Below are 56,885 nucleotides of genomic sequence, written 5' to 3'. Positions count from 1 at the left end.
CCGCAGCTCGGCGACCTGATCATCCTTGCGGCGGCACTGATCCGCGGTTTCCAGATCACCCTCTTCGGCCGCGGTTCGACGCGCGGAGCGCCGCAGTCGCTGGTCAACATCACGTTCGTCGAGTTCGTCATGGTGAGCCTGCTGGCCGGGCTCTCCTCGGCGGCGTTCGAAACCGGGGTGCCGGGCCGGATTGCCGGGCTCGGCGGGTCGACGTGGCTGCTCATCGTCTACCTGGGCGTGCTGGGAACGTCGTTCGCCTTCTTCGCGCAGCTGCGCAGCGCGCGCATCGGCGGCTCCGCGCGGGTCGGGATCATCCTGTCGACCGAGCCGGTCTTCGCCGCGGTGTTCGCCGTGCTGCTGGCGGGCGAGTCTCTCGGCCCGGTCCAGATCGCCGGCGGCCTGCTGATCGTCGGTGCGGCGTTCGTGGGACGGCTGATGACCGGCCGCGAAGCGAAACCGGCCCGGCGCGCGGAAGTGAGCGGATCCACGCGCCCCGGCGGATGACCCGCCTCAGCGGCGCTCGACCACCTCCACCGGTTCCAGCGTGATCAGCCCGCCGGTGACCAGCCCGTCCAGATCCGGCAGGAACGCCCGCACGCGCTCCTCGGTGTCGACCACGACCACCACGTAACCGGTTCCTTCGGCCAAGCCCAGCCTGCCGAGCTCGTGGATCCGGCCGGTTTCCCCGAAACCCTCGACGCTCGGCAGCACCGACGTCCCCGACAGCCCGGCCCGGTGGGCGCGGCGGACGATCTCGTGCACGACCGGGCGGTGGTGCCACAGCTCGCGGCCGACGAAGACGGTCAGGCACGTCACCGGCCCCGCCGGGCGCCGGTGCGGGCGCCGCCGCATCACCGGTCCGGCGGAGCGGAGTCGCCGAAGGAAACGATCCCGAGTGCCGCGGCCTTCTTCACCGCCGCCATTCTCGACGCCACCCCCAGCTTGTTGTAGACGTTCGTCAGGTGCCGCTTCACGGTGCCTTCGGAAATAAACAGACTGCTCGCTATTTCGGCGTTCTTCATCCCGGCGGCGACGAGGATGATCACTTCGCGCTCCCGGTGGGAAAGGATGCGCTCATTCGTGCCGTTCATCCCCTGCCATTGCGCGCGCGACACCGAGACCACGACGTGCCCGGAATCGCGGTGCACGGCCCGCAACGTCACCAGCAGTTCGTCACGGGTCGCGTTGCGCAGCACATACGCGTGCGCCCCGGCGGAAATCAGCGTGCCGACGAACCGCGGGTCGTCGTGCTCGATCACCGTGACCAGCTTGGCCGCGGGTGCCGCACGGGCGAGCCCGCCGACCCCGTTGACGACGTGGCCGTCGCCGACTTCGCCGTCCAGCAGCACGATGTCCGGGCGCAGCCGGACGGCGAGTGCTTCGGCCTGGCCGAGCACGCCGTCCCCCACGACGTCGATCCCCGGTTCGGCGGAGAGCAGCTCGACCATGCCCTGCCGGGAAAGCTGCTGGTCGTCGATCACCACAATACTGATGGCATCCGTTCCCGCCCCCATGGTCAGCCACCCCCTTTTGGCGCGCCGAAACCAGGCAGACGTCACCGTTCTCCGGCGCGATGATCAGCCCCCAATCCACTTCCACTGTGACACAGTCCACAACTCCGGGGCAAGGCCGGAGGTTTTCGAAGAGAAAGTACGACCTACTGGTTAGCCCGTTCGAGTTGCCGCTTCCCGCATTGGCGCGCGGAAAAGCGCCGTGCGGATTTCGGGCTTTGCCACAACCGCCGGATGACTGACGCGCCGACCGGCCGGGCGGGCACCGCTGCGCGGGACACCCCGTGACGAACCGGGGCCACCCGTCACGTCCCGGCGCCCGCCGTGGGGTCGAAGACCTCGTCCAGCGACACGATTCCCAGCGCGATCGCCTTCTTCACCGCCCCGATCCGGGATTCGGCCCCCAGCTTGGCATACGCGTTGGTCAGGTGCCGCTTGACCGTGCCCTCGGAAATGTAGAGCTCGCGCGCGATCTCGGAGTTGCGCATCCCGACCGCGACGAGGCCGAGCACCTCGGACTCCCGCTTCGAGAGCAGGACGTGCTCGGCTTCGTTCATCCCCTTGAGCGTTTCGCGGGGCACCGAGATGACCACGTGTCCCGAATCGCGGTGGACCGTGCGCAGTGTGACGAGAAGTTCCTCGCGCGTGGCGTTCTTGAGGATGCAGGCGTGCGCGCCCGCGGCGATGAGGTCGCCGACGAGCCGCGGCGCGTCGTGGGCGGTGACCACGACGACCTTGGAACCCGGCGACGCCAGCAGGACCCCGCGCAGCATGCCCACCGCCTGTGCCCCGCCGCGGTCGCTGTCGAGCAGGACCAGGTCGGGACGGCACTGCCCGACGAGCGTGATGGCGTCGGTGCCGAAACCGCATTCCCCGACGACCCGGAAGTCCTCCTCGGCGGAGATCATCTGCGTCATTCCCTGGCGGAACAGGCGATATCTGTCCATGACCACGACACTCATGCAGTCCTTGAGCGTTTTCACCAAAACGACCTCCCCCGGAGGGATACGCGGCGGTTGCGAAGCGTGGCTGTGTGCAGCGAACTCGGCCGTCCGGCGGCAGCCCGGACGGCGTTCGGTGGACAAGAGAGGTGGAGAACAGCCCGGCTTTCCAGCCTACCGATGCGCAGGTCCGGTCGTCGACGAATCCAGCGGATCGGCGGCACCGGCGGGCAGGGTCAGCACGCTGAAGCCGGGAATTCCGGCCAGCCGCCGCGTACCGCCCAGCGCCGCGATCGTCACCACGACGGCGTAGCCGGCGACCCGGCCGCCGCCCAGCTCCACCAGGCGGCCCGCGGCGGCGAGCGTGCCGCCGGTGGCGAGCACGTCGTCGACGAGCAGCACCCGCGCGCCCGGCGCGAACGCGTCCTTCTGCGTCTGCAGCACGGCTTCGCCGTATTCCAGTGCATACGCCACCGAGTGCAGCTCGCCCGGCAGCTTGCCGGGCTTCCGTGCCAGCACAAGAGGTTTCGCGGCGTGCTGTGCGACGGCGGCGCCGAGGACGAAGCCGCGTGCTTCGATCGCGACCACCGCGTCGAACGCGCCGTCGTACCGGGCGGCCACGGCGGAAGCGAGCCCGGCCAGGGTGCCGGGGTCGGCGTACACCGGGCCGAGATCCTGGAACAGCACACCGGGTTCGGGGAAGTCGGGGTAGCCGCGCAGCAGGGCGGCGACGGCCGGGGCGAGTGCGGTCATGGCGTCAGATCCGCGCCGCGGCCAGCAGCGCGTCGGCCCGATCCACGCGCTCCCACGGGAAGTCGCGATCGGCCCGGCCGAAGTGCCCGTAGGCGGCCGTGGCCCGGTAGCGCGGGCGGCGCAGGTCGAGGTCGCGGATGATCGCCGCCGGACGCAGGTCGAAGACTTCCTCGACGGCCGCGCGGATCCGCTCGACCGGCGCCTTCTCGGTGCCGAAGCACTCGACGAGCAGCGACACCGGCGCGGCCCGGCCGATGGCGTACGCCACCTGGATTTCACACCGCGCGGCGAGCCCGGCCGCGACGACGTTCTTCGCCGCCCAGCGCACGGCGTAGGCGGCGGACCGGTCGACCTTCGAGGGGTCCTTGCCGGAGAACGCTCCCCCGCCGTGGCGGGCCATGCCGCCGTAGGTGTCGATGATGATCTTCCGCCCGGTGAGCCCGGTGTCCGCGGCGGGCCCGCCGAGCTCGAACCGCCCGGTCGGGTTGACCAGCAGCCGGAAGTCGCCTGCCGTCAGGTCCAGCCGTTCCAGCTCCGGCCGGACGACCTCGGCCTCGACGGCGGGCGCGAGCACCCGCTCGAGGTCGGTGCCGGCGTCGTGCTGGGCCGAGACCACGATGGTGTCCAGCCGCAGCGGCCGCCCGTCCTCGTAGGCGATCGTCACCTGGGTCTTGCCGTCCGGGCCGAGGAACGGCAGGACGCCGTCGCGGCGCACCCGCGCCAGCCGCTCGGCGAGCCGGTGGGCCAGCACGATCGGCAGCGGCATCAGCTCCGGCGTCTCGTCGCAGGCGTAGCCGAACATCATGCCCTGGTCGCCCGCACCTTGGTGGTCGAGCTCGCCGCCCTCGCCGTGGCGGGTCTCCAGCGACCGGTCGACGCCGCGGGCGATGTCCGGCGACTGCGCGCCGAGCGAAACGTGGATACCGCACGCGGCCCCGTCGAACCCCCGGCGCGCGGAGTCGTAGCCGATGTCGAGGATCGTCCGGCGGACCAGGCCCGCGACGTCGTCCGGGATCCGGCTCATCTCGCCCGCGACGTGCACCAGCCCGGTGGTCACCAGCGTCTCGACGGCGGCCCGCGCGCCGGGGTCGTCCCGCAGTGCCGCGTCCAGGATGGTGTCGCTGATCTGGTCGGCCAGCTTGTCGGGATGCCCTTCGGTCACCGATTCGGAAGTGAACAGCCGGTCGCCCACAATTTCCTCCAGCGCCAGAAAGATTTCGACGGTACGAATTCGCCGCAGCGCGAGAAAGCGCTGTTCGGCGGTATTTCCGAGAACGCCCCAGTAATTACTGTCCAGTGTGCGGCACCGGCCGGTCGTCCGGCAATGCCGATAGGTGGTAGCCGCCGTGCGACCTTCCATGTACATCGCCGCCGACACCGGCGTGCTGCAGCCAGAGCCCCGCCGCCTGCGAAGTCAGGATCGACAGGATGACCAGCACGGTGAAGAAATCCTCGTTGATCACCCCGGCCGACAGCGTCACCGTCGCCAGGACGATGCCGGGGCCACCGCGGGCGTTGAGCGCGACCGCGAGATCCACCGCACTGCGCGGCGGCTCGCCGGCCAGGCGCGCGCCCAGCCAGACGCTCAGCGTCTTCGTCACGCAGGCGAGCACGAGGTAGGCGAAGAAGAACCCGGCCGACAGGTGGTGCACCAGGTCCAGCTGCAGCCCTACGACCGCGAAGTAGAGCGGGACGAACAATGCCAGTGACACCTTCTTCAGCGCGTCCCAGGCGTGCTCGGCCTGCTCGCGGCGCCGCGCGTCGGGGTCACCGGCGTCCGCACCGGCCGCCGCGACGCCGGCGAGGATCGCGCCGAAGACGGGGTTGACGCCGAGGAACACGCACACGAGCACGAGCAGCAGCAGGAACAGCAGGCGGAACGCGGTCGGGCTCCGCCGCTCGACGAAGTTGAACCGGCTGCGGGCCAGTGCCGCGAACAGCTTCCGCCCCCAGGGCATGAAGACCGCGAACAGGACCAGGCTCGCCGTCACGTAGTACACCGTGGTGAGGCCGACGTCCCGGCTGCCGACCAGCGACCACAGCCCGAACACCGGTGCCGCGCTGCCCTGCACCAGCCCGAGGATCACCGCGAGCGTGACGTACAGGACGACGTCCTCCAGCAGCGCCACGGACAGCACCACCCTGGCGAACCGCGTGTGCAGCAGGTCGAGGTCGAGCATGATCCGGGAGATCACCGGGATGCTCGTCACCGCGATCCCGATCCCGAACACGAGCACGAACGTCAGCCGGGTGCCGTGCGGCCCGGAATAGGCGGCGTGGTCGAACAGCCCGACGCTCGCCATCGCCGCCCCGAACGGGAGGACCAGGCCGCTGACCGCCACCGCGACGACGGTCCGGCGGCGCGTGGGCGTGCGGGCGGCGAGCACCTCACGGCCGGAGAGGAACATCAGCAGCAGCAGGCCGAGTTCCTGGAGCACGCCCAGCCCCACCGGCGTGACACCGGCCTTCGGCACGAGGGCGCTCGCGGCGCCCGGTGCGAGAAGGCCCAGCACGGTGGGGCCGAGCAGCAGCCCGCCCAGGATCTCGCCGATCACCGGCGGCTGGCGCAGCAGCGTGCACAGCCGGGCACCCAGGTGCGCCACGGTCAGCAGCGCGGCCAGCGCGACCAGCAGCCGGGCGAGGTCGGCGGATTGGAGCGACATGGGCTTCCCTCCGGAAACGGCGGGTGCGGACGGTCAGGCGGCCGCGACGCGGACGGAGATCCCCGCCTGGAGGTTGTACGGGTAGGCGAGGCTGGCGGCGTTGCGGGCCAGCGCGAGGTAGCCACGGCTGGACAGGTACGCCACCGGGCTGCCGATCGGTCCGGCGTCGGCGAAGGTCGGGCTCAGCGGCAGGTCGAACGGGAGCACCTCGTCGAGGGTGATCCGCAGCCGGGTGCCGTAGCCGGCACCGACCTTTTCCAGGTCCTCACGGTGGATGTTGGTCCACACGTTGCCGAAGGGGTGGTCGATCGCGGTGACCACACCCAGCAGCTCGCCGTCCTCGTTCTGCGTGGGCTTGGGCCGCTCGAACCGGACGATTTCGTGATCGGCCAGCGGACGGCCGACCTTCTCCAGCGGGAACCCGGCCGCCAGGTGCGCCGAGGGCAGCGCCACCATTTCGCGGCTGTAGAAGGTCGGCTCCGGCTGTTCCGGGATCACTTCGGTGGAACTGACTTCGTACGCCTCGAGGTACCCGTGCTCTTCGATCACGGAGGTGAGCAGGCCGTTGTTGGGCGCGATGTAGATGTAGGAACCCTCGGCGCGTTCGAACCCGGCACCGGACCCCGCCCACTGGCCGCGGGCCCCGCCCTTGGCGGCCTGCTTGATCCGCAGCGCCACCGACCGGGTGGCGGTACCGGTCGCCGGATAGGTGGTGGTCGCGAACACCGTGCCCTCGGGGAACAACCGCGGCAGGTCGACGATGTAGCGGGCGCCTTCTTCGACGTCCCACGGCTTCATGGTGTGGCAGATGTCGACGATCGTGACGTCGGGACAGACACTGAGCATCAGTCCCTTGCACTGCGCCACGGAATCGTCGGTGATCCCGAGGTCGCTCATGAATGCGATGATCGGGCTCCTGCCCTGGGCGTTGGCCATTGACGTGCTCCTCGCACTGTGGCTGGAATGGAGGGGAAAACCGCTGAACACGACCCTATAAGCAGCATTTCCCGACGACAAGGGAAAGATCGGCGGACCGCGTAAATGTGGCCGATGGGTGCAGCCGGGCAGGCAGATGGTCGCAGTTTCCGCTGCCGCCTTCCGCGCTTTCTCACGAAGACACCTTTCAGCCCACCCGGGCCTGCGCAGGTGCCCCGGTGGACCGAAAGGGACTTTCATCTCATCCGACCCTGGATCCACGAGTCGGCGCGCACTGAAGGGCATCTTCAAGTGCATGTGACGTAAGCAAGGCGCCCTTCGCTGCACCAGACGCAAGCAAGGTGCCCTTCAGCCACTCCCAGCCCGCCCGCCAGGTGCCCGGATCGACCCAGGTGCCGAGCCCTGCCGCCGGCCCGCGGTCGTGAGTGGTAATTCGGGTTAGAACCCTCATTACCACTCACGACAAGCCACGGCAGACCACCCCAACCCGCGATCCACTGGTGCGGCTTCGGTGAGTCCAGGTCCGACGCAGCGAAAGGGCCTTTCCTCGCAGCAGACGCGAGGAAAGGCCCTTTCAGCACGCGCCCGACCGGTGGAGCCGAGTCGGGGCGCGGGAAGCCGTGTTCAGTAACGGTAGTGCTCGGGTTTGTACGGACCCTCCACCGGAACACCGAGATATTCGGCCTGTTCCGGAGTCAGCGTGCTGAGTTTGACGCCGAGTGCGTCCAGGTGCAGCCGGGCGACCTTTTCGTCGAGCCGTTTGGCGAGCGTGTGCACCCCGACCGGATACGCCTCGGGGCGGGTGAACAGCTCGATCTGGGCGATGACCTGGTTGGTGAAGCTGTTGCTCATGACGAACGACGGGTGCCCGGTCGCGTTCCCGAGGTTGAGCAGCCTGCCTTCGGACAGGACGATGACCGCGTGGCCGTCCGGGAAGCGCCATTCGTCCACCTGGGGCTTGACGGTCGTGCGCACGATGCCCGGCACGGCGGCCAGCCCGGCCATGTCGATCTCGTTGTCGAAGTGCCCGATGTTGCCGACGATCGCGTGGTGTTTCATGCGGGACAACGTCTCCACGGTGATGACGCCGATGTTGCCGGTGGCCGTCACGAAGATGTCGCCGGTGCCGGCGATCTCCTCGAGCGTGGTCACCTGGAAGCCGTCCATGGCCGCCTGCAGCGCGCAGATCGGGTCGATCTCCACGACGACGACCCGCGCTCCCTGTCCCCGCAACGACTCCGCGCAGCCCTTGCCGACGTCACCGTAGCCGCACACGACGGCGACCTTGCCGCCGATCAGCACGTCGGTGCCGCGGTTGATGCCGTCGATCAGGGAGTGGCGGATGCCGTAGCGGTTGTCGAACTTCGACTTCGTCACCGCGTCGTTGACGTTGATCGCCGGGAACAGCAGCTCGCCCGCGCCGTCCATCCGGTACAGCCGGTGCACGCCGGTGGTGGTCTCTTCGGTGACGCCGCGGATGCGGCCGGCGAGCTCGGTCCACTTGCCCGGATGCGCGGCGGCGGTGGACCGCAGCAGTTCGAGGAACGCGGCGTACTCCTCGGAGTCCTCTGTGGACGGTTCGGGCACGCGGCCCGCCTTCTCGAACTCGACACCCTTGTGCACCAGCATGGTGGCGTCGCCGCCGTCGTCGAGCAGCATGTTCGGGCCGAGGCCGTCGGGCCAGGTGAGCGCCATGTCCGCCGCCCACCAGTACTCTTCGAGGGTCTCGCCCTTCCAGGCGAACACCGGCACGCCCTGCGGGTCCTCGGCCGTGCCGTGCGGGCCGGCGACGACCGCCGCGGCCGCGTGGTCCTGCGTCGAGAAGATGTTGCAGCTGGCCCAGCGCACCTGCGCGCCGAGGGCGACCAGCGTCTCGATGAGCACCGCCGTCTGCACGGTCATGTGCAGCGAGCCGGTGATACGGGCGCCTTCGAGCGGGCGCGTGGCGGCGTACTCCGCGCGCACGGCCATCAGGCCGGGCATCTCGTCTTCGGCCAGTGCGATCTCCCGGCGGCCGAACGCGGCGAGGGACAGATCGGCTACTCGGTGGGGAAGTCCGGTCGGCACCGTGCGCTTCCTTTCTTCGCGGAGGCATTCCGGCGCCACGGTAAACATGCCTGCCTGCCGGAACAATGGAACCGGGCGGAAACACCACCTTCGACGCCGTCACTACGACCAATGTCGCGGCCGGGCTACCCGCATCAGCACATGCCGAGCCGCCGCCGTCGTTGCTACGATCGCCGGCACGGGCATCCGGCGGCCCCGAATCCCCTGCCGGACAACGAACTTCGTCTGCCGAGAGGCGGGAGCGGCTATGGCTACGAACTCCGTCGAGGCCGAGATCGGCATCATCGGGGGCAGCGGGCTCTACGACTTCCCGGGGCTGGGGAACGTCAGCGAATTCCGGCTGTCGACCCCGTTCGGGAATCCGAGCGACGTGGTGACCGTCGGCGATCTCAACGGCAGGCGGGTCGCATTCCTGGCCCGGCACGGAAGACACCACCAGCATTCCCCGTCGTCGCTTCCGGTGGCGGCGAACATCTACGCGCTGAAGTACCTCGGCGTGCGCGAGGTGATCAGCGTGAGCGCGGTCGGCAGCCTGCGCGAGCACCTGCGGCCGGGCGAGCTGGTCGTGCCGGACCAGCTCGTCGACTTCACGCGGGGCCGCCGGTCGACGTTCTTCGACCGGGGCCTGGTGGCGCACCTGCCGTTCGCGGAGCCGTTCTGCCCGCGGCTTCGCGAGCAGGTACTCGCCTCGGTCGGCTCGGTCACCGACGTCACTTCGCACGACTCGGGCACGTACCTGTGCATCGAGGGCCCGCAGTTCTCGACGCGGGCGGAAGCCGGGGTGAACCGCGCGCTGGGCATGGACGTCATCGGCATGACGGCGGCGCCGGAGGCGAAACTGGCCAGGGAGGCCGGGCTCTGCCTGGCGACGATCGCGCTGGTGACCGACTACGACTGCTGGCGGGAGAACGAGGAGCCGGTGACCGCGGCGATGGTCGCGGAGGTGATGCGCCGCAACGTCGCGGCGGTGCGGAAGGCGATCCTGCACTTCACGCGGAGCCCGCGCGGGGAACGCACGTGCGGCTGCCAGGACGCGCTCGCGCACGCGATCATGTCCAACGCGGCCTCGATGTCCGACGGCGACCGCGACCGGCTCGACCTGCTGGCCGGTCCCTACCTGTCCTGACACCGGACCTGTTGCGGAAACGGCAACGGAGTTTGCCTCATCGGGGACGGCGCGCGCATGCTCGCCGGGACGTCCCCGAGGAGGAGCCATGCCGCACGCACACGATCAGCCGATGACCGCCGAAGACCTGGTGAAGCAGGAGTTCTGGGAAGCGCTGTACCAGCGCGACGACCGGATCTGGAGCGGCAACGTCAACGCCAACCTCCGCGCGGAGGCCGAGGACCTGAAACCCGGGCGCGCCCTCGACCTCGGCTGCGGCGAAGGCGGGGACGCGATCTGGCTGGCGAAGCAGGGCTGGACCGTCGACGCCGCCGACATCTCGACCGTGGCGCTGGGCCGGGCCGAAGCCGCGGCCGCCGAGGCCGGGGTGAGCGTGCGGTGGCTGCACCGCGACATCCTGACCTGGCAGCCGGAAGAGCAGTACGACCTGGTTTCGGCGCAGTACGTCCACCTGCCCCCGGCGCTGCGCCGCGACGTCTTCACGGCGGCCGCGGCGGCGATCCGGCCCGGCGGTTCGCTGCTGGTCGTCGGCCACTCGCCGAAGGCCATGCGCGAGTTCGACGGCCAGAAGCCGCCGGAGGAGCTGTACTTCGAGCCCGAGGAGATCACCGGTTACCTCGGCGACCCGTGGCAGTGGCTCGTCGAAACGTGCGAGACGCGCGGCGAAGGCCACCACACCGACGCCGTCTACCGGGCCAAGCGCCTGGAAGCGTGAGCGGCGAGGGTCCCTTTCACATGCCCCGACGCGTGTGAAAGGGACCCTCGCCGGGTCCGTCAGGCGAGTTCGAGGCCGTAGGCCTGCAGCTCCAGGGTCAGCGGGTAGAAGTAGCTGGTCTGGGTGTCGCCGCCGGACAGGGTGCCCAGGCCCTTCTCGCCGTCGTAGGCCGGGCCGCCGGAGTCGCCGTGGTCGGTGTGGGCCGTGGTGCCGAACTCGTGGTTGAGCACGCCGACGTCGAAGTTGACCGACTCGTCCACCGAGGTGACCTCGCCGCTGCCGCCGCCGGTGGTCGAGCCCTGCTTCTGCATCTGCTCGCCGACGGTCGGGGTGGCCGCGCTGGTGATCGGCTGCCCGGTGTTGATCTCGCCGGGTCCGGTGCCGTTCGGGCGGGTCAGCAGGCCGGAGTCGGCGCCGGGGCAGTCGCTCTCGACGACCTGCGCGCCGGTGACGTCCCCGCCGGACCAGGTGCCGCCGAGGTTGGTGCAGTGGCCGGCGGTGAGCAGGAACGGCGAGCCGCCGCGCGTGACGTTGAAGCCGAGCGAGCAGCGGCCCTGGCTGTTCCGGATGGCGTCACCGCCGGCGATGTACAGCTCCAGCTTGCCGGTCCGGTGCTCGACGCGGACGCTGTCGCCGAACTGCGCGGCGGCCGCGGTGACCCTGTCGGCGGCCGCCTTGCTCGCCGCGTCGTAGATCTTCACGACGACCTGGTTGGTCTTCGTGTCGATGCCCCACGCGGTCTGCGGCACGTTCTTCAGTGCGTCCAGGTCGTTCTTGACGCCGGTGAGCGCGGCGAAGGTGTACTTGACCTTCTTCGCGGTCAGGCCGGCGGCCTGCACCTGCTGCAGCGCGGCGTCGCTGACGACATTCACGACCGCCTTGCCGTTTTCGAGGTGGATGCCGCCGGAAGCGGCACCGAGCGCGTTCGCCACCTGCGTGGCCTGGCCGATCGCGACGGCCTGCGCCCGCGCGATGGCCAGCGGGGACGCCGTGGCGGCCGACGCGCACACGCCGGTCGTCAGTGCCGCGGCGGAGAAGACGGCGAGCGTCTTCAGGGCGGTCCGGGGAGTCATCAACTTCCTCCAGTGTGCCGGTTGGAAGGCTGCGCCGGTCACTTTCGTTGCCGGGCAACCAACGCAACACCGACGAAGGTTGGTTAATAACCAATCAATCCGGACATACGACTCAGACCGCCCACCCGCTTAGCCCGTTCGGCCTACTTCCCGCCCGGCCACCGGACGTGCTCCTCGTAGCCCGGGTGCTTCTTCAGGTACCCGGCGATGAACGGGCAGACCGGCACGATCGTCCCGCCGCGGGCGACGACGTCGTCGAGCGCGCCCGCGGCCAGCACCTTGCCCAGCCCCTTCCCGCCGAACGCGTCGCCGATCTCGGTGTGGGTGAACACCGTCAGCTCGCCGCGCCGGTCGTACTCGGCGAAGCCCGCGAGCTGGTCCTCCTCCCACAGCTCGTACCGGCTCTCGTCGGGGTTGTCGGCCACCCGGCTCATCGGCTCTCCTTCTCGCAGGTCTCGTCGGGGACGTCCCCATCGTGCGACGCGCGGGCGCCGCGTGCTGACCGGGTCGTGACCGCCGCTGGGCCGCCCGGGGGATGTGCCGGGCCCGAACGTGTGCAACCCGGCTGCTCCCCTTGGCGGGCCGCCGGGTCGTTTGGTTGCCTCAGCGGGTCGGAAGCCGCCACCGGAAAGGCCAGGACCGCGTGCAGCAGCAGCCGTTCGTCCTCCCCGAGTTCTACATGCCCTACCCCGCGCGCCTGAACCCCCACCTGGAAGGCGCGCGCGAGCACAGCAAGGCGTGGGCGCGCGGCATGGACATGATCGACGTGCCGCAGCACGGCACGGTGATCTGGACCGAGCACGACCTCGACTCCCACGACTACGCGCTGCTGTGCGCCTACACCCATCCCGACGCCGGCGCCGAAGAGCTCGACCTGATCACCGACTGGTACGTCTGGGTCTTCTACTTCGACGACCACTTCCTCGAGCTGTACAAGCGCACCGGCGACATCGACAGCGCGCGCACCTACCTCGACCGGCTCACCCTGTTCATGCCCGCCGAAGGCGAAATCACCGCGGCACCGGAGAACCCGGTCGAGCGCGGGCTCACCGACCTGTGGAACCGGACGGTCCCGCGCCGCTCGGCAGGCTGGCGGCGCCGGTTCATCGAGAGCACGAAGGCGCTGCTGGACGAGTCGCTGTGGGAACTGGCCAACATCAACGAAGGCAGGCTCGCCAACCCCATCGAGTACGTCGAGATGCGGCGGAAGGTCGGCGGCGCGCCGTGGTCGGCGAACCTCGTCGAGCACTCGGTGCACGCCGAGGTCCCGGACGCGATCGCCGCGACCCGGCCGATGGAGGTCCTGCGCGACTGCTTCGCCGACAGCGTCCACCTGCGCAACGACCTGTTCTCCTACCAGCGCGAAGTCCAGGACGAGGGCGAGCTGTCCAACGGCGTGCTGGTCTTCGAGAAGTTCCTCGGGCTGACCACGCAGCAGGCGGCCGACGCCGTCAACGACCTGATCACCTCCCGGCTGCACCAGTTCGAGCACACCGCGCTCACCGAGGTGCCCGCGCTGTTCGACGAGCACGGCGTCGACCCCGCCGCCCGCGCGGCGACCTTCGCCTACGTCAAGGGCCTGCAGGACTGGCAGTCCGGCGGCCACGAGTGGCACCTGCGCTCCAGCCGGTACATGAACGAGGGCGCACTGGCCAGCCGCGGCGGCCCGGAGCTGGGCGGCGCGGCCGGCCTCGGGACGTCCGCGGCGCGGATCTTCTCGTCGGTCCTCGCCACGGCACCCCAGCGGCTGCGCGCGTACACCTCGACGCCGTTCCGCGCGGTCGACGTCCCGCGGCCGTCGGTCGAGATGCCGTTCCCGCTGCGGCTCAACCGGCATCTCGACGCCGCCCGCCGCCGCAACGTCGACTGGGCGCGGCGCACCGGCTTCCTCGACGGCGTGGTGTGGGACGAGCGGAAGCTGCGCGCGGCCGACCTCCCGCTGTGCGCGGCGGGCATCCACCCGGACGCGACGGCCGACGGCCTCGACGTCACCAGCGACTGGCTGACCTGGGGCACCTACGCCGACGACTACTACCCGGTGGTGTTCGGCCCGACCCGCGACCTCGCGGCGGCGAAGGCGTGCAACGCCCGGCTGTCGATGTTCATGCCGGTGGACGACTCGCCGATGCCGGTGCCTGCCACAGCCCTGGAGGCGGGCCTGGCCGACCTCTGGCCGCGGACGACGGCGGACATGACCCCGCAGAACCGGCGCGCGGTCCGCCGCGCGGTCGACTCGATGACGGCCAGCTGGCTGTGGGAGATGGCGAACCAGGCCCAGAACCGCATCCCGGACCCGATCGACTACGTGGAGATGCGCCGCCGGACGTTCGGTTCGGACCTGACGATGAGCCTGTCCCGGTTCTCCCACGGCCGTTCGGTGCCGCCCGAGCTGTACCGCACGCGGCCGGTCCAGGCGATCGAGCACTCGGCGACGGACGTCGCGTGCCTGATCAACGACCTGTACTCCTACCGCAAGGAGATCCAGTACGAGGGCGAGCTGCACAACGCGGTCCTGGTGGTCCGCAACTTCCTGGACTGCCCGGAGCAGCGCGCGTTCGAGGTGGTGACCGAGCTGGTCCACGCGCGCCTGGCGGAGTTCCAGCACGCGGCGGCGATCGAGCTGCCCGCGCTCTTCCGCGACTACGACGTGGCCCCGGACGTGCAGGAGATGCTGCTGGAGTACGTCGAGGAGTTCCGCAACTGGATGGCGGGCATCCTGAACTGGCACGAGAACGTGGGCCGCTACACGGAGACCGAGCTGCGCTACCACCCGGTGACCGGCTCGGTCCTCGGCGGCCCCACCGGCATCGGCACGACCTCCCTGCGCATCTCGTCCCTCCTCCCGGCAGCCCACTGATCCCGCCTCCGTCGGCGGTATCGTGGAAACCCGGTGACGGAGGGAGTTTCGTGAAGCTGACGGTCTACGGCGCGAGCTGGTGCCCGGACGTGAAGCGCAGCCGCGCGCTGCTCGACCGCGAGGGCGTCGAATATTCCTATGTGGACGTGGAGGCGGACACCGAGGCCGAGCGCCGCGTCCGCGAGCTGCAGGACGGCGCCCGCCGGATCCCGACGATCGTCTGGGAGGACGGCACGTTCCTGGTCGAGCCGACGGACGAGGAACTGGGCGCGCGGCTGTGAAGCTGCTGCGCGAGCTGCCGCTGGGCACCCGGGTGGTGGTCCGCTACCGCATCGAGGGCGGCTTCACCGACGCACTGGGCGACCTGGTGGCCCGCGACGCGGGCTCCTGCACGATCGAGACCCGCCGCGGCCCGGTCGTGGTGGCGTTCTCCGCGGTCGCCCTCGCGAAGCCGGTGCCCCCGCCGCCGGAGCGGAAGTCCCGGTTCGACACGCTGGTGGCGGAGGCCTCGGCGGCGTCCGTCGACGGCTGGGACTTCTCCTGGCTCGACGGCCGCGCGACCGAAGAGCGCCCGTCGTGGGGTTATCAGCGGCTGCTGGGCGCCCGGCTGGGTGCGGCGCGGGCGGCCCTCGACCTGGAGACCGGCGGCGGCGAGGTGCTCGACGGCTGCCCGTCGTTCCCGCCGCTGATGGTGGCGACGGAGTCGTGGCCGCCGAACGTGGCGAAGGCCGCGGCCCGGCTGCGCCCGCGTGGCGCCCTGCTCGTGGAGACCGCCGGGTTCCCGTTCGCGGGCGAGACGTTCGACCTGGTCTCCAGCAGGCACCCGGTGTCGACCGGCTGGCGCGAGATCGCCCGCGTCCTGCGTCCCGGCGGCACGTACTTCTCCCAGCAGGTCGGCCCGGCCAGCGGGTTCGAGCTGGTGGAGTTCTTCCTGGGGCCGCAGCCGCCGTCGGTGCGGGAGAGCCGTCACCCGGACCGGGCGGTGGCGGCCGCGACCGCCGCCGGCCTGGAGGTCGTGGACCTGCGCGCGGAGAGGCTGCGCATGGAGTTCTCCGACATCGGCGCGGTGGTGTACTTCCTGCGCAAGGTGATCTGGCTGGTCCCGGGCTTCACGGCCGAGCGCTACCGGGACCGGCTGCGCGAGCTGCACGAGCTGATCGAGCGCGATGGCCCGTTCACCGCCCACTCGGCCCGGTTCCTCATCGAGGCCCGGAAGCCCTGACGATCGCCGCCTCGACACCGTCCAAAAGCAACTCGACACCGGCCAGGTGATTCGCCGCGCCCGGGTGGGCTGAAAGGGACGTTCGTCTCATCCGGTGCGGTGAAAGGGACTTTCCTCGCATCAGACGCCAGGAACGTCCCTTTCAGCACGCGCCGGTCGATGGCCCGCTATTGGGTGCGTTCCCCCGCCAGGTACCCGGCCGCGGTAGACCACCCACCCCGGCGCTCACCCGGCCGCCCTGACGATCGCCGCCTCGACACCGTCCAAAAGCAACTCGACCCCGGCCTCGAACGACAACCGCGCCTCCCGCTCCAGGTAAGGCTCGTCGGAAGCGCCGGCCTCGAACGCGCCCTCGTCGCCCAGCCGTGCCACCGTCGGGAACCGCGCGGCGAGGTCGGGGGCCAGCTCGCCGAGCAACGCCGACCGCGCCTGCCACCAGTCCTCTTCGGACAGTCCGGTCTCGGCCGCCGCCTGGCGGGACTCCGCGGCCGCCTGGACCGAGCCGCGGACGATGTTGAACAACGCCGCCACCACCCAGCGGACCCGCGTCAGCGGCAACCCCGTCGAAGCCAGCACCGACAGCAGCGTCTCCTGGACGTGGAACTCCCCCGGCCCCAGCACCGGCCGCGCCGGGGACACCTGCAGCAGCCACGGGTGGCGCAGGTGCAGCGCCCACAGCTCGTCCGCCACCGCCAGTGCCGCCGCGCGCCAGCCCGACGACAGCGGATACGACGACGGCAGCTCGCCCAGCGTCCGGTCGTACATCAGATCCACCAGCTCGGTCTTGCCCGGCACGTACGTGTACAACGCCATCGCCGTCCGGCCCAGCTGCTCGCCCACCGCGCGCATCGACAGCGCCGCCATGCCTTCGGCGTCCGCGATCTCGATCGCCGCCGCCACGATCGCCTCCACCGACAGGCCCGGCTTGGGGCCCGGCCCGGTGCGGGGCGCGACCACGCGCGGTCCCCACAGCAGCTCCATGGACCGCCGGGCGTCGCCCTGACCCGCGAAGACGACCACCTTGCCGACTCCTTACAGCCTAAAGTAATGTATCCGGAGGAACACTTTACAGCCTAAAGCACCAAGAAGGACGGTATGACCTCACCCAGGCGGGCCGCCGACACCCACGACGTGATCGAGGTCCGGGGGGCCCGGGAGAACAACCTGACCGGCATCGACCTGGACATCCCGAAGCGCAGGCTCACGGTGTTCACGGGCGTGTCCGGCTCCGGCAAGTCGTCCCTGGTCTTCGGCACCATCGCGGCCGAGTCGCAGCGGCTGATCAACGAGACCTACAGCGCGTTCGTCCAGTCGTTCATGCCGAGCCTGTCGCGCCCGGACGTCGACCTGCTGGAGAATCTCAGCGCGGCCATCGTCGTCGACCAGGAGCGGATGGGCGCCAACTCCCGCTCCACGGTCGGCACCGCGACCGACGCCTACGCGATGCTGCGGATCGCCTTCTCGCGGCTCGGCGAACCGTACGTCGGCACGTCCGGGGCCTTCAGCTTCAACCTGCCCGAAGGCATGTGCCCGGCCTGCGAAGGCCTCGGCCGGGTGTCCGATCTGGACGTCGGCGCCCTGCTCGACTTCGACCTTTCCCTCAACGAAGGCGCGATCCAGGTCCCGGGCTTCACCCCGGACACCTGGTACGTGCAGACCTACCTCTCCTCCGGTTTCTACGACCCCGACGCCAAGATCCGCGACTTCACGCCGGAGCAGCTCGACGCCCTGCTGTACAAGGACTCCTGCAAGGTGAAGGTCGGCAAGACCAACGTCACCTACGAGGGCCTCGCAGTGAAGGTCCGGCGGCTCTACCTGCACAAGGACGTCGAATCGCTGCAGCCGAAGCTGCGGGCGTTCATCGAGAAGGCCGCGACCTTCACCCCCTGCGGCGAGTGCGGCGGCACCCGGCTCAACCAGGCCGCGCTGTCGGCGAAGATCGAGGGCCGGAACATCGCCGACTGCGCCGCGATGCAGATCAGCGACCTCGCCGAGTTCGTCCGGAACCTCGACGCGCCGTCGATCCGGCCGCTGCTGGCCAACCTGCGCGACACCCTCGACTCGCTGGTCGAGATCGGGCTCGGCTACCTGTCGCTGGACCGCGAGTCCGCGACGCTGTCCGGCGGCGAGGCGCAGCGCGTGAAGATGGTGCGGCACCTGGGTTCCAGCCTCACCGACATCACCTACGTCTTCGACGAGCCGACCGTCGGGCTGCACCCGCACGACATCGAGCGGATGAACAACCTGCTGTTGTGCCTGCGGGACAAGGGAAACACGATCCTGGTCGTCGAGCACAAGCCGGAGACGATCCGGATCGCCGACCACGTCGTCGACCTCGGGCCCGGCGCGGGCGCCGACGGCGGGCGGCTGTGCTACACCGGGGACGTCGACGGCCTGCGCGCGTCCGGCACGCTCACCGGCCGCCACCTCGACCACCGCGTCACCCTGCGCGAAAAGGTCCGCACGCCCACCGGGCACGTCGCCATCACCGGCGCGAAACTGCACAACCTGCGGGACGTCAGCGTCGACATCCCGCTGGGCGTGCTGACCGTGGTCACCGGCGTGGCCGGGTCGGGGAAGTCGTCGCTGATCCACGGCTCGCTGGCCCACCGCGACGACGTCGTCGTGGTCGACCAGTCGGCGATCCGCGGGTCGCGCCGGTCCAACCCGGCGACCTACACCGGCCTGCTCGACCCGATCCGCACGGCGTTCGCCAAGGCCAACGGCGTCAAGGCGAGCCTGTTCAGCGCCAACTCCGAGGGCGCGTGCCCGAAGTGCAAGGGCCTCGGCGTGATCTACACCGACCTGGCGATGATGGCAGGCGTCGCGTCGACGTGCGAGGAGTGCGAGGGCAGGCGGTTCACGCCGAAGGTGCTGACGTACGAGCTGCGTGGCAGGAACATCAGCGAGGTACTGGCGATGTCCGTGGCCGAGGCCCGCGAGTTCTTCCCGGGAGGCAACGCCCGCACGGTGCTGGACCGCCTCGCCGACGTCGGCCTCGGCTACCTGACGCTCGGCCAGCCGCTGACGACGTTGTCCGGCGGCGAGCGGCAGCGGCTCAAGCTGGCGATCCGGATGGCGGAGAAGGGCTCGACGTACATCCTCGACGAGCCGACGACCGGGCTGCACCTCGCCGACGTCGACCAGCTGCTGGCGCTGCTGGACCGGATCGTCGACGCGGGGAACACGGTGATCGTCATCGAGCACCACCAGGCGGTGATGGCGCACGCGGACTGGCTGATCGACATGGGCCCCGGCGCGGGCCACGACGGCGGCCGCGTCGTGTTCACCGGCACGCCCGCGGAGCTGGTCGCGAACGCGTCCACCCTGACGGCCCGGCACCTGCGGGAGTACCTGGGGAAGTGACAGACTCGGTGGTGTGCGGGCAGAACTGACGGCGGCGGGCATCGACCCGGCTTTGGTGGCGTCGGCCGAGAACATCGGCGGCGGAACGTACAACACGGCGATCCGCCTCCGGCTCACGGACGGACGGCGGCTGGTCCTCAAGATCGCGCCGTCCGCTCCGGGGCTGACGTACGAGCACGGCCTGCTGGAAACCGAAGCGGAGTACTACCGCCGGGTCCGCGGGCCGCTGCCGTCGGTGGTCGGCGCCGGGCCGGGATTCCTGCTGATGACGGAGGTCCCGGGCATCCCGTGGTCCCAGGTGCGCGACACGGGCCCGCACCTGCGCCGCGAGCTGGGCGCGATCGTGGCCGGCCTGCACGAGACAACCGGCGACGGATTCGGCTACCCGCAGGACCCGCTGCACCCGACGTGGCCCGCGGCATTCACGGCGATGGTCGACGCGATCCTCGCGGACGCGGCCCGTTACGAGGTGCGGCTGCCCCGCCCGGCGGCGGAGATCGCGCACCTGGTGCGCCGCCACGAGCCACTGCTGGCGCAGGTGACCACCCCGGTCCTGGTCCACTTCGATTTGTGGGAGGGCAACATCCTCCTCGACGGCGGCGGCGTGTCGGGCATCATCGACGCCGAGCGCGCGTTCTGGGGCGACCCGGTGGCGGAGTTCGTGTCGCTGACGCTGCTCCGCGACCTGGACCCGGAACTGCTGGAGGGTTACGGCGTACCCGGTTTCGACCCGGCCGCCCTCCGGCGCCTGGCGCTGTACCGGCTGTACCTGGGGTTGATCATGGCGGTGGAGATGGTGCCCCGCCAGGATTCCGACCCGGCCCGAGCCCGGTTCGTCCGGCGGCGGCTGGCCGAGGTTCTCGATACCGTGCAGCGTGCGCTTTGAATCGGCGCGCGTGATCAGGCGAAGACCAGCGACACCAGTTCGTCGACGAAGGGTTCCACCAGCTCCGCCCCGGTGCGGTTGAGCACGCTGTGAAACAGCGCGACCCGGCCGTGCGCGCCCACGAACACCACCGCCGCCGCGCGGCCCGGGGTCACGCGCAGCGGGTGGCCCGCCTCGACGCAGCGCTCGAAACCTGCCGCCAGGCGGTCGATCACCTCCAGCAGCGGCCCTTCCGGCGGGGCGCCCGGGGCCGGCCGGGACGCGCCGTTCGCCAGCATCAGCCGGTAATGTCCCGGGTTCTCCATGGCGAACGCGCAGTACGCGTGAATCTGCGCCCGTACCCGGCCGACCACGTCGGTTTCGCCGAGCGACTCCTCCGCCGCGCGCATCGATTCGGCCAGCCGCGCGTATTCGTGGTCGAGCAGCCCACGGACCAATTCCGCACGATCGGAAAAATGCTGGTAGATGCTCGCCGGTGCGATGCCGACCGCGCGGGCGACGCCGCGGATCGTCAGCCCGTCCTCGCCGCCGAGCTCGGCGAGCAGCCGGCCGGCCGCCGCCAGGATCTCCCCGCGCAGCCGTTCGCCTTCGCCCCAGCGGTTTCTCGTTCGGCCGTTTCCGGCTTCGACGTTTCCCGGCACCTCCCCATTCATACGCCCGCGGCGGTGCCCGGCGTATTCCGGGGTCCGGAAAGCGCTTCAGGAAACCAGCGCCGGGTACAGAACCGCGAGTTCGCCGGACAGCCCGGCCCGCACGGTCCGGCTGACGTCGTCGGCGAGCACCTCGAACCGGCCCTGTTCGACGGCGTCCAGCGCGAGCCCCGCCACGACCGCCGGGTCGGTCTTCGGGCCGTCGACGTGCTTCGCCATGTCGGTGTCCATGTACCCGACGTGCAGGCCGGTCACCTGCGTCTTCTGCGGGGCCAGTTCGAGGCGCAGCGCGTTGGTCAGCGACCACGCCGCCGCCTTCGCCGCCGAGTAGGCCCCCGCCTCCGGGGCGGTGATCCAGGACAGCACCGACAGGACGTTGAGCACCGCGCCGCCGCCGTTGCGCTCGAGGATCGGCGCGAACGCGCGGGTCACGGCCAGGGTGCCGAAGTAGTGCGTGTCCATCTCCAGCCGGATGTCCTCGAGTGACCCGCCGAGCAGGGACGCCCCGGTCGCCGACCCGGCGTTGTTGACCAGCAGCGTCACGTCCCCGGCGGCCGCGGCGGCGGCCCGGACCGACTCCGGATCCGTGACGTCGAGCCGCAGCGGGACGACGCCGGGGAGGTCGATCGACTCCGGATTCCGGGCCGCGGCATAGACCTTCGCCGCGCCGCGCTCGAGCAGAGCGGCGGCGAACCGGCGGCCGAGTCCCCGGTTGGCCCCGGTGACCAGCGCCACCGCACCCGTGATCTCCATGGCGAACTCCTCTCACACCTGACTTGCTCTGTGCAAGCCAGCTACGGCAGACCCTACGGCGTAAACTTGCGCGCAGCAAGTCAGCTCGAAGGGAGCACCCATGAGCCGTCGCATCACCTGGGCGGACGCCCCCTGCCCGATCGCGCGCGCCGCCGACGTCCTCGGCGAGCCGTGGACGCTGCTGATCCTGCGCAACGCCACCGCGGGCACCACCCGGTTCGAGGACTTCCGCAGCCAGCTCGGCATCGCCGACAACGTGCTGACGACCCGGCTGGCCAAGCTCGTCGACCGCGGCCTGCTGACCAGGCTCCCCTACCGCGACGGCGGCCGGACCCGCCACGAGTACCGCCTCACCCAGGCCGGCTCGGACGCACTGCCGGTACTGCACGCCCTCGGCGCCTGGGGCGACGCGCACACGTCGGCGGAGAAGAGCGCGGGCCCGATGAGCCTGATCCACACCCGCTGCGGCCGGCCCACCCGCCCGGGCGCCAAGTGCGACAGCTGCGGAAAACCCCTGGCCAGGGACGACCTGGCGTGGCGCAGCAGCTGGCTGGGCCCGGACGAGATCCCCCTGGCGGAACCGGTGAACGCCGCGGAGGACCGGTAAGGCCGGCCCGCGTTAGGTTCGACGCATGCTCACCACGCTGGCCGTCGAGAACTACCGTTCGCTGCGCGAGCTGGTGCTGCCCCTGTCCGGGCTGACGGTCGTCACCGGCGCGAACGGCAGCGGCAAGTCGAGCCTGTACCGGGCACTGCGGCTGCTGGCGGACGCGTCCCGCAACGGCGCGGTGGCGGCACTGGCGCGCGAAGGCGGCCTGCCGTCGACGTTGTGGGCGGGCCCGGAGACGGGCACCCGCGCGGGGTCCCGGGCGCAGGGCACGGTGCGCCGGAAGCCCGTCGCGCTGCGGCTCGGGTTCGCGGGCGACGAGTACGGGTATGCGCTCGACCTTGGCCTGCCGGTGCCGGGGCGGACGATGTTCAACCTGGACCCGGAGTTCAAGCGGGAAGCGGTGTGGTCGGGCCCGGTGCTGCGGCCGTCGGCGCTGGTGGCCGAGCGGTCGGGCCCGTCGGTGCGCACGCGGATCGCGTCCGGAGCGTGGGGCACGGACCGCTTCGAGATCCGGACGGCGGACAGCATGCTGAGCGAGTTCGCCGACCCGCGAGCCTGCCCGGAACTGCTGGTGGTCCGCGAGCGCATCCGCTCGTGGCGGTTCTACGACCACTTCCGCACGGACGCGGCGGCCCCGGCCCGCCGTCCGGCCATCGGCACCCGCACCCCGGTCCTGTCCACCGATGGCGCGGACCTGGCGGCGGCCCTGCAGACGATCATCGAGACAGGCCGCGCTTCGGACCTGGCTTCGCTGATCGACGCGGCATTCCCGGGATCGACGGTGTCGGTGTCATCCCAGGACGGCGTGCTGTCCCTGCACTTCCACCAGCCGGGCCTGCTCCGCCCGCTGTCGGCGGCGGAGCTGTCGGACGGAACGCTCCGCTACCTGCTGTGGGTGGCGGCCCTGCTGACCCCGCGTCCCCCGGAGCTGCTGGTCCTCAACGAGCCGGAGACGAGCCTCCACCCGGACCTCCTCCCGCCACTGGCGGCCTTGATCGCGACGGCGGCCAAGGAGACCCAGCTGGTGGTGGTCTCCCACGCCGTGGTGCTGACGCGGGCGCTGTCGGAGATCGCGGAGGTGACGACCTTGGAGCTGGAGAAGGAGAACGGCGAGACCAAGCTGTCCGGGCAGGGACTGCTGGACCGCCCGTCCTGGCACTGGCCCGCCCGCTGACCGGTCAGCGGCCCCGGGTGCTTTCCCGGATCTCCAGGGCGAACGGGGTCTGGATGTCCTGCGGCGGCGATGTCTTGTCCCCCGTGATCCGCCGGTGCACCAGGTCGACCGCCGCCTCGGCGAGGGCTGCTTTGTCCGGGGCGATCGTCGTCAATGACGGGAGCGAGAATGCGCTCTCTTCGTTGTTGTCGAAGCCCACGATCGCCACGTCCTCCGGGACGCGCAGGCCTTGCTCCGCCACCGCGCGCAGTGCGCCGATCGCCAGCAGGTCGTTGAAGCAGAACACCGCGTCCGGCCGGGGGTCCGCCGACAGCAGCGCCTGCATTGCCGACGCTCCCTCGGCGCGGTGCCACTTCGCCGCCGGGGCCACCAGTTTGTCCGAATAGGACAGTCCGGCTGCCGACAGGCCCGCGCGGTAGCCTGCCAGGCGCTGGGACGACGTCCCGCGGGCCGGGTTGCGGCCGATTGCCGCGATGCGGGTGCGGCCCAGGGATGCCAGGTGGGTCACCGCCATGCGGGCCGCCAGGACGTTGTCGATCGCCACGTGGTCGAACGGGACGTCCACCGCGTGCTCGCCCAGCATCACCAGCGGGATCGCGCCCGGCTCGGCCGGGAAGTCCGCCGCCGCCAGTGCCTCCGGGTGGACCAGTGCGCCGTCGACCAGGTGCGGGCCCAGCGACGCCAGTGTCTCCCGCTCGCGTTCCCGCGTCCCCTGGGTCTGTTCGATCAGGACGCTCCACCCGCGCTTCTGCGCCGCCGTGATGACCAGGCCCGCCAGTTCGCCGAAGTACGGGATGGACAGCTCCGGCACCATCAGCGCCAGGAAGCCCGTGCGGCCGCGGCGGAGGTTGCGGGCGCCGATGTTCGGCCGGTATCCGGTCGCCGCCAGTGCCTCCTCGACGCGGCGGCGGTTCTCCGGCTTGACGAAGGCGTAGCCGTTCACGACGTTCGACACCGTCTTCACCGACACTCCGGCGAGCGAAGCGACGTCCTTGAGCGTCACGGTCACGGGCAGTCCCTTCCGAGTGTGAGCACGAAGTGTAGCCGGGCCCGACCGGTTTACAACGTTGTTCCAACGATGTAAAAAGTATCCCAAGGCTCCCGCGGTGACCATCGTCACCCCGGCGAGCGGGCCACCAACGATGCTGCCCGAGGAGTCGCCGTGCCTTCGTCCCGTCCCCGCCCGACCGTCGTGGCGCTGGCCGTAGCCGCGCTCACACTCACTGCCTGCACCAGCCGGGAGGAAACGCCCGCGGCGCCGGCCAGCGGCGGCGGCCCCGCCGCGAGCGCCCAGCCCGCCGCCCCCGCCGCCGACGGCTGCACGCTCGCCAAGACCGGCTATCCGAAGGTCGACCTCAAGACCGCCGTGGTCGGCTTCTCCCAGTCCGAAAAGGAAGCCAACCCGTTCCGGATCGCCGAGACGCAGTCCATTCGCGACGAAGCCGCGAAGCTCGGCATCACCAACCTGCTGGTCACCAACGCCCAGAGCGACCTGAACCGCCAGATCAGCGACATCAAGTCCCTGCTCGACCGCGGCGCGCAGCTGCTGGTCGTCGCGCCACTGAACTCCGACGGCCTGCAGCCCGCACTCGACGCCGCGAAGGCCAAGAAGGTCCCGGTCGTCACCATCGACCGCAAGGTGACGTCGCGGCCGTGCACCGACTACCTCACCTTCATCGGCTCCGACTTCGTCCAGCAGGGCAAGCGCGCCGCCCAGGCGATGGCGAAGGCGACCGGCGGCACCGGCAAGGTGGTCATCCTCCTCGGTTCGTCCGGCAACAACGTGACCACCGACCGCACCCAGGGCTTCAAGGACGAGCTGGCCAGGACACCCGGGCTGACCGTGGTGGCCGAGCAGACCGGCGACTTCGACCGCTCGAAGGGCCAGGCCGTGATGGAGCAGCTGATCCAGAGCCATCCGGACGTCACCGCGGTCTACGCCGAGAACGACGAGATGGGCGTCGGCGCGGTCAACGCGCTGAAGACCGCGGGCAAGACGCCCGGCAAGGACGTCAAGGTCGTCTCGATCGACGGCACCCGCAACGCCGTGCAGCTCATCGCCGGCGGCAGCTACAACGCCGTGATCGAGTCCAACCCGCGCTTCGGCCCGCTGGCCTTCCAGACACTGCAGAAGTTCGAGAACGGCGAGCCGATCCCGGCGGGCATCGTCATCACCGACGACCAGTACGACGAGACCAACGCCGCCCAGAAGGCCGGGAACGCGTACTGATGACGGCGGCCACCGAAGAGGACGTCGCCATGACGACCGCGCCGGTGCTCGAGGTGACCGGGGTGACCAAGCGGTTCCCCGGCACCCTCGCGCTCGACGACGTCGGCTTCGCGCTGCGGCCCGGCGAGGTGCACGCGCTGGTCGGCGAGAACGGGGCAGGCAAGTCCACGCTGATCAAGGTCCTCACCGGCGTCTACCGGCCGGACGCGGGCGAAGTGCGCCACCTCGGCCGTCCGGTGACGTTCAAGCGCCCGGCCGACGCGCAGCGCGCCGGGATCTCGACGATCCACCAGGAGGTCAACCTCGTCCCGCTGATGAGCATCGCGGGCAACGTCTTCCTCGGCCGCGAGCCGCGCACGCGCGCCGGCCTGGTCGACTGGCCGAAGATGCACGCCGAAGCCCGGGAACTGCTCCGGGGCTACGGCCTCGACGTCGACGTCCGGCGCCCGCTGCACACCCTCGGCGTCGGCGCGCAGCAGATGGTCGCGCTGGCCCGCGCGGCCTCGGCCGACGCCAGGGTCGTCATCATGGACGAGCCGACGTCGTCGCTCGAACCACGCGAGGTCGAGACGCTGTTCGCGGTGCTGGGCCGGCTGCACGCCCAGGGCATCGCGGTGGTCTACGTCAGCCACCGGATGGACGAGCTGTACCGGGTCTGCGACCGCGTCACGGTGCTGCGCGACGGCCGGGTCGTCCACAGTGGACCATTGAAGCCGTTGCCGCGCATCGAACTGGTGTCGCTGATGCTCGGCCGGGAGATCCGGCAGATCCGCGAGGAGGGCGTCACGGCGTTCGGCGAGGAGCACGACGTCGAGCGCGAACCCCTGCTGCGGGCGGAACACCTCAGCGGGCAGCGGAAACTGCGTGACGTCTCGGTGAGCATCCGCCCCGGCGAGGTGGTCGGCCTGGCCGGGCTGCTCGGTTCCGGCCGCAGCGAGACCGCGCGCGCCATCGTCGGCGCGTTCCCGCTCGACGGCGGGACCGTGCTGCTGGCCGGGAAACCGCTCAAGCGCGGCCGGATCAAGGCCGCCATGCGGGCCGGGATCGCGCTGCTGGCCGAGGATCGCAAGACCGACGGGATCATCCCGAACCTGTCCGTGCGCGAGAACATCGTCCTGGCCGCGCTGCCGTCGCTGTCGCCGTTCGGCCTGGTGAGCAGGGCGAAACAGGACCGGATCGTCCGCATCTTCGTCGAGCGCCTGCGGATCAAGGCGGCGAGCCCGGAGCAGAAGGTGGCCGACCTGTCCGGCGGCAACCAGCAGAAGGTGCTGCTCGCCCGCTGGCTGGCCACCGGCCCGAAGGTGCTGCTGCTCGACGAGCCGACGCGCGGCATCGACGTCGGCGCGAAGGCCGAGGTCCAGGCCCTGATCGACGAACTCGCCCGTGAAGGGCTCGGCGTGCTGCTCATCTCGTCCGAGCTGGAGGAGCTGATCGACGGTTCCGACCGCGTGGTCGTGCTGCGCGACGGCACGGTGGCCGGCGAGCTGACCGGGGACGCCATCACCGAGGAGAACGTCCTCAAGGCCATCGCCGCGGAGGATGACAACGATGTCTAGCCGGACTCTCGACCGCGCGAAGGTCACCACGTGGCTGCAGGACTACGGCGTCTACCTCGCCGTCGTCGCGCTGCTGCTGTTCAACCTCGGCTTCACCGAGAACTTCCTGTCCGCGGCCAACTTCCGCACGCAGCTGGTGCAGGCGGCGCCGGTCTGCATCGTCGCGCTCGGGATGGCGCTGGTGATCGGCACCGAGGGCATCGACCTCTCGGTCGGCTCGGTGATGTCGATCGCCGCCGCGCTCGTCCCGCTCTACCTGGGCGCGGGCCCGCTGACGGCGATCCTCGTGGCCGTCCTCGCCGGGGTCGCGTCCGGCCTGTTCAGCGGCTACCTGGTGGCCCACCTGGGCGTCCAGCCGATCATCGCGACCCTCGCACTGCTCGTCGGCGGCCGCGGGCTCGCCCTGGTCATCGCGCACGGGCAGCTCGTCCAGCTGCACAACCCGGACTTCCTCGCCCTCGGCACCGGCGACGTCCTGGGCGTTCCGGTGACGGTCGTCGTCGCGGGCGTGCTCGCGGTGCTGGCCGGGCTTCTCGTGCAGCGCACGACGTTCGGGCGGCACCTGGTCGCCGTCGGCGGCAACCGCGCCGCGAGCACCCTGGCCGGGCTGCCGGTGAAACGCGTGCTCGCCGGCGTCTACGTCATCTCCGGGGCGCTGGCCGCGGTGGCCGGCGTCCTGGCGACGGCGCGGCTGGGCGCCAGTGACCCCAACGACCTCGGCCTGCTGATGGAACTGTCGGCGATCACCGCGGTCGTCGTCGGCGGCACGCCGCTGACCGGCGGGCGGGTCCGCGTGCTCGGCACCGTCTTCGGCGCGCTGCTCATGCAGCTGGTGCACGCCACCCTCATCAAGCACAACCTGCCGGACTCGACCGCGCAGATGGTCCAGGCGGCCATCATCGTCGCCGCGGTCTACGTCGCCCGCGAGCGGAGCCGCCGATGACCACCACCACCACGCAGAATGCCGCGGTCGCCGGGGTTTTGCAGCGCCAGGGCGCGGCCGTCGTGCTCGTGCTCGGCATTGCCGCCGCCTGGTTCGCGTTCCCCCATTTCGGGTCTTCGGACAACCTGCGCGACCTGGCCCTGCAGAGCTCCTTCCTGGCGATCATCGCGCTGGGCATGACGTTCGTGATCATCTCCGGCGGCATCGACCTGTCGGTCGGCTCGAACTACGCGCTCGGCGGCGTCCTCGCCGCGTACGGCGCGCAGTACGGCCTGCTCGTCGCGATCCTGCTGCCGCTGGCCGTGTGCTCGCTGATCGGGCTGGTCAACGGCCTGCTCATCGCCCGCACCGGGATGGCGCCGTTCATCGTCACGCTGGCGTCGCTGCTGTTCGCCCGTGGACTGCTGCTGGCGCTGACGTCCGAAGGCTCGACAACGTACAAAGTGGACTCCGGCTCGGCGTTCCTCTGGCTGGGCCAGGGCACGGTCTTCGGCATCGGCGTGCCGGTCTACCTGACGCTGATCCTGTTCGCGCTCGGCGGCCTGCTGCTGCGCCGCACCAGGTTCGGCCAGTCCGTGTTCGCCGTCGGCGGCGCCGAGCAGTCGGCGGTGCTGATGGGAATTCCGGTCGCCCGCACCAAGATCGGCCTCTACACCCTCAGCGGCGCGCTGGCCGGCTTTGCCGGCGTCCTCACCGCCGCCTACCTGCAGTCCGGCGTCACGGTGCTCGGCGTCGGCACCGAACTGGACGCGATTTCGGTCGTCGTCATCGGCGGCACGCTGCTCACCGGCGGCGCCGGCACGGTGCTCGGCACGCTCGTCGGCGTGCTGCTGCGCACGCTGATCCAGAACGTCATCAACCAGATCGGCACCTTGGACTCCCACTACCAGACGGTGGTGAGCGGGGCCTTCCTGCTCGTCGTCGTGGTGATCCAGCGCCTGCTGGCGCGGTCCCGAATCCGCTGATTCCGCATCCCCACCAGGAGGTCCGCCCCGATGTTCCGTCCCGCCCGGCTCGCCGCCGCACTGGCGCTGCTCTTCACCGGCCTCGCGGTGCCCGCCGCGAACGCCGAGTCGCCACCGCAGTGGCAGCGGCTCACGCCCCCGCTGTCCACGCCGTGGACGAACGACGTCTCGCCGTCGAACGCCCTGCCCGAGTACCCGAGACCGCAGCTGACACGGTCGAAGTGGCAGAACCTCAACGGCGTCTGGGAGTTCGCCTCGGCCAAGCCGGGCGAGGCCGCGCCCGTCGGCCGGTCCCTCGGCGAGCGCATCCTCGTGCCGTACCCGGTCGAGTCCGCGCTGTCCGGGATCATGCGGCACGAGACGAACATGTGGTACCGCCGCACGTTCCAGCTGCCCCGCGACTGGCGCGGGCAGCGCATCCTGCTGCACTTCCAGGCGGTCGACTACGACGCGACGATCCTTGTCAACGGCCGGACCGTCGCGCGCCACACCGGCGGCTACGACGCCTTCTCCGTCGACGTCACCGACGCGCTGACCACGGCACGGGACCAGGAGCTGATCGTCGGCGTCGCCGACCCGAACGACCAGGGCGGGCAGCCGCTCGGCAAGCAGCGCAGGCCCGGCGACGGCATCTTCTACACGCCGACGTCCGGCATCTGGCAGACCGTCTGGATGGAACCGGTGGCCCCGGCCCACATCGACCGGCTCGACCTCACCCCGGACGTCGCGTCCGGGTCGGTCACGGTCAACGCCGTCGTCGGCGGCCCGGTGCGCCAGCGCGTCGAAGCCGTCGCCTACGACCACGGCCGCCCGGTCGGGCGCGTGAGCGGCGAGGCGAACAAGCCGTTGCAGCTCAAGGTGGACCGGCCGCACCTGTGGTCGCCGGACGACCCGTTCCTCTACGACCTGCGCGTGCGGCTCATCCCGTCGGGCGACGAGGCCGGCTCCTACTTCGGCCTCCGGTCGATCGGGCTCGGCAAGACCGCCGACGGCAAGCAGCGGATGCTGCTCAACGGCAAGTTCGTCATGCAGGTCGGCCCGCTCGACCAGGGGTTCTGGCCGGACGGCATCTACACCGCGCCGACCGACGCGGCCCTGAAGTTCGACCTGGAGCAGGAGAAGGCGCTCGGCTTCAACATGGTCCGCAAGCACATCAAGGTGGAACCGGACCGCTGGTACTACTACGCCGACAAGCTCGGCCTGCTGGTCTGGCAGGACATGCCGGCGATGAAGGACGACGTCGAGCCGTCCGCGGCCGCGCGCGTCACCTTCGAGTCGGAACTGAAGCGGATGATCGACCAGCACCGCAGCTTCCCGTCGATCGTCATGTGGGTGCCGTTCAACGAGGGCTGGGGCGACTACGAGGTCGGCCGGATCGCCGACCAGGTCAAGGCGTGGGACCCGACGCGCCTGGTCAACGCCGAATCCGGGGTCAACTGCTGCCGGTCCGAACCGGACAGCGGCCGCGGCGACGTCTACGACGACCACACCTACACCGGCCCGGGCGCACCGATGCAGAGCGGCCCGCGGGCGGCGGTCGACGGCGAGTACGGCGGTCTCGGCCTGAAGGTGGCCGGGCACGAGTTCGACGCGGCAGGCAGCTTCGCGTACGAGATGGAGCCCGACAGCGCGACACTGACCCGGCGTTACGGCGAGCTGCAGCAGCGGCTTCTCCAGGTCGCGCAGCGCTGCGGCGTGTCCGCGGGCGTCTACACGCAGACCACCGACGTCGAGAAGGAGGTCAACGGCTTCTTCACCTACGACCGGCAGGTGAAGAAGATGGACTTCGCGGCGGTCCGCGCGGCGAACCTCGCGGTGATCAAGGGCGCGACCGGCGCGCCGGTGGCCGGGCCATCGGTGCCGTCGGGCACGCCGGGCATCGACGGCATCGCCGCGTACCCGTTCGACGAGAACGCGGGCACGGTGGCGAAGGACATCGTGGGCGGCCACGACGCCACGCTCGTCGGCGGCGCGTCCTGGACCGCGGGCAAGAGCGGCTCGGCACTGGCGGTCAACGGTTCCGGCCAGTACGCGGACACGGGGGCGGCGCTGCTGAACACCGAAGGCAGCTACAGCGCGGCGGCGTGGGTGAAGTTCACCGCCGTGGGTGACGGCTTCCAGACGGTGGTGAGCCAGGACGGCGGCGACCACAGCGCGTTCTTCCTGCAGTACTCGGGCGCGGACCACCGGCTGGCGTTCAGCTTCGTGGGCACGCGGGCGCTGGCGCCGACGGCCCCGGAGCCGAACCGCTGGTACCACCTCGTCGGCGTCCGAGACGCGGCGTCGGGCACGTTGAAGCTGTACGTGGACGGCCAGCTGGCGGCCACGAAGAGCGTCTGCCTCGGCGAGGCGTCCACCGGGCACACGGTGATCGGCCGTGGCCAGTACGGCGGCGGCCCGGTCGACTTCCTCAACGGCGCGGTCGACCAGGTGCACGTCTACGACCGGGCACTGTCCGACGCGGACGTCAGCGCGCTGTACGCCAGTGGGAAGTAGGCACCCGTTGACCTGGAGTGCGCTCCAGCCCCTACTGTCGATCCCGTCAGGACGACCTGGGGGAAAGGAACCCGAGATGACCGACGAGCGCTTCGAGCGTGGCCTGAAGACCCTGAACGCGATCGACGGCGAGAGCGGGCAGCGTGTGCTCGACAACCTCGCCGACGTCTCCCCCGCACTGGCGGAGGCGGTCGTGTCCTGGGGATTCGGCGAGATCTACGCCCGCCCGGGGCTGCCGCCGCGGGACCGCCAGCTGGTCACCCTCGGCATGCTGACCGCGCTCGGCGGCTGCGAGCCGCAGCTGGAGGTGCACGTCAACGCGTCGCTCAACGTCGGGCTGACCCCGGCCGAGATCATCGAGGCGCTGCTGCACTCGGCTGTCTACTGTGGATTCCCGAAGGCGCTGAACGCGACGTTCACCGCCAAGAAGGTCTTCGCCGAGCGCGGCCTGCTCCCGGTGACCACGGACTGACGCACGCCGAGCTGAAGGGCACCTTCCTTGCATCTCGTGCAAGGAAGGTGTCCTTCAGCGCTGTTCGGCCTTCGCCCCGGCTTTCCGGCGCGACTTCACACGGCGATAGCTCCAGCCCAGCAGCGCGAACAGGATCACCGACGACAGGATCAGGCTCGACCCGGTGCTCCAGCCGCTGAACGGCAGCGACCGCACCAGTCCCCAGACGATCCCGGCGGCCAGCAGCGCCAGCCCGGCGAGCACCGAGCCGGCGATCCGCCACGGCGAGGACACGCTGTCCTCGGCCGCCTTCATCGCGCGGTCGCGGACCGGGTCGACGTACCGCTCGAGTGCCGGGAACTCCGAAGCGAGCACCAGCAGCCCGGCGAGCACCAGCAGCAGGCCGGGCCCGGGCAGGACGAGCAGCAGCACGCCGACCACCAGCAGGACCGCGCCCGCCGTCGCGATCAGGACGCGCTTGGCCTGTTTGCCGATCCCCACGCCACCACTCCCGTCGTTTCGGCCGATTCTTCCCGTCCCGGCCGGTGGGTGCCACTCACGAGAGCCTTTACCCGCGCTCCTACCACGACTAACGCGCAGAGCGTGGCCGCGGCGAGGGTGATCACCAGTCCGGGCCAGACGTACAGGATCTGCCCGAAGGTGCCCTGTCGGCCGGCGAACACGACGCTCATCAGCTCCGGCAGCAGCACCAGCGTCACCAACGGCAGCAGGCACGGCAGCAGCCGCAGCCCGGCCCGCCACCGGCCGGTCCGGCGGCCGGCCCACCGTCGCGCGTGGCGGACGCCGAGCACGGCGAGCACCACCGCGAGCAGGATGAACCCGGCGAGCACCCAGTCGGCGACGACCCCGGCGGGCAGCGACGGCTCCGGCGAGCCACCCGCCAGCAGCGTGGCCAGGCCCTGCGCCAGCGTCTCGGCGTCGTTGTCCAGGGCAAGGCCGGTGGGGGCGAAGACCGCGACGCCGTAGCCGCCGGGCAGCAGCACCTGCGCGGCCGTGTGGCTGAACCACTCGCCGGTGTGCGACAGCCGCCCGTCACCGCCGAGCCGCCAGCCCAGCGCGTAGTCGCGGCCGGGAGCCGGGGTGTGGGCGAGCGCGACCGACGACGGCGACAGGACACCCCCGCCGTCGCGCTGCGCGACCAGCCAGCGGGCCATGTCCTGCGCGGTGGTCAGCACACCGTGGCTGCCCCCGGTGAACCAGTCCCGCTCGGCGACGGGAACGGGGATGCCGAACGCGCGCACGTATCCGGGCGAGAGGTCCGCGGGCGGCGCGTCGACGGTCGTGCTGGCGGTCATCCCGAGCGGGAGGAACAGCCGCGTCCGCAGGTAGCCGTCGAACGGCTGCCCGGACACGACCTCGACGATCCGGGCGGCCACCTCGTAGTTCGGGTTGTGGTAGTGGAACTTCGTGCCGGGCTCGTCGGCGAGCTGCGCGTCCTGCAGGCGCGTGACGGCTTCGGCGAGGCTGTGCGGCTGCGGCAGCGTCAGGTCGGGGAACGCGGAGTCGGCCATCCCGGACGTCTGGTCGAGCAGCATCCGGACGGTGATCCGCGCGCCACGCGGGTCGGCGAGCCGGAACTCCGGCAGGTAGCGCGCCACGGGCTGGTCGAGATTGAGCCGTCCGGCTTCGGCCAGCTGGAGCACGGCGAAGGCGGTCATGGACTTGCTCACCGACGCGATCGGCAGCCGGGTCGACTCGGTGATCGGCGTCCCGGCGGAGTCGTGGCCGTACCCGGCGATGCGGACGACGTCGGCACCGTGGGTGACGGCGACGGCGGCACCGGGCAGCCCGGTGTGGTCGAGGTAGGCGCGGACGTAGGAGTCGACATCGGGGTGCGGCGCCGCCGCGGCCGCGGGGGTCGCGGTCCCGAGCAGCAGGGCCGCGAGCACGAGGAAAAGCCTGGTCATGGGGATCAAGGTAGGCAGCGAAGGGGCGCGTCGGCGCCTGCCGGACGGCTCCGCCGACCCCCTACTTTCGGCACCTTCTTGACGGCTCGTGTGCCTCGTCCTATAGTCAACATATCGGTTGATAAACAGATTGGTTGATAAAGATGGCGGTTGACGAGGAGGCTCTGGACCGGGCGTTCACCGCGCTCGGCGACCCGGTACGCCGGGCGATCGTCGCCCGGCTGTCCCGCGGCGAGGCGACGGTCAACGAGCTGGCGGAGCCCTTCGCGATCACCAAGCAGGCGATCTCCCGCCACATCCAGGTCCTGGAGCAGGCGGGCCTGATCACCCGAACCCGCGACGGCCAGCGGCGGCCGTGCCACCTCGTGCCGTCCGCCCTGGAGGCACTGACCAGCTGGATCGACAGGTACCGGCTGGCCACCGAACAAAGTCACCGGCGGCTCGACGCCGTCCTCGAAACCCTCAAGGAGCAGTCATGACCGGCACCACGATCACGGCCCAGCCCGGCACCCCGTTCATCGAGGTGACGCGCGAGTTCGCCGCCCCGAAGCCGGCGGTGTTCCGCGCCCACACCGAGCCGGACCTGGTCAAGCAGTGGCTGGGCCCGCGCGATTTGGAGATGGAGATCCTGGAGTTCGACGCGCGGTCCGGTGGCAGCTACCGCTACGTGCACCGGGCAGACCGCGGCGAGTTCCGGTTCCGCGGGGTGTTCCACAGCGTCGAGGAGGATTCGCGGATCATCCAGACGTTCGAGTTCGAAGGAGCCCCGGGCGAGGTCTGCCTGGAGACGATGACGCTCACCGAGACCGACGGCGGCACGCGAGTGCAGGTGCGGTCGGTGTTCCCGTCGGTCGAGGCACGGGACGCGATGGTGGCGAGCGGGATGGAGTCCGGCATCGTCGAGGGGTACGAGCAGCTGGACGAGCTACTGGCGAAGGAAGCCTGAGATGCCGGTGGTCGCCAGCTTCTGCATGTCGCTGGACGGATTCGTGGCACGGCCCGACGACAGCGTCGGGCCGCTCTTCGATTGGTACACGGCGGGCGAGGTCGAGCTCCCGATGGTCGGCTACCCGACGACGTTCCGTGTGGCCCCGGCCAGCGCCCGGTATCTGGCCGACTTCCTGGAGTCGATGCGCCACAGCGCCTTCGTGTGCGGCCGCAGGGTGTTCGACTACACAAACGGCTGGGGCGGCCGACCGCCGGGCGCCGGAGCGGCCTTCGTCGTGACGCACCGCCCACCGGCAGAACCGGTGCCACCGTTCAGGTTCTGCCCGGACGTCCCCACGGCCATCTCCCTCGCCAAGGCGGCCGGCGACGGGACCGTCGGGGTCTCCGGGCCGAGTATTGCGCAGCAGTGCCTGAAGCTCGGGCTTCTCGACGAGGTGCGGATCGATCTCGTTCCGGTTTTCCTCGGGGAGGGGATCCGGTACTTCGAGAATCTCTCCGCCGGGGATGCCCTCGCTGGAGTGCGTGGAGGTTGTTGCCGGGGAAGGGGTTACGCACCTGCGGCATCGAGTATGTCCGTCCTTTGCGGAGTAACCGATCGAGTGATGACAGGTGTTCGATGATCGGGCAACCTGGGTTTGTGGACAGAACCTTCGCCCTGCACGCCGATGCGGTCGCCATCGCCGACCGCATCGGTGAGCTGCTCGCGACCATGCGGTCCTGCGAGGCTGCGCTCGGTGCTCTCCTCGTCGGTGTGGAGCAGCGCGGGGTCATGGATCTCTTCGGATACCGTTCCGTGGCGCGGCTTCTGGAGCACCTTGCCGATCTTCCACGGCAGGCCGCGGAAGTCTTGGTCAAGCGGGCCCGGCACCTCCAGCCCGGCCTTGCCCTCGATGGCACGCCGCTTCCTGCTTTGGCTCCCGAGGTTGCTGTCGTGGCCCGCGAGGGACGGTTGAGCAACCCGATGATCGACACCATCGTCGGTGTGCTGCGGGATACTCCTCTTGAGCACCGGGACCGGGTTGAGCAGGACCTGCTGGGCTTTGCGGCTGATGCTGGGCACAAGCAGGTCGCTGTTCTCGGTGCACGGATCCTGGCCCACCTTCATCCCGACGGCCAGCCCCCTCAGGAAACCGAACCCGCCCGCCCCGACCGCGAACTTTCCTTGCGACGCAAAAGATCCGGAGTCTGGGAGCTACACGGCCGGTTCGATGATGAGACCGGCACCCGGGCCAGCGCCGTCCTCGACGCCCTCGCCCAGCGGCGCTCCACCGACGAAGGCCCGGATCTGCGCTCCCCGCTGGAACGCTACGGCGATGCGTTCTCCGATGCGATGGATCTCGCCGCCAACTCGCCCGAACTCCCCATGCAGGCCGGGGAACGCGCCCACGTGATGGTCGCGATCTCCCTCGAGGACTTGAAGACCGGCATCGGCAAAGCCATCCTCGGTGATACCGGCAGCATCTCCGCCGCCGAAGCACGCCTCCACGCCTGCGACTGCATGATCATCCCCGCAGTGCTGGGCAGCCACAGCGAACCCCTCGACGTCGGACGCCTCCGACGCCTCGTCCCACCCGGTATCCGCCGGGCCCTATACCTGCGCGACCGGGGATGTGCGTTCCCGGGCTGCCATCGACCACCCCGACACTGCCAAGGCCACCACATCCGCCACTGGTCCGAAGGCGGACCCACCGAACTAGGCAACCTGGTCCTGATGTGCGCCCACCACCACCGGCTGCTGCACCGTTCTGGCTGGGAAGTCCGGATCGCGGCCGACGGCCTACCAGAGTTCCTGCCACCAACCTGGCTGGACAAACGCCGAAAACCCCGACGCAACAACCTCCACGAACCGCTGCCATTCGCAGCGTAACCGGGGACAGGCCCGCAGCCACACGGCTACGGGCCTACACCCACGTCCCAAGTTGTTCGGTGATCGCCGCGCAAGGCCGCGCCTCCACTCGGGACTCAGCCGCTCCCCCAAGCATCGCTCGCACCCCACATCACAGCCAGCCGAACCCCCGCCCCCCAACAGGACCAACCTCACCCCCCGAACTCCAGCGCCCCCGTCCACTCGTCCAAGCACCGCGCCCCACGGCCGGCCCACTGATCGCCTCGCAAGGCAGCACCTCCATCCAGAACCCCAGCGAAACCCGGACAGTCCCCAAGTCCCCGCGACGTCACACCCCAGCACCAACCTCGTCCCGCCCACACCCTCCCACTCGCCCAAGCAACCGCGACGCCCCGACAAGCAAGCCACCCCGGCACCCAGCCTCCAGCGCCACCGGCCAGCCGTCCAAAGCACCGCGCCCCGGCCAACCAACCGAATTCCAGGACCAACCCGACCGCCAGACCAGCCCACGCCCCAACCGAAGCAACCCAACCAACAAGAAAGGGCCCGCAGCCACCGGCCACGGGCCCCACTCACCAGAACCTACCTACTCCGCAAGCAGCTGCTCAAACGGCACGAACTCCGGAGCCCCAGAGTCCCCAACCCGCCCCTCAGCCAAGGAAGCCAGCTCCCCACCAGCCTTCTCGATCCGCCGCTGCAGAGCACCCTCCCCGCTCCCCCAGTCCGAAGAAGCGGCATAGACCCCGGTAGCCACCGGATCGGCCTTGAGATACCCGAACAACGGCCGCAGCTGATAGTCCAGTACCAGGGAATGCCGCTCCGTCCCGCCCGTGGCTCCGAGCAGTACCGGCTTCCCCACCAGGGAATCCGCGTCCAGCACGTCGAAGAATGACTTGAACAACCCGCTGTACCCGGCCGTGAACACCGGCGTGACCGCGATCAGCGCGTCCGCTCCGGTCACCGTCTCGATCGCCGAACGCAGCGCCGGGCTCGGAAATCCCGTCAGCAGATTCTTCGTCACGTCCAACGCGATATCGCGCAGCTCCACCACGGAAACCGACACCGGCGAGCCGGCCGCGGCGACCGTGGCCGCGGCCAGGCGGTCTGCCAGGAGCCTTGTCGACGACGGGACCGACAGGCCCGCCGTCACCACCGCCAGCTTCATACCAGCGCTCCCTTCAGCGATTCGTGCGTCGGTGCCTCCGGGACGTGCGCCGGGCGCAGTGCGTCCAGTTCCTTGCGCAGCACCGGGATCACCTGCTCACCCAGGAGGTCCAGCTGCTCCAGGACCGTCTTCAGCGGCAGGCCCGCGTGGTCCATCAAGAAGAGCTGGCGCTGGTAGTCGCCGAAGTGCTCGCGGAAGGTCAGCGTCTTGTCGATGACCTCCTGGGGGCTGCCCACCGTCAGCGGTGTCTGGTCGGTGAACTCCTCCAGCGACGGCCCGTGCCCGTACACCGGCGCGTTGTCGAAGTACGGCCGGAACTCGTTCCACGCGTCCTGGGACCGCGGGCGGATGAACGCCTGGCCACCCAGCCCGACGATCGCCTGGTCCGCCGATCCGTGGCCGTAGTGCTCGTAGCGCTGGCGGTAGAACCCGATCAGCTGCTGGAAGTGCGAAGTCGGCCAGAAGATGTGGTTGGCGAAGAACCCGTCACCGTAGTACGCGGCCTGCTCGGCGATCTCCGGGCTGCGGATGGACCCGTGCCAGACGAACGGCGGGACCCCGTCGAGCGGGCGCGGCGTGGACGTGAAGCCCTGCAGCGGCGTGCGGAACTTGCCCGACCAGTCGACGACGTCCTCGCGCCACAGCTTCCTCAGCAGCGCGTAGTTCTCGATCGCCAGCGGGATGCCCTGGCGGATGTCCTGGCCGAACCACGGGTACACCGGGCCCGTGTTGCCGCGGCCCATCATGAGGTCGACGCGGCCGTCGGCGAGGTGCTGCAGCATCGCGAAGTCCTCGGCGATCTTCACCGGGTCGTTCGTCGTGATCAGCGTCGTCGACGTCGACAGGATGATCTTCGACGTCTGCGCCGCGATGTAGCCGAGCATCGTCGTCGGCGACGAGGGCACGAAGGGCGGGTTGTGGTGTTCGCCCGTCGCGAAGACGTCGAGGCCGACCTCCTCCGCCTTGAGGGCGATGCGGACCATCGCCTTGATCCGCTCGTGCTCCGTCGGCGTGGTGCCGTTCGTGGGGTCGGTCGTGACGTCGCCCACCGTGAAGATTCCGAACTGCATGACCTGACTCCCTTCGCGAGCCCCCACCTTACATGCGCGTTCAACTACTTCCAAGCAAGAGATATTCCGGCCGTCAGGTCCCCGGAAGGCACCAAGTAAGGTCAAGGGCATGGACGCGGAGCTCGCTCGGCTGGGCCTGTCGGAACGTTCGGTACGACTCCTCACGGGCCGCGACATCTGGGCCTCGATCACCCCCCTGCTCACCCCGCGCAGGAACCTCGTGGCCGCCTTCGGTCACGTCGGTCCCGGCGCGGCTGCCCTGCTACCCCTGGAACCCGGGGACACGCTGATCACGGACGCGAGCCTCGACATGGTGCAGTCGGGCGCGACGAGCCCGCACGCCCTGCTGCACTGGGTGAAGGCCGGCGTGATCGTGCACTCGCTGCGCGGGCTGAACGCCAAGCTGGTGATCGCCGAGGACGACCCGTCGTTCGTCGTGGTCGGCTCGGCCGACGTCACCGCCGCCGGCCCGCGGCAGCTGTTCGAAGCCGTCACGGTCTCGCACGAGAAGCACACCGTCGAGGAGGCACAGGAGGCCTGGCTCGAGTGGTGCGACCTCGCCGGGCCCGCCCTGACCGCGGGCGACCTGGAGCCGCTGCTGGAGCAGTACGGCGCCGGCAAGCCCGCACCGCGGACGGCGGCGGCCCGGACCGCCACGCCCGCCCGCCCGGTGGTGACCAGCCGCCCGGCGACGCCGGTGCGCCCGGCCGCCGCGACCCCGCCGCCCTCGCCGGTGCGGCCCGCAGTCCCGCCGTCTTCGCCGGTCCGGCCAGCAGTCCCGCCGTCCTCACCGGTGCGGCCCGCGGTCCCACCGTCGTCCCCGGTCCGGCCCGCAACGTCCGCAACGCCCGGCACACCCGCAGCGCCCGGCACACCCGCAGCGCCCGGAACATCCGCAGCGCCCGCGACCCCGCCGCCCGCACCGGTCGCCGAGACGCCGCCCACACCGGTTCGCCCGGCCCCGCCGATCGAGTCACCCACCACAGCGGAACCGGTTGCTGCACCCGGCGTGGCGAACGAGCCGAGCCCCGAAAGCACCGACGTCCCGCGCCCGGCCTGGCCGCGGCCTGCCGAGCTGTACCTGGTCAGCCTCGTCGAAGGCGGCGAACCGTCCGCCGAGGCCGAGTACCGCCTGGAAGAACTCGCCCGCGAGTACACCCACCCCGGCGAAAACGGCGAATCGCCGTTCCGCGTCGAGCTGTTCTGGGCCGACGACGGCCAGGGCCAGGACCCGCCGCGCACCCTGCGCCCCGGCGTGCACGTGATCCGCGTCTACAGCCAGAAGCAGGGCCGCGCGCTGGTCGGGTCGCGGATCGAGGCGCCGGGCCTGGTGCTGCACGCCTACGCCGACGAGTTCGCCTACCCGCGGCGCACGTACTGCTACGTGCTGACCCGCGAGTCGGCGGCCAAGCCGGTCTTCGGCGACCTCCGCAAGGCACTCGCCGCGATCGGCGAGAAGCCGAACTTCCGGAACAGCTTCCAGGTCCCGCGGAAGATCGAAGCCCTGCTGGGCCTGTGGCCCGACCTGGGCTACGACCCCCGTTAGGGGCGGCCTTCGCCACTCCCGGGACGCCCGGCGCGCGAAAACTGTCGGGGCGGGCGGATATCCTGCACTACGGTGCAGGCCAGTCCGCACCACCACCAGCACTTTCGCGAGCCACGATCCGGGAGAACGACCCTGTGACTGCCGAGACCTTGTACGGGGCCGACGACCTGACGCATCTCGAAGGTCTCGAAGCCGTCCGCAAACGCCCCGGGATGTACATCGGCTCCACCGACAGCCGGGGCATCAACCACCTCTTCTCCGAGGTCGTGGACAACTCCACGGACGAGGGCGTGGCCGGCTACGCGACGAAGATCGTCGTCACGCTGCACGCCGACGGGAGCGTCCAGGTCGACGACGACGGCCGCGGCATCCCGACCGGCACCCACGCCAAGTCCGGTTTGTCCGGCGTCGAGCTGGTGCTGACGCGGCTGCACGCCGGCGGCAAGTTCGGCGGCTCCGGCTACAAGACCTCCGGTGGCCTGCACGGCGTCGGCGCTTCGGCGGTCAACGCGCTGTCGCACCGCTTCGACGTCACGGTGAAGCAGGACGGCAAGGTCCACCAGATGTCGTTCAAGCACGGCGTCCCGGGCACCTTCGACGGGCCGGGCCCGAAGGCGAAGTTCACCCGCCGGTCGGGGCTGAACGTCGTCGGGAAGATGAAGCGCGGCGAGCGCAGCGGCACGTCCATCCGCTACTGGTACGACGCGCGCTACTTCGAGTCGGGCGCGGCCTTGGACGTCGAAGGCGTGCGGACCAAGCTGCGCAACACCGCCTTCCTCGTGCCCGGCGTCACCTACGTGCTGCGCACGGCCATCGAGGACACGATCAACGAGGAGACCTTCCACTTCCCGAACGGACTGGTCGACATGGTCGACTTCCTCACCCCGTCGGGCGAGAAGCCGGTCTGCGGCACGCTGCTGATCACCGGCGAAGGCACCTACAAGGAGAACGCGGCCGACGCGGCGGGCGTCATGCAGTCCAATGTGGAGCGTCACGCCGAGGTCGAGGTGGCGCTGCGCTGGGGCACCGGCTACGAGCGCACGGTCGAGTGCTTCACCAACACGATCCGCAACGTCCACGGCGGCACCCACCGCCGCGGCTTCGACCGCGCGGTGACGAAGGCGTTGCAGGAGGCCATCTCCAAGACCCGCGGGCTGCTCAAGCCCAAGGAGGACATGCCGACGATCGAGGACGTCCTCGAAGGCATGACCGCGGTGATCCACGTCCGGCTGCCGGAGCCGCAGTTCACCTCCCAGACCAAGGACGAGCTGTCCACCACCGGCATCACCCGGGTCATCCAGGGCATCGTCGACAAGCACGTCAAGGCGTGGACCGAGGACCGCAAGACGAAGTCCGAGGCCAAGGTCGTGCTGCAGAAGGTGGTCGACGCCTCCCGCGTCCGGCTCACCCAGAAGCAGCAGAAGGACGCCGCCCGGCGCAAGACCGCGCTGGAGGGCGCGGCGATGCCGGCGAAGCTGGTCGACTGCCGCACCACCGGTGTCTCGCGCAGCGAGCTGTTCCTCGTGGAGGGCGACAGCGCGCTCGGGTCGGCGCGGATGGCGCGCGTGTCCGAGTACCAGGCGCTGCTGCCGCTGCGGGGCAAGATCCTCAACGTCCAGAAGGCCTCACTCGGCGACACGCTGAAGAACGCCGAGATCGCCTCGATCGTGCAGGTGCTCGGCGCGGGTACCGGCCGCACCTTCGACCTGTCGGCGATGCGCTACGGCCGGGTGATCCTGATGGCCGACGCCGACGTCGACGGCTCGCACATCCGGACGCTGCTGATCACGCTGTTCGCGAAGTACATGCGCCCGGTGATCGAGGACGGCAGGCTGTATGCGGCGATGCCGCCGCTGCACAAGCTCGTCACGAAGGGCCGCAACCCGGAGACGCACTTCACCTTCACCCAGCGGGAGATGGAGCAGAAGTTCGCCGAGCTGGAGCGGGCGGGCAAGAACATCGTCACGCCGGTGCCGCGGTTCAAGGGTCTCGGCGAGATGGACGCCGACGAGCTGTGGGAGACCACGATGAACCCGGCGACGCGCTCGGTGCGCCGCATCACCCTCGACGACGCCGAAGCCGCGGAGGCGGCGCTGGAACTGCTGATGGGCGAGAAGGTCGAGCCCCGGCGGAACTGGCTGGTCGCCTCCTCCGACCGGGTCGACCGCGAAGCCATCGACGCCTGATTTTCCTCAGCTACCAAGGAGTTTCCCCGTGGCACGCCGCAAGGGCAGCACCACCAAGGTCGATCCGAGCGCGTTCGACTCCCCCGGTGCGCACGTCTTCGACAACTCGCTGAAGACCGAGATCGAAGACTCCTACCTGGAGTACGCGTACTCGGTCATCCACTCGCGCGCCCTGCCGGACGCGCGGGACGGGCTGAAGCCGGTGCACCGCCGGATCCTGTATTCGATGAACGAGAACGGCTACCGGCCCACGCACGCGTACGTGAAGTCGTCGCGCGTGGTCGGTGACGTGATGGGCAAGTACCACCCGCACGGCGACGTCGCGATCTACGACGCGATGGTGCGGCTGGCGCAGGACTTCTCGCTGAACGTCCCGTTGATCGACGGGCACGGCAACTTCGGCTCGCCCGACGACGGCCCGGCGGCCTCCCGGTACACCGAGGCGCGGATGTCGCCCGAGGCGATGCAGCTGGTCGGTGAGCTGGGCGAGGACACCGTCGACTTCCGCCCGAACTACGACGGGTCGCTGGAAGAGCCGTCGGTGCTGCCCGCGGCGTTCCCGAACCTGCTGGTCAACGGCACGTCCGGGATCGCGGTCGGGATGGCGACCAACATGATCCCGCACAACCTCGGCGAGGTCATCGCCGCGGCGCGGTGGCTGATCACGCACCCCAGTGCGACGCTCGACAAGCTGATGGAGTTCGTGCCGGGCCCCGACCTGCCGACCGGCGGCAAGCTGCTGGGCCTCGACGAGGTCCGCCGCGCCTACGAGACCGGCCGCGGTGTGGTCCGGATGCGGGCGAGCGTCGAAACCGGGCCGCTGGAAGGCAGCCGCGGGCGGCAGGCGATCACCGTCACCGAGCTGCCCTACGGCGTCGGGCCGGAGAAGGTGATCGAGAAGATCACCGACGAGGTCAACAAGTCCAAGCGGCTCACCGGCATCGCCGACGTCAAGGACCTCACCGACCGGGAGAACGGCACCCGGCTGGTCATCGAGTGCAAGGTCGGCGTCAACCCGCAGGCGCTGCTGGCCGACCTCTACCGGCTCACGCCGCTGGAGCAGTCGTTCGGCATCAACAACCTGGTGCTCGTCGACGGCCAGCCGCAGACGCTGGGCCTGAAGGAGCTGCTGGAGGTCTTCCTCCGGCACCGCTACGACGTCGTCACGCGGCGCACGAAGTACCGGCGCCGCAAGCGCGAAGAGCGGCTGCACCTGGTCGACGGCCTGCTGGTCGCGCTGCTGAACATCGACAAGGTGATCAAGCTCATCCGCGAGAGCGAGAACGCGCAGGCCGCGAAGGACGGCCTGATGACGCGGTTCAAGCTCTCGGAGATCCAGGCGACGTACATCCTGGACACGCCGCTGCGCCGGCTGACCAAGTACGACCGGCTGGAGCTGGAGGCCGAGCAGGAGAAGCTGCGCGAGGAGATCGCGGAGCTGACCAAGATCCTCGAGGACGAGTCGGTGCTGAAGAAGCTCGTCTCGTCGGAACTGGCGAAGATCGCGAAGGACTTCCCGACCGAGCGCCGCACCGCGCTGATCGACGGCGACCTGAAGGAGGTACTGGCCGCGTCGAAGCCGTCCGGGCCTCTGGAGGTGGCCGACGACCCGTGCCAGGTGATCCTGTCGGCGACCGGGCTGGTGGCCCGCACCGCGGCCGAGTCCGAAGAGGCGACGGAGTCGCGGCGCCGCAACGGCCGCGTCAAGCACGACGCGGTGGCGGCGGTCGTCCACACGACGGCGCGCGGGCAGGTGCTGCTGGTGACCAGCCGCGGCCGGGCGTTCAAGACCGACGTGCTGCCGCTGCCGGTGCTCCCGGAGCAGGCGGGCACGGTGTCCCTGCGCGGCGGCATGGCGGCGAAGGAGCTGGTGCCGCTGGAGAAGGGCGAGACGGTCGTCGGGATCGCCCCGCTGGGCGAGCAGGCGGCGGGCTCCCCGGGCCTGGCGCTCGGGACCCGGATGGGCGTCGTGAAGATCTGCTCGCCGGAGTGGCCGGTCCGCTCGGACGAGTTCGAGGTGATCAGCCTCAAGGACGGCGACGAGATCGTCGGCGCGACCTGGCTGACGGACGGTTCGGAGACGCTGGCGTTCGTGTCGTCGGAGGCGTCCCTGCTGAAGTACGCGGCGTCGCTGGTGCGGCCCCAGGGCCTGAAGGGCGGCGGCATGGCGGGCATCAACCTGCCGTCGGGGGCGTCGGTGGTGTTCTTCGGCGCGGTCCGCACGGACGACGACGAGCACGGCGAGCCGCTGGTGATCACCTCGACCGGCCAGAGCGTGAAGGTGACGCCGTTCAGCGAGTACCCGGCCAAGGGCCGCGCCACGGGCGGCGTCCGCGCCCAGCGGTTCCTCAAGGGCGAGACGGCGCTGCGCCTGGCCTGGATCGGCCCTCGCCCGGCGGGTGCGGCCCGCAACGGCGACCCGGTGGAACTGCCGGAGATCGACGTCCGCCGCGACGGGTCGGGCCACGCCCACCCGGGCCCGGACGTGGTGGGCCACCTCATCGAGCGCGACTGACAGCGGTCTGCCGCGGCTGGTCGTGAGTGAGAAACAGCGTTAGAACACTGTTTCTCACTCACGACCGGCGTCAGCCGAGCGGGGCGACCGGTCCCGGATAGCGGGCCGGGTCGAGGCAGCTGCTCAGCCCCTCCACCACCGAGCAGAAGCCCGGTGGCCGCACGGGGGTGTAGCCGGCCGGGACGCCGTGGCCGGCGATCAGGCCGCGGTACGTCGCGACCGCGTCGGTCGGGCGGCGGGTCAGCGACGGGTCGGCCAGGGCGTCCACTGTGTACAGGCCGAAGCGCGGCCGGTAGTCGCCCCACTCGTAGTTGTCCGTGAGGCTCCAGTAGTTGTAGCCGATCACGTTCGCGCCGTCGGCCTTCGCGCGCTGCACCCAGTACAGGTGGTCACGCAGGTGGTCCGAGCGCGTGTAGCCGTCGGGACGCGCGTTGCCGTTGTCGCTCGGCATGCCGTTCTCGACGACGTACAGCGGCAGGTCCGGGAACTTCCGCTGGTAGTAGCGCAGCGCGTAGTAGATGCCGTCCGGCTGCGGCGTCACCTTCCAGAACTCGCCGCTGGCCGCGTGCGCCGCGCTCACGTTGTCGAGGCTCGCGCCGTAGTAGTAGTCGACGCCGGCGAAGTCGAGCTTGTCCTTTACGTGGTCGAGGAACGACGCGTCCAGCACGCCCTGGACAGCCGGGATGAACGCCGTGTTGCTCGACACGAGCGCGCCCGGGTCCAGCGAGTGGATCAGGTCGTAGGCGGCGCGGTGCGCCTGCACCATCCGCGACAGCATCCACGGCGCCTTCCACGCGGCCAGCCCGCCGTTGCTGATCTCCTGCTGCAGGTACACCGTCGGCTCGTTGATCGTGATCCACAGCGCGCCGAGGCCCTTGTACCGTTCGACGACGCGCCGGGCGTTGGCCAGCCAGGCGTCACGCGTGCGGTCGGTGTCCCAGCCGCCCTGGTCGACCACCCAGCCCGGGTACACCCAGTGGTCGAGGGTGATCATCGGCCGCATGCCGGCGGCGACGACGTGCCGGACGAGGTCGTCGTAGTAGGCCAGCTCGGCCTGGTCGACCTGGCCGGGCCGCGGCTCGATGCGGGCCCATTCGACGCTGAAGCGGAAGACGTTCACGCCGAGCTGCCGGGCGCGTTCGATGTCTTCGGCGTAGCGGTGCCGGAAGTCGACCGCCTGGCGGTAGGGCTCTTTGATCGACGACGTTTTGGCCTGTTCGTAGCGCCGCCAGTTGCTGTCGGGCGCGTAGCCCTCGGACTGGTAGCCGGACGTCGCGACACCCCAGAAGAACGACGGCGCGGCAGCCGCCGGACTCACCCCGGCGAGCACCCCCGCCAGCAGGGCCACCACGACGAGGACCGTTCGTTTCCCGCGCACCACGGCACCTCCTCGGTAACATGAAGGGTCTTCACGTTAGCCGAGGAGGCTTCGCGGCGCATCCCCCGAACGGCTAGGCCACCCGGAACGACTGCGCGGCACCCCCGTCACAGGCCGCCTGGACCAGCTGGACACTGTCCGCAGTGGACGCTCCCGGCACGGTCAGGCACTTGCCGCTGTGCCTCGCGACGAAGTGGAAGTAACCGCTTCCTTCACTCACCGGCTGCCACTGCTGGTTGCCCCCACCGCTGTAGGCCCAGAGCTGCACCCCGGCACCGTCGGCGGTGGACACCCCGGTGACATCGACGACCTGAGCGGGATTCGTGCGGTTGTCGATTCTGTCGAAACCACCACTGGTCGGCGTGAACCGGTACTGCTGCGCCGCGGTGCCGTTGCAGGTGTACTGCTGGATCACCGTGCCGTTGGCGCTGCCCGCGCCGCGCGCGTCGACGCACTTGCCGGACGCCTTGTTCGTCACCGCGTACCAGGCGGCCGGGTCGATCGTGCCCGGGTCCGGCGGGGTCGTCGTCCCGCCGCCGCCGAGCCACCTGAGGCCGTCGAGCACGAACCGGTTCTGGTCGGCACTTTCGAAGGTCGAGGACAGCGCCGTGTTCGTCTGGTAGTTCATCGCGTTGTGGCCGAAGTTGGCGTACAGCATCTTGTAGTTCTTGTTGGTCCACATGATCGGGTAGTAACCGCTGTACCAGGTCTGGCTCGGGTCGGTGCCGATCGGGAAGGTGGAGCTGTCCATCGACGCGAGGATCGTGATGTCCGGGTTCTGCCGCAGGTCGTACTGCCAGGCGTACCACTCGGACACCGACGAGCGGATCGTCGACGGCAGGTTCGCCGTCGCCGGGTGCGTGCGGTTCTCGATCTTCAGCGTCTCCGCGGTCGGCCCCCACGTGTTCGACGTGAACCGGCCGGTGCCGAGGAAGTCGTTGTGGAACCAGTTGGCGTACGACGGCGTCGAGCTGTCGTTGTAGGCGGTGACGTGGAAGCCGAAGAACGCGCCACCCGCCTGCATGTACCGCTGGAAGCCCTGGAACTGCGCCTGCGACTGCGGCTGGTCGTCGAGGAACAGCACGACCTGGTACTGGCCAGGGGTGAGCGTGGTGAGCCGGTTCCAGTCGGTCGTCGAGGTGTAGGTGAAGCCGTTCGCGCTCGCCTGCTGGGCGAACCAGACGTTGGCTTCCTTCTCGAAGCTGATGTGCGCGGCGTCGTAGGTGCCGCTGTAGAAGGCGAGCACCTTGAACGGCGTCGCGGCTTCCACCGCCGGGCCGCCCAGGGCGAGACCCAGGCAGGCGGCGAAGAAGGCCAGAATCCTGATCAACGGACCGCGGGGCGAGTGAAAATTCACACCTTGAATTAATACACAGAGCCTCGCACTGGTCCAGACCTCTGCGGAATTCGGGTACCGCTCACCGGGACCCGCGAAGCTCAGCGGTCGGAGCGCAGCGAAGCCGGGTCGAAGGACTCCCAGTAAGCGTCCTCGTCCTCGGTCGAAGAAACGGGAGCGGGAGCGGGAGGCGCAGCACCCAGGCGCTCGGCCCGCAGCCGCTGGAACTCCTCCACCGTCATCCCGGGATCGTCGTCCTCGGCACGGGCCGGCGCGGGCATCCCGGTCAGCTGCTCGATCATGAAGGTCATGTCCTCGCCCAGCGCCAGTGCGACCTTGTTGTAGCCGTCCTGCGTCGCCTCGCGCATGGCCGCCTGGGCGATCTCCACGATCAGCGGGCCCAGCCGGTCGCCCAGCTCGACCGCCGACGGCGCCAGCCACAGCCGCAGCAGCTTGCCGCGGGCGTCGACTGTGGCCTCCACCTGGCCGTCGACGTCGTGGGCCGTGCCGGACGCGGACGCGAGCAGCTCCTCCACCCGGGCCATGGCCTCCTCGCGGGCGCGGGCCTGGGCGATGAGCTGGCGGGTCGTGATCACCGCGGTCACCTTCCGTAGGTGTAGGTCTCGGCGTCCGGGTCGTCGTCCGGGATCGGTTCGTAGCCCAGGGTTTCCAGCTGCTCGGCGTCCAGCACCGGGGACAGCGCGTGGTACATCCGGTCGCCCGCACGGCGGGTCGCGCGCTGGGCCAGTTCGAGCACCTGGCCGGCGATCACCGCCGAGCCGTGCCGCAGCGCCGACCGGTGGATGGTCAGCCCGGTCAGCAGGCCGCCGGGCGCGACCTGGACCTCGATCGCACCGTCCGAAGAGGACGCCTTGCCCACCACCGGGCCCGACCGGGCGAACCGTGCCGCCGCTTCCGAGCCCGCTCGTTCCGCCTGCTCGGCGATGCGCGCCGTCGCCAGCTCGATGTCGAATTCAGCCACTGCTCACCCCGTGGGCCGGTAGAAGCCGATGAAGGACTGTCCGGCGTTCGTCGTGCGGATCTTGCTGATCTGCACCGGGTCGCCCGCCTCGATCATCTGGCCGTCGCCGATCACCATCGCGACGTGCCCGGACCACACCACCAGGTCGCCGGGCAGCAGCTGGTCGATCGAGGGCACCTCGGCGCCGACCGTCTGCTGCGCCGCCGTCCGCGGCAGCTGCAGGCCCGCGTCCTGGTACGACGTCATGACCAGGCCACTGCAGTCGAGGCCGACGCCGCGGGCCGTCCCGCCCCAGACGTACGGCACGCCCAGCTGGGACAGCGCCGCGCGCACGGCCTTGGCGGCCGTCTCGTTCGGGGCCATGACCTGCTTGCCGCCGGGCAGGTTGATCGCGACGCCGGAGCCGGGCTGCGGCGGGATCGCGACCGGCAGCCGCGGCTTGTGCACGGCACCGCCGCCACCCCCGCCACCGCCGCCGCCGTCACCGCCGCCGGAGTAGCCGCTGTTGCTGTTGAACGACGAGCCGACCTTCGTCGACGAGGCCGAAGACGCCGACGTCGTCTGCTCCTCGCCGCCCAGCCGGTTGCCGATGGCGGTGAGGTCGTTGATCGTCTGCTCGCTGAACGTCGCGGCCTGGCCGGTGAGCTGGCTGATCTTCGTCTGCAGCTTCAGCAGGATGTCGCGCGACGCGGCCCCGCGGCTCTCCGGCGGCTGGATGTGCTTGACCGCCTCCAGCGCCTTCATCGACGCCGCGATCTCCTTGATGATCTGGTCGCGGACCTGGTCGTTGCGGATCTCGCCGACGTGCAGGGTCTCGGCCGCCTCGGCGACGGCCTTCTCGATCTCGGCGCTCTCGTCGAGCAGGTCCTGGACTTCCTTCTCCAGGCTCTGCGACGTCGCGGTCGCGCGGTCGGTCGTCGAGCCCGAGCTGGCCGAGGTCAGCGCGACGCGCTGGTCGGCGGCGTGGTCGCGGGTGCGGCCGACCGACGTCTGCAGGGCCACGTGCGCGTCCCGCGCGCCGCTGATCGCGACCGGGTCGTGACGCAGCTTCTGCGCGAACTGGTTGGTGGTGTCCAGGCCGTGCCGGACGAGCTGGTCGGCGTGCTCGGTCACGCGCGGTCCTGCCCGAGGTCGCCGCCGAGCCGCCGGACGACGTCGCCGTGCTCGGCTTCGACGGCCGCGTAGTTGCGGTCGGTCTGCCGGGCGGCTTCGCCGACCTGCCGCCAGCCGCCGCCGACGCGGTGCAGCTTCTCCTGCAGCGCCCGCATCCGGCCGCTGTAGGCCCCGGAGAAGCCGGACTCGCCGCCCATCTCCGAGAAGCCGTGGCCGCCGAGCGTCACGTGCGGGCCGACGTGCTTGTCCGCCGCGCCCTTGACGTCTTCCCCGACCGGGTCGAGCTCGCGCGCGTACCGCGCGTACGCGCCGTCATCGACGTGAAACCCCGAATGCGAACCGTCCACTGACCCTCCCTGTCACCGGGGATGCGACGTGCGCGCGGCACCCCCGGTTCCCCTGGTGCGGGAATCAGCCTAGTCCACGGTCCGTACCCGGGTGGGCGAATTGCCCGGAGTCAGCCGGTGATCTTCTTGAGCCAGTCCGGGTCCTGCCAGGACACGACGGAGCCGTTCGCGGCGACCGTCGGCGTGCCGAACCCCATCTGCCCGCCCCCGAAGTCCTGCTGCAGCTTGGGGTCGTTCGAGATCTGCTGGAACGCGCTGTTGAGCTGCTGGTCGTAGGTGCCGGCATTCACCGTCTGGGCGAACTCCGGGTCGGTGATCCCGACGTTCTTGCCCAGCTCGATCAGCTGCGCCTTGTCGTAGCCGCGCTTGCCCTCTTCCGGCTGGTTGGCGAACAGCGCGTCGTGGAACGGGACGAACTTGCCGGCGTCGGCCGCGGCCAGCGCCGCGTTCGCCGAGTCGAGCGAGTAGCCGGGCGGGCTGGAACGGTCGTTGAGCAGCGGCACCATGTGGTAGCGCACCTGCAGCTTGCCGTCGTTGACCGCCTGCTCGATCTGGGTCTTGTACGCCTTCTCGAACTGGCCGCAGATCGGGCAGAGGAAGTCGGCGTAGACGTCGATCGTGGCCTTGGCGCCGGGCTTGCCGACCGTGACGACCACGCCGTCCCGCTTCTGCACGACGCCGGACGCCAGCGAGCTGGTGGTCGTGCCGGGCTGGATGACCTGGCCTTCGGTCTTGTTCTTGTCCGAGATCGTCCAGATGACGCCGCCGAGCACGGCCGCGGCCACCACGACGGTCGCGACCACCGCGACGACGATCTTCCTGCGGTCGCTCGAGGCGCCCCTGGCTTGGGCCACCGCCTTCGATCCGGCCGACTGCGCGGCCTGACGACGCTTCCGAGCGGTCCGCTCAGCTCCACCCACTGTGTATCAGTTCCCTTCCGCGATACCCGAGTAGTCGGACCCGGGCTCGGTGGAGTTCCCGCGACCTCGCGCGAGCCAGCCGTCGACCGACAGCCACGTGCGCGGGCGCGCCAGCAGCCAGACGGCCAGCAGCGCGAATCCGGTGTCGCGGAGAATCTCCTGCGGGTACTCCGTCTGCCCCGCCGCCACCTGGCCACCGCCGCCGAAGCACCCGCAGTCGATGCTCAGCCCGCGCGCCCACGACTGGGCGATCCCGGCGATGAGCACGACGAGCAGCCCCAGCGCGGCGCCGGCGGCCCACCGGGTCGCCAGTCCCGCGAGCAGGAACAGCCCGAGCAGGAGTTCCACGAGCGGCAGCGCGATGGCCACCACGTTTTCGAGTGCGTCCGGCAGCACCTGATAGGCCTGGACGGCGATCAGCGTCTGCCCGGGATCCGCCAGCTTCAGCGCACCGGAAACGAGCCAGACGGCCGCGAGCCCGAGCCGGGCGAGCGTGCCGACGGCGTCCAGCACGGGTTGGGACGGTCGCACCACGCACTTAGGCTAACGGGAGGACCTGAGAACTTCGTGAGGGCAGGACAGCGGCGGAGGGAGCGGCTGGATGCGGTGGCGCACGCTCCTCGGCTCACTGTTGTTGCTGGTCACGGCGTCGGCGTGCGGGCCGAAGCAGGTTTCGCCGACCGACTCGCTCGTCACCCGGGCGAGTGCCACGGATCACCTGACCATCGGAATCCGGTTCGACGCGCCGGGCCTGTCCGAGCACACCGTCGACGGCCGGTTCGTCGGGTTCGACGTCGACGTCGCGAGGTTCGTCGCGTCGGAACTGGGTGTCGCGGCGAAGGACATCACCTGGCGCGAGACGACGTCGGCGACCCGCGAGACCGACCTCACCTCCGGCGCAGTCGACCTCGTCGTGGCGACGTACTCCATCACGGACAAGCGCAAGCAGGTGGTCGCGTTCGCCGGGCCGTACTTCACCACCGGCCAGGACCTGCTGGTGCGCCGGACGTCGGCCGACATCACCGGGCCGGAGGCGCTCAACGGGCGGCGGCTGTGCTCGGTCGCCGGGTCGACGCCTGCCCAGCAGGTCAAGGACCGGTTCGCGCAGGCGGTGCAGCTGGTCGAGTACCCGCGGTACTCCGACTGCGTGACCGCGCTGCTGGCCGGGCAGATCGACGCGGTCACCACGGACGCGGTGATCCTGGCAGGCTACGTCGCGCGCGACCCGGAGCTGCTGAAGATCGTCGGGAAGCCGTTCTCGAAGGAGGACTACGGGATCGGCCTGCGCAAGGGCGACACCCAGGGGGTCGCCGCGGTCGACGACGCGATCCGGAAGATGATCTCCTCCGGTGAATGGCTGCGCTCGCTCAACGCGAACATCGGCCCGTCCGGCTACCCGCTGCCCCCGCCTCCCGAGGTCACCCCGAAGTGAAGCTGCCCGACCTGCCGGTCCGCGCCGTCCTGCCGGAGCTGCTCGCCGCCCTCGACGGCCACGGCACCGCGGTGCTCGTCGCGCCGCCCGGCACGGGGAAGACGACGCTGGTGCCGCTGGCGCTGGCCGAGGGCGGCGGCCGGGTCGTCGTCGCCGAACCGCGGCGGCTGGCGGCGCGGGCCGCCGCGGCCCGGATGGCCGCGCTGCTGGGCGAACCGGTCGGCGAGACGGTCGGGTACGCGGTGCGCGGCGACCGGAAGGTGTCGGCGCGCACCCGGATCGAGGTCGTGACGTCGGGCCTGCTGGTGCGGCGCGTCCAGGGCGATCCGGAGCTGCCCGGGGTCTCGACGGTCCTGCTCGACGAGTGCCACGAGCGGCATCTGGACGCGGACCTGCTGCTGGCCCTGCTCCTCGACGTCCGCGCGGGGCTGCGCGAGGACCTGCGGCTGCTGGCGACGTCGGCGACGGTCGCGGCCGGGCGGCTGGCCGCGCTGCTCGGCGACGCCCCGGTGATCGAGGCTTCGGCGCGGACTTTCCCGGTGTCCTTCTCCTATCTGCCCCCGGCCCGCGGCGAGCGCACCGAAGCCACGGTGGCGCGGGCGGTCCGGACCGCACTGTCCGAAGGGGACGGTGACGTCCTCGCGTTCCTGCCCGGCGCGGGCGAGATCGCGCGGACGGCCGGATTGCTGCGACTGTCCGATGTGGACGTCCTGCCACTGCACGGGCGCCTGTCGGCGGCACATCAGGACGACGCGCTGCGGCCCCGGGACCGGCGGCGGGTCGTGCTGGCGACGGCGGTGGCCGAGTCGAGCCTGACGGTGCCGGGCGTGCGCGCGGTCGTGGACTCCGGACTGGCGAGGGTGCCGCGGGTCGACCACCGGCGCGGGCTGCCGGGCCTGGCGACGGTCCGGGTGTCGGCGGCGGTGGCGGCGCAGCGTGCGGGCCGCGCGGGCCGGGAGGCGCCGGGCCGGGCGTACCGCTGCTGGGCCGAACCCGAGCAGGCGCTGCTGCCGGCGTACCCGGAACCGGAGATCCGCACGGCCGAGCTGGCCCGGCTGGCCCTGGAGCTGGCGTGCTGGTCGACGCCCGACGGCAGCGGGCTGGCCTGGTGGGACCCGCCGGGCGAGGGCGCGCTGGCGGCGGGCCGGGCCCTGCTGGTGACGCTGGGCGCGACGGACCCCGACGGCACGGTGACCCCGCGCGGCCGCCGGATGGCGGAGCTGGGCCTGCACCCACGGCTGGCCAGGGCCCTGCTGGACGGCGCCGCCGAAACCGGCGCCCGCACCGCGGCCGAGGTGGTGGCACTGCTGGACGCGGGCGCCACGCTGACGGACGTGGACGCGGAGCTGCGCCGCCTGCGCTCGGCGAACGACGACGGCGCGCGGCGCTGGAAGCGCGAAGTACAACGGCTTTCGAAACTGGTGAGTGGCGAAGGAAAGCCGGATCCCGCACTGGTCGTCGCCCTCGCCCATCCGGAACGGCTGGCCCGTCGCCGCCCCGGCGGCGCGCCCGTCTACTTGATGGCCGGGGGCACGGCCGCCGAACTCCCGCCCGGCAGCGGCCTCGACGCCGAATGGCTGGCGATCGCCGAAGCCACCCGCGACCCCGGCCGCGTCCACGGCACGATCCGCCTCGCCGCGGCCGCCGACGAGGCACTGGCCGTCCGCGCCGGCACAGTGTCCGAAGTGGACGAAGTCACCTGGGACGGCGACGTCGTCGCCCGCCGCGTCCGCAAGCTCGGCGCCATCACGCTGTCTTCCCGGCCGCTGCCCGACGCGGACGTCCACGACGCTCTCGTGACCGGGCTCCGGACCGAAGGCCTGGGCCTGCTCAGGTGGAGCCAGGACGCGACGCGCCTGCGCGAGCGGATGGCGTTCCTGCACCGCGTCCTCGGCCCGCCGTGGCCCGCCGTCGACGACGAGACACTGCTGTCCGATATGGACAGCTGGCTGGACCTCTCGCGCGCCCGCCGCCGTGCCGACCTGGCCGGGATCGACGCCGGGACCGCGTTGAAGGCCCTGCTCCCGTGGCCGGAAGCCGCGCGGCTGGACGAGCTGGCCCCGGACCGCCTGCAAGTGCCGTCGGGCTCGCACATCCGCGTCGACTACCGCGGCGACCAGCCGGTCCTGGCCGTCAAGCTGCAGGAGACGTTCGGCTGGACCACCACGCCGACCGTGGCGGGCGTCCCGGTGGTGCTGCACCTGCTCTCCCCCGCGGGCCGCCCGGCGGCGATCACCGCGGACCTCGGGTCGTTCTGGGCCACCGGCTACCCGGCGGTCCGCGCCGACCTGCGCGGCCGCTACCCGAAGCACCCGTGGCCGGAGGACCCGGCCACCGCCGTCCCGACCCGGCACACCCGCCGCGGCTGAACCCTGCCGAAAGTCGGGGGCCGGTCGCGACCGACGTCCGATGTCCCGGCATGCCCGGAAACCGCAGACTCCCGGTACAGGCGAACACCGGGAGGAACCATGATCACGCTTCGCGGGCTCACGAAGCGCTACGGGGAGAAGACCGTCGTCGACGCTCTCACCTGCGACATCACACCGGGCCAGGTGACCGGTTTTCTCGGCCCCAACGGTGCCGGGAAGTCGACGACCATGCGGATGACCGTCGGGCTCGACCACCCGCACGCCGGCGAGGTGCTGGTCGGCGGGCGGCGCTACGCCGAGCTGAAGCACCCGCTGCGCGAGGTCGGCGCGCTGCTGGACGCCAAGGCCCTGCATCCCGGCCGCAGTGCCGGCAAGCACCTGCTGGCCATGGCGCGCAGCAACGGGATCGCGGCGAGCCGTGTCGAGGAGGTGCTGGCGACCGTCGGGCTGTCCGACGTCGCGGGCAAGCGCGCCGGCCAGTTCTCGCTCGGCATGGGCCAGCGGCTCGGCATTGCCGGTGCGCTGCTCGGCGACCCGGGCGTGCTGCTGTTCGACGAGCCGGTCAACGGCCTCGACCCGGACGGCGTCCGCTGGGTGCGGCAGCTGATGCGGTCGCTGGCGGCCGAGGGGCGGACGGTGTTCGTCTCCAGCCACCTGATGAGCGAGATGCAGCTGACCGCCGACCACCTGATCGTCATCGGCAGGGGCAGGCTGCTGGCCGACGCGCCGGTGGCGGAGTTCATCGCGGGCAACTCGCGCACGACGGTGTCGGTCCGCGTCCCCGACGGCGGCGACCGCACGGCGCTCGACCGGCGGCTGCGCGCCGAGGGCGGCCTGACGCACCCGGGCGAGCCGGACGAGCTGGTGGTGGACGGCCTGGCCGTCACCCGCGTCGGCGACCTGGTGCACGAACTCGGGATCCGCGTGCACGGGCTCGCCGAGCGCACGGCGTCGCTCGAGCAGGCGTACATGGAACTGACCGCTTCATCGGTGGAATACGGGGTGTCGGCATGAAAACGGACGAGCGCGGAGGCCTGTCCGGGGCGGTGGCCGCGGAGTGGACGAAGTTCTGGTCGGTCCGGGCGACGTGGTGGTGCCTGGTGACGGGTGCCGTGCTGATGCTGGGCTACAGCACGCTGTCGGGCATCGCCCAGCACTACGACGGCGAGCCGCTGGGAGCACACACGATCGCCCTCGGCGGCGGGTTCTACCTGGCCCAGTTCGCGGTGATCGCGCTGGCAACGCTGTTCGTGACGAGCGAGTACGCGAGCGGCGGCATCCGCTCGACCCTGTTGTGGACCCCGGTACGCGCCCGGGTGGTCGCGGCGAAGGCGGCCATCGTGGTGCCGGTGCTGTTCGCGTACGGCGTGGTGCTGTCGTGCGCGGGCATGGCGCTGGCAACCGCGGTGAAGGACGGCCACGGCCTCCCGACGTCGGTCGAAGCGGCCTTCACGACGGCCTCGGGCATGGGCGGCTACTACGCGCTGCTCGGCGTGCTGTGCACGGGCATCGGCTGGGCCCTGCGCAGCGCGGCGGGGACACTGGTGACGGTGATCGTGCTGCTGGTGCCGCTGCCGCTGATCGTGGCGTCGCTGGGCTGGGCGGACCTGATGCCGTACTTCCCGGGCATCGCGGGAGTGAACGCGATGGTGGAGGCGGGCCAGCCGAACCCTATCACGATGACGGTGGCCCCGTACGCCCCCTGGGCCGGACTGGCAATCTGCGCGGCCTGGACCGCGGCGGCCGTGGTGACGGGCACAACCATCCTGCGGCGCCGCGACGCCTGAGTGCCGGGTGACGGTCGGCTTGTCGTGAGTGAGAAAAACCGGTGTGAAACAGAGTGTAACACACCCCCACCCC

53 protein-coding genes and 1 pseudogene (1 of these 54 only partly in view) are annotated in these 56,885 nt (G+C 70.7%); 28 read left to right on the top strand and 26 right to left on the bottom strand.

Features of this window, described 5'->3' with window-relative positions; genetic code table 11:
• A protein-coding gene (locus ABJI51_RS24400) for a DMT family transporter (protein WP_348953698.1) crosses the window boundary here: on the top strand, window positions 1–504 show its 3' portion. Its footprint begins 468 nt before the window's first position; the window shows 504 of its 972 coding nt (coding positions 469–972); the start codon falls outside the window, past its left edge; it ends in the stop codon at window positions 502–504.
• Window positions 505–510: 6 nt separating this feature from the next.
• Here the strand turns inward: ABJI51_RS24400 and ABJI51_RS24395 are convergent, their stop codons facing one another.
• From ABJI51_RS24395 to ahcY, 8 genes are all read right to left on the bottom strand, one after another.
• The gene (locus ABJI51_RS24395; protein ID WP_348953697.1) at window positions 511–852 is read right to left on the bottom strand and encodes a DUF190 domain-containing protein; all 342 of its coding nucleotides are present in this window, start codon (window positions 850–852) and stop codon (window positions 511–513) included.
• A complete protein-coding gene (locus ABJI51_RS24390; protein ID WP_348953696.1) occupies window positions 852–1,514 on the bottom strand; it encodes a response regulator transcription factor in 663 nt (220 codons plus the stop codon). The genes ABJI51_RS24395 and ABJI51_RS24390 overlap by 1 nt, the downstream gene beginning before the upstream one ends.
• Window positions 1,515–1,816: 302 nt before the next feature.
• A complete protein-coding gene (locus ABJI51_RS24385; RefSeq protein ID WP_348953692.1) occupies window positions 1,817–2,473 on the bottom strand; it encodes a LuxR C-terminal-related transcriptional regulator in 657 nt (218 codons plus the stop codon).
• A gap of 153 nt (window positions 2,474–2,626) precedes the next feature.
• Complete coding sequence (locus ABJI51_RS24380; RefSeq protein ID WP_348953691.1) at window positions 2,627–3,205, bottom strand: adenine phosphoribosyltransferase; 579 nt, start codon at window positions 3,203–3,205, stop codon at window positions 2,627–2,629.
• A gap of 4 nt (window positions 3,206–3,209) precedes the next feature.
• Window positions 3,210–4,397, bottom strand: a complete 1,188-nt coding sequence (metK, locus tag ABJI51_RS24375; protein WP_348953690.1) for a methionine adenosyltransferase — start codon at window positions 4,395–4,397, stop codon at window positions 3,210–3,212.
• Between the two features lie 94 nt (window positions 4,398–4,491).
• Window positions 4,492–5,868 (bottom strand): cation:proton antiporter, encoded by a 1,377-nt coding sequence (locus ABJI51_RS24370; RefSeq protein ID WP_348953689.1) that lies wholly within the window; start codon window positions 5,866–5,868, stop codon window positions 4,492–4,494.
• A 33-nt stretch (window positions 5,869–5,901) separates the two neighbouring features.
• The gene (locus ABJI51_RS24365; RefSeq protein WP_348953688.1) at window positions 5,902–6,765 is read right to left on the bottom strand and encodes an adenosyl-fluoride synthase; all 864 of its coding nucleotides are present in this window, start codon (window positions 6,763–6,765) and stop codon (window positions 5,902–5,904) included.
• Between the two features lie 663 nt (window positions 6,766–7,428).
• Window positions 7,429–8,871, bottom strand: a complete 1,443-nt coding sequence (ahcY, locus tag ABJI51_RS24360) for an adenosylhomocysteinase (protein ID WP_348953687.1) — start codon at window positions 8,869–8,871, stop codon at window positions 7,429–7,431.
• A gap of 247 nt (window positions 8,872–9,118) precedes the next feature.
• Between ahcY and mtnP the strand changes: the two genes are divergently transcribed.
• Both mtnP and ABJI51_RS24350 read left to right on the top strand, forming a co-directional pair.
• Window positions 9,119–9,997 carry an S-methyl-5'-thioadenosine phosphorylase gene (gene mtnP / locus ABJI51_RS24355; RefSeq protein ID WP_348953686.1) on the top strand — a complete coding sequence of 293 codons (879 nt, stop codon included), beginning with the start codon at window positions 9,119–9,121 and terminating at the stop codon, window positions 9,995–9,997.
• Between the two features lie 112 nt (window positions 9,998–10,109).
• On the top strand, window positions 10,110–10,712 hold the full coding sequence (locus ABJI51_RS24350; protein ID WP_348953685.1) for an SAM-dependent methyltransferase: 603 nt from the start codon (window positions 10,110–10,112) through the stop codon (window positions 10,710–10,712).
• A gap of 59 nt (window positions 10,713–10,771) precedes the next feature.
• On the opposite strand, the gene ABJI51_RS24345 is transcribed toward ABJI51_RS24350, so the two are convergent.
• Both ABJI51_RS24345 and ABJI51_RS24340 read right to left on the bottom strand, forming a co-directional pair.
• Window positions 10,772–11,785, bottom strand: a complete 1,014-nt coding sequence (locus ABJI51_RS24345; RefSeq protein WP_348953684.1) for a S1 family peptidase — start codon at window positions 11,783–11,785, stop codon at window positions 10,772–10,774.
• Window positions 11,786–11,928: 143 nt separating this feature from the next.
• Window positions 11,929–12,219, bottom strand: a complete 291-nt coding sequence (locus ABJI51_RS24340) for a GNAT family N-acetyltransferase (protein ID WP_348953683.1) — start codon at window positions 12,217–12,219, stop codon at window positions 11,929–11,931.
• Between the two features lie 245 nt (window positions 12,220–12,464).
• Between ABJI51_RS24340 and ABJI51_RS24335 the strand changes: the two genes are divergently transcribed.
• The 4 genes and pseudogenes from ABJI51_RS24335 (at window position 12,465) to ABJI51_RS24320 (ending at window position 15,864) form a co-directional block, all read left to right on the top strand.
• Entirely contained in the window at window positions 12,465–14,642 is a 2,178-nt protein-coding gene (locus ABJI51_RS24335) for a terpene synthase family protein (protein WP_348953976.1), read from the top strand.
• A 50-nt stretch (window positions 14,643–14,692) separates the two neighbouring features.
• Window positions 14,693–14,923, top strand: coding sequence for a glutaredoxin domain-containing protein (locus ABJI51_RS24330; protein WP_348953681.1), 231 nt, complete (start codon window positions 14,693–14,695; stop codon window positions 14,921–14,923).
• Window positions 14,920–15,051, top strand: a pseudogene (locus ABJI51_RS43590) (putative acetyltransferase); the annotation flags it as partial. The gene ABJI51_RS24330 and the pseudogene ABJI51_RS43590, both read left to right, overlap by 4 nt.
• Before the next feature lie 45 nt (window positions 15,052–15,096).
• Complete coding sequence (locus ABJI51_RS24320) at window positions 15,097–15,864, top strand: methyltransferase domain-containing protein (RefSeq protein WP_348953975.1); 768 nt, start codon at window positions 15,097–15,099, stop codon at window positions 15,862–15,864.
• A gap of 225 nt (window positions 15,865–16,089) precedes the next feature.
• Here the strand turns inward: ABJI51_RS24320 and ABJI51_RS24315 are convergent, their stop codons facing one another.
• A complete protein-coding gene (locus ABJI51_RS24315) occupies window positions 16,090–16,884 on the bottom strand; it encodes a TetR/AcrR family transcriptional regulator C-terminal domain-containing protein (RefSeq protein WP_348953680.1) in 795 nt (264 codons plus the stop codon).
• Between the two features lie 75 nt (window positions 16,885–16,959).
• Here ABJI51_RS24315 and ABJI51_RS24310 point away from each other — a divergent pair, with 75 nt between their 5' ends.
• The gene (locus tag ABJI51_RS24310) at window positions 16,960–19,230 is read left to right on the top strand and encodes an ATP-binding cassette domain-containing protein (RefSeq protein ID WP_348953678.1); all 2,271 of its coding nucleotides are present in this window, start codon (window positions 16,960–16,962) and stop codon (window positions 19,228–19,230) included.
• 13 nt (window positions 19,231–19,243) lie between these two features.
• The gene (locus tag ABJI51_RS24305; protein WP_348953676.1) at window positions 19,244–20,116 is read left to right on the top strand and encodes a phosphotransferase family protein; all 873 of its coding nucleotides are present in this window, start codon (window positions 19,244–19,246) and stop codon (window positions 20,114–20,116) included.
• Window positions 20,117–20,130: 14 nt separating this feature from the next.
• On the opposite strand, the gene ABJI51_RS24300 is transcribed toward ABJI51_RS24305, so the two are convergent.
• Both ABJI51_RS24300 and ABJI51_RS24295 read right to left on the bottom strand, forming a co-directional pair.
• A complete protein-coding gene (locus tag ABJI51_RS24300; RefSeq protein ID WP_348953974.1) occupies window positions 20,131–20,694 on the bottom strand; it encodes a TetR/AcrR family transcriptional regulator in 564 nt (187 codons plus the stop codon).
• A 120-nt stretch (window positions 20,695–20,814) separates the two neighbouring features.
• Window positions 20,815–21,519, bottom strand: coding sequence for an SDR family oxidoreductase (locus ABJI51_RS24295; protein ID WP_348953675.1), 705 nt, complete (start codon window positions 21,517–21,519; stop codon window positions 20,815–20,817).
• A 100-nt stretch (window positions 21,520–21,619) separates the two neighbouring features.
• On the opposite strand from ABJI51_RS24295, the gene ABJI51_RS24290 reads away from it, so the two are divergent.
• Complete coding sequence (locus ABJI51_RS24290) at window positions 21,620–22,126, top strand: winged helix-turn-helix transcriptional regulator (protein WP_348953674.1); 507 nt, start codon at window positions 21,620–21,622, stop codon at window positions 22,124–22,126.
• A gap of 25 nt (window positions 22,127–22,151) precedes the next feature.
• On the top strand, window positions 22,152–23,303 hold the full coding sequence (locus ABJI51_RS24285) for an AAA family ATPase (RefSeq protein ID WP_348953673.1): 1,152 nt from the start codon (window positions 22,152–22,154) through the stop codon (window positions 23,301–23,303).
• A 4-nt stretch (window positions 23,304–23,307) separates the two neighbouring features.
• Here the strand turns inward: ABJI51_RS24285 and ABJI51_RS24280 are convergent, their stop codons facing one another.
• Complete coding sequence (locus ABJI51_RS24280) at window positions 23,308–24,312, bottom strand: LacI family DNA-binding transcriptional regulator (RefSeq protein WP_348953672.1); 1,005 nt, start codon at window positions 24,310–24,312, stop codon at window positions 23,308–23,310.
• A 153-nt stretch (window positions 24,313–24,465) separates the two neighbouring features.
• Here ABJI51_RS24280 and ABJI51_RS24275 point away from each other — a divergent pair, with 153 nt between their 5' ends.
• The 6 genes from ABJI51_RS24275 (at window position 24,466) to ABJI51_RS24250 (ending at window position 31,965) form a co-directional block, all read left to right on the top strand.
• Complete coding sequence (locus ABJI51_RS24275; protein ID WP_348953671.1) at window positions 24,466–25,533, top strand: ABC transporter substrate-binding protein; 1,068 nt, start codon at window positions 24,466–24,468, stop codon at window positions 25,531–25,533.
• Entirely contained in the window at window positions 25,533–27,089 is a 1,557-nt protein-coding gene (locus ABJI51_RS24270; protein WP_348953669.1) for a sugar ABC transporter ATP-binding protein, read from the top strand. The genes ABJI51_RS24275 and ABJI51_RS24270 overlap by 1 nt, the downstream gene beginning before the upstream one ends.
• Complete coding sequence (locus ABJI51_RS24265; RefSeq protein ID WP_348953667.1) at window positions 27,082–28,032, top strand: ABC transporter permease; 951 nt, start codon at window positions 27,082–27,084, stop codon at window positions 28,030–28,032. The genes ABJI51_RS24270 and ABJI51_RS24265 overlap by 8 nt, the downstream gene beginning before the upstream one ends.
• Window positions 28,029–28,997, top strand: coding sequence for an ABC transporter permease (locus tag ABJI51_RS24260; protein WP_348953666.1), 969 nt, complete (start codon window positions 28,029–28,031; stop codon window positions 28,995–28,997). Before ABJI51_RS24265 ends, ABJI51_RS24260 begins: the two co-directional genes overlap by 4 nt.
• 30 nt (window positions 28,998–29,027) lie before the next feature.
• Complete coding sequence (locus tag ABJI51_RS24255; protein WP_348953665.1) at window positions 29,028–31,493, top strand: LamG-like jellyroll fold domain-containing protein; 2,466 nt, start codon at window positions 29,028–29,030, stop codon at window positions 31,491–31,493.
• Window positions 31,494–31,569: 76 nt separating this feature from the next.
• Window positions 31,570–31,965 (top strand): carboxymuconolactone decarboxylase family protein, encoded by a 396-nt coding sequence (locus ABJI51_RS24250; protein ID WP_348953664.1) that lies wholly within the window; start codon window positions 31,570–31,572, stop codon window positions 31,963–31,965.
• 54 nt (window positions 31,966–32,019) lie between these two features.
• Here the strand turns inward: ABJI51_RS24250 and ABJI51_RS24245 are convergent, their stop codons facing one another.
• Window positions 32,020–32,445, bottom strand: coding sequence for a PGPGW domain-containing protein (locus ABJI51_RS24245; protein WP_348953662.1), 426 nt, complete (start codon window positions 32,443–32,445; stop codon window positions 32,020–32,022).
• The gene (locus tag ABJI51_RS24240) at window positions 32,412–33,872 is read right to left on the bottom strand and encodes a serine hydrolase domain-containing protein (RefSeq protein ID WP_348953661.1); all 1,461 of its coding nucleotides are present in this window, start codon (window positions 33,870–33,872) and stop codon (window positions 32,412–32,414) included. Before ABJI51_RS24240 ends, ABJI51_RS24245 begins: the two co-directional genes overlap by 34 nt.
• Before the next feature lie 143 nt (window positions 33,873–34,015).
• Here ABJI51_RS24240 and ABJI51_RS24235 point away from each other — a divergent pair, with 143 nt between their 5' ends.
• The 4 genes from ABJI51_RS24235 (at window position 34,016) to ABJI51_RS24220 (ending at window position 36,687) form a co-directional block, all read left to right on the top strand.
• Entirely contained in the window at window positions 34,016–34,351 is a 336-nt protein-coding gene (locus tag ABJI51_RS24235) for an ArsR/SmtB family transcription factor (RefSeq protein ID WP_348953659.1), read from the top strand.
• Entirely contained in the window at window positions 34,348–34,818 is a 471-nt protein-coding gene (locus ABJI51_RS24230; protein WP_348953657.1) for an SRPBCC family protein, read from the top strand. The genes ABJI51_RS24235 and ABJI51_RS24230 overlap by 4 nt, the downstream gene beginning before the upstream one ends.
• 1 nt (window position 34,819) lies before the next feature.
• A complete protein-coding gene (locus ABJI51_RS24225) occupies window positions 34,820–35,440 on the top strand; it encodes a dihydrofolate reductase family protein (RefSeq protein ID WP_348953656.1) in 621 nt (206 codons plus the stop codon).
• Between the two features lie 89 nt (window positions 35,441–35,529).
• Complete coding sequence (locus ABJI51_RS24220) at window positions 35,530–36,687, top strand: HNH endonuclease signature motif containing protein (RefSeq protein WP_348953973.1); 1,158 nt, start codon at window positions 35,530–35,532, stop codon at window positions 36,685–36,687.
• 565 nt (window positions 36,688–37,252) lie between these two features.
• Here the strand turns inward: ABJI51_RS24220 and ABJI51_RS24215 are convergent.
• Together ABJI51_RS24215 and ABJI51_RS24210 are read right to left on the bottom strand one after the other, a co-directional pair.
• Window positions 37,253–37,831 carry an FMN reductase gene (locus ABJI51_RS24215; RefSeq protein WP_348953655.1) on the bottom strand — a complete coding sequence of 193 codons (579 nt, stop codon included), beginning with the start codon at window positions 37,829–37,831 and terminating at the stop codon, window positions 37,253–37,255.
• Window positions 37,828–38,901 (bottom strand): LLM class flavin-dependent oxidoreductase, encoded by a 1,074-nt coding sequence (locus tag ABJI51_RS24210; RefSeq protein ID WP_348953654.1) that lies wholly within the window; start codon window positions 38,899–38,901, stop codon window positions 37,828–37,830. Before ABJI51_RS24210 ends, ABJI51_RS24215 begins: the two co-directional genes overlap by 4 nt.
• 109 nt (window positions 38,902–39,010) lie before the next feature.
• Between ABJI51_RS24210 and ABJI51_RS24205 the strand changes: the two genes are divergently transcribed.
• From ABJI51_RS24205 to ABJI51_RS24195, 3 genes are all read left to right on the top strand, one after another.
• The gene (locus ABJI51_RS24205; RefSeq protein ID WP_348953653.1) at window positions 39,011–40,447 is read left to right on the top strand and encodes a phospholipase D-like domain-containing protein; all 1,437 of its coding nucleotides are present in this window, start codon (window positions 39,011–39,013) and stop codon (window positions 40,445–40,447) included.
• A gap of 134 nt (window positions 40,448–40,581) precedes the next feature.
• Window positions 40,582–42,633 (top strand): DNA gyrase/topoisomerase IV subunit B, encoded by a 2,052-nt coding sequence (locus tag ABJI51_RS24200; RefSeq protein WP_348953652.1) that lies wholly within the window; start codon window positions 40,582–40,584, stop codon window positions 42,631–42,633.
• 28 nt (window positions 42,634–42,661) lie between these two features.
• Window positions 42,662–45,148, top strand: a complete 2,487-nt coding sequence (locus ABJI51_RS24195) for a DNA gyrase/topoisomerase IV subunit A (RefSeq protein ID WP_348953651.1) — start codon at window positions 42,662–42,664, stop codon at window positions 45,146–45,148.
• Window positions 45,149–45,218: 70 nt separating this feature from the next.
• On the opposite strand, the gene ABJI51_RS24190 is transcribed toward ABJI51_RS24195, so the two are convergent.
• The 8 genes from ABJI51_RS24190 to ABJI51_RS24155 form a co-directional block, all read right to left on the bottom strand.
• A complete protein-coding gene (locus ABJI51_RS24190) occupies window positions 45,219–46,526 on the bottom strand; it encodes a family 1 glycosylhydrolase (protein WP_348953649.1) in 1,308 nt (435 codons plus the stop codon).
• 73 nt (window positions 46,527–46,599) lie between these two features.
• Window positions 46,600–47,856: an RICIN domain-containing protein gene (locus ABJI51_RS24185; RefSeq protein ID WP_348953647.1), complete on the bottom strand. Its 1,257-nt coding sequence runs from the start codon at window positions 47,854–47,856 to the stop codon at window positions 46,600–46,602.
• 107 nt (window positions 47,857–47,963) lie between these two features.
• Entirely contained in the window at window positions 47,964–48,458 is a 495-nt protein-coding gene (locus ABJI51_RS24180; protein WP_348953646.1) for a YbaB/EbfC family nucleoid-associated protein, read from the bottom strand.
• 5 nt (window positions 48,459–48,463) lie between these two features.
• Window positions 48,464–48,844: a YbaB/EbfC family DNA-binding protein gene (locus tag ABJI51_RS24175; RefSeq protein ID WP_348953645.1), complete on the bottom strand. Its 381-nt coding sequence runs from the start codon at window positions 48,842–48,844 to the stop codon at window positions 48,464–48,466.
• A 3-nt stretch (window positions 48,845–48,847) separates the two neighbouring features.
• Window positions 48,848–49,957, bottom strand: a complete 1,110-nt coding sequence (locus tag ABJI51_RS24170) for a C40 family peptidase (protein ID WP_348953644.1) — start codon at window positions 49,955–49,957, stop codon at window positions 48,848–48,850.
• The gene (locus tag ABJI51_RS24165) at window positions 49,954–50,304 is read right to left on the bottom strand and encodes a hypothetical protein (RefSeq protein ID WP_348953643.1); all 351 of its coding nucleotides are present in this window, start codon (window positions 50,302–50,304) and stop codon (window positions 49,954–49,956) included. The genes ABJI51_RS24170 and ABJI51_RS24165 overlap by 4 nt, the downstream gene beginning before the upstream one ends.
• 110 nt (window positions 50,305–50,414) lie before the next feature.
• Complete coding sequence (locus tag ABJI51_RS24160) at window positions 50,415–51,158, bottom strand: DsbA family protein (protein ID WP_348953641.1); 744 nt, start codon at window positions 51,156–51,158, stop codon at window positions 50,415–50,417.
• Window positions 51,159–51,230: 72 nt separating this feature from the next.
• Window positions 51,231–51,737: a MauE/DoxX family redox-associated membrane protein gene (locus tag ABJI51_RS24155; protein WP_348953972.1), complete on the bottom strand. Its 507-nt coding sequence runs from the start codon at window positions 51,735–51,737 to the stop codon at window positions 51,231–51,233.
• 88 nt (window positions 51,738–51,825) lie between these two features.
• Between ABJI51_RS24155 and ABJI51_RS24150 the strand changes: the two genes are divergently transcribed.
• From ABJI51_RS24150 to ABJI51_RS24135, 4 genes are all read left to right on the top strand, one after another.
• A complete protein-coding gene (locus ABJI51_RS24150) occupies window positions 51,826–52,656 on the top strand; it encodes a glutamate ABC transporter substrate-binding protein (RefSeq protein WP_348953640.1) in 831 nt (276 codons plus the stop codon).
• Window positions 52,653–55,025, top strand: coding sequence for an ATP-dependent helicase HrpB (gene hrpB, locus ABJI51_RS24145; RefSeq protein ID WP_348953638.1), 2,373 nt, complete (start codon window positions 52,653–52,655; stop codon window positions 55,023–55,025). Before ABJI51_RS24150 ends, hrpB begins: the two co-directional genes overlap by 4 nt.
• 99 nt (window positions 55,026–55,124) lie before the next feature.
• Window positions 55,125–56,039 carry an ATP-binding cassette domain-containing protein gene (locus ABJI51_RS24140; protein ID WP_348953637.1) on the top strand — a complete coding sequence of 305 codons (915 nt, stop codon included), beginning with the start codon at window positions 55,125–55,127 and terminating at the stop codon, window positions 56,037–56,039.
• The gene (locus tag ABJI51_RS24135; protein WP_348953636.1) at window positions 56,036–56,812 is read left to right on the top strand and encodes an ABC transporter permease; all 777 of its coding nucleotides are present in this window, start codon (window positions 56,036–56,038) and stop codon (window positions 56,810–56,812) included. Before ABJI51_RS24140 ends, ABJI51_RS24135 begins: the two co-directional genes overlap by 4 nt.
• Window positions 56,813–56,885: the final 73 nt, after the last annotated feature.

The sequence above is a fragment of the Amycolatopsis melonis genome, from assembly GCF_040064235.1.
GTDB classification, from domain to species: domain Bacteria; phylum Actinomycetota; class Actinomycetes; order Mycobacteriales; family Pseudonocardiaceae; genus Amycolatopsis; species Amycolatopsis melonis.
Note: the sequence above shows the minus strand (reverse complement) of the source record. Positions and strands in the feature narration are given on the sequence as shown.

Excerpts from the sequence above, each read along its gene's own strand:
- ABJI51_RS24395 (WP_348953697.1), bottom strand. The coding sequence starts at position 852 with ATGCGGCGGCGCCCGCACCGGCGCCCGGCGGGGCCGGTGACGTGCCTG.
- ABJI51_RS24390 (WP_348953696.1), bottom strand. The coding sequence starts at position 1,514 with ATGGGGGCGGGAACGGATGCCATCAGTATTGTGGTGATCGACGACCAG.
- ABJI51_RS24385 (WP_348953692.1), bottom strand. The coding sequence starts at position 2,473 with ATGAGTGTCGTGGTCATGGACAGATATCGCCTGTTCCGCCAGGGAATG.
- ABJI51_RS24380 (WP_348953691.1), bottom strand. The coding sequence starts at position 3,205 with ATGACCGCACTCGCCCCGGCCGTCGCCGCCCTGCTGCGCGGCTACCCC.
- ABJI51_RS24370 (WP_348953689.1), bottom strand. The coding sequence starts at position 5,868 with ATGTCGCTCCAATCCGCCGACCTCGCCCGGCTGCTGGTCGCGCTGGCC.
- ABJI51_RS24365 (WP_348953688.1), bottom strand. The coding sequence starts at position 6,765 with ATGAGCGACCTCGGGATCACCGACGATTCCGTGGCGCAGTGCAAGGGA.
- mtnP (WP_348953686.1), top strand. The coding sequence starts at position 9,119 with ATGGCTACGAACTCCGTCGAGGCCGAGATCGGCATCATCGGGGGCAGC.
- ABJI51_RS24350 (WP_348953685.1), top strand. The coding sequence starts at position 10,110 with ATGACCGCCGAAGACCTGGTGAAGCAGGAGTTCTGGGAAGCGCTGTAC.
- ABJI51_RS24345 (WP_348953684.1), bottom strand. The coding sequence starts at position 11,785 with ATGACTCCCCGGACCGCCCTGAAGACGCTCGCCGTCTTCTCCGCCGCG.
- ABJI51_RS24340 (WP_348953683.1), bottom strand. The coding sequence starts at position 12,219 with ATGAGCCGGGTGGCCGACAACCCCGACGAGAGCCGGTACGAGCTGTGG.
- ABJI51_RS24335 (WP_348953976.1), top strand. The coding sequence starts at position 12,465 with ATGCCCTACCCCGCGCGCCTGAACCCCCACCTGGAAGGCGCGCGCGAG.
- ABJI51_RS24310 (WP_348953678.1), top strand. The coding sequence starts at position 16,960 with ATGACCTCACCCAGGCGGGCCGCCGACACCCACGACGTGATCGAGGTC.
- ABJI51_RS24295 (WP_348953675.1), bottom strand. The coding sequence starts at position 21,519 with ATGGAGATCACGGGTGCGGTGGCGCTGGTCACCGGGGCCAACCGGGGA.
- ABJI51_RS24290 (WP_348953674.1), top strand. The coding sequence starts at position 21,620 with ATGAGCCGTCGCATCACCTGGGCGGACGCCCCCTGCCCGATCGCGCGC.
- ABJI51_RS24285 (WP_348953673.1), top strand. The coding sequence starts at position 22,152 with ATGCTCACCACGCTGGCCGTCGAGAACTACCGTTCGCTGCGCGAGCTG.
- ABJI51_RS24270 (WP_348953669.1), top strand. The coding sequence starts at position 25,533 with ATGACGGCGGCCACCGAAGAGGACGTCGCCATGACGACCGCGCCGGTG.
- ABJI51_RS24265 (WP_348953667.1), top strand. The coding sequence starts at position 27,082 with ATGTCTAGCCGGACTCTCGACCGCGCGAAGGTCACCACGTGGCTGCAG.
- ABJI51_RS24260 (WP_348953666.1), top strand. The coding sequence starts at position 28,029 with ATGACCACCACCACCACGCAGAATGCCGCGGTCGCCGGGGTTTTGCAG.
- ABJI51_RS24255 (WP_348953665.1), top strand. The coding sequence starts at position 29,028 with ATGTTCCGTCCCGCCCGGCTCGCCGCCGCACTGGCGCTGCTCTTCACC.
- ABJI51_RS24250 (WP_348953664.1), top strand. The coding sequence starts at position 31,570 with ATGACCGACGAGCGCTTCGAGCGTGGCCTGAAGACCCTGAACGCGATC.
- ABJI51_RS24240 (WP_348953661.1), bottom strand. The coding sequence starts at position 33,872 with ATGACCAGGCTTTTCCTCGTGCTCGCGGCCCTGCTGCTCGGGACCGCG.
- ABJI51_RS24235 (WP_348953659.1), top strand. The coding sequence starts at position 34,016 with ATGGCGGTTGACGAGGAGGCTCTGGACCGGGCGTTCACCGCGCTCGGC.
- ABJI51_RS24230 (WP_348953657.1), top strand. The coding sequence starts at position 34,348 with ATGACCGGCACCACGATCACGGCCCAGCCCGGCACCCCGTTCATCGAG.
- ABJI51_RS24225 (WP_348953656.1), top strand. The coding sequence starts at position 34,820 with ATGCCGGTGGTCGCCAGCTTCTGCATGTCGCTGGACGGATTCGTGGCA.
- ABJI51_RS24220 (WP_348953973.1), top strand. The coding sequence starts at position 35,530 with ATGCGGTCCTGCGAGGCTGCGCTCGGTGCTCTCCTCGTCGGTGTGGAG.
- ABJI51_RS24215 (WP_348953655.1), bottom strand. The coding sequence starts at position 37,831 with ATGAAGCTGGCGGTGGTGACGGCGGGCCTGTCGGTCCCGTCGTCGACA.
- ABJI51_RS24210 (WP_348953654.1), bottom strand. The coding sequence starts at position 38,901 with ATGCAGTTCGGAATCTTCACGGTGGGCGACGTCACGACCGACCCCACG.
- ABJI51_RS24205 (WP_348953653.1), top strand. The coding sequence starts at position 39,011 with ATGGACGCGGAGCTCGCTCGGCTGGGCCTGTCGGAACGTTCGGTACGA.
- ABJI51_RS24150 (WP_348953640.1), top strand. The coding sequence starts at position 51,826 with ATGCGGTGGCGCACGCTCCTCGGCTCACTGTTGTTGCTGGTCACGGCG.
- ABJI51_RS24140 (WP_348953637.1), top strand. The coding sequence starts at position 55,125 with ATGATCACGCTTCGCGGGCTCACGAAGCGCTACGGGGAGAAGACCGTC.
- ABJI51_RS24135 (WP_348953636.1), top strand. The coding sequence starts at position 56,036 with ATGAAAACGGACGAGCGCGGAGGCCTGTCCGGGGCGGTGGCCGCGGAG.